Source organism: Bradyrhizobium barranii subsp. apii (assembly GCF_011516635.5).
GTDB lineage: Bacteria > Pseudomonadota > Alphaproteobacteria > Rhizobiales > Xanthobacteraceae > Bradyrhizobium > Bradyrhizobium barranii.
Genome location: NZ_CP096255.1, coordinates 461374 through 517911 on the forward strand (window position 1 = coordinate 461374; position 56538 = coordinate 517911).

The following is a 56538-nucleotide window of genomic DNA, read 5'->3' on the forward strand; positions in this document are numbered from 1 at the left end:
AGTTTCTGACGCTGGCGCGCCCGGTGCTGAACGCGCGCGCGGAGAAGTTTGCCGACGCGATCATGACGCTGGAGCGGTTCGACCGCGTGGCGAAGGCCACGGAATTGGGGCGGTAGGAGATTCCCTCCGCGCAGACGGTGCACCCTCGCCCCTTGTGGGAGAGGGTGGATGCGCGAAGCGCAGCCGGGTGAGGGGTTCTCTCCGCGCGCGACTCTCTAGCGGTCTAATTCGCGGATAGAGACCCCTCATCCGGCGCTTCGCGCCACCTTCTCCCACAAGGGGAGAAGGAAGAAAGGACCAGGCCGAAAGTGACAACCCATCCCAACGACCCCAGCCTCCGCTCCTTCATCGAGGTCGATCCCGCCTCTGACTTCCCGATCCAGAACCTGCCATATGGCGTGTTCTCGACCTCGGCCAATCCGACGCCGCGCGTCGGTGTCGCGATCGGCAACTACGTGTTCGATCTCTGGGCGCTCGAGCAGGATTGCCGGCTCGACGTCGGCCCGCTCGGGGTGTTCTCCGGCCCCTCGCTCAATCCGTTCATGGCGCTCGGACCAAAAGTCTGGACGAAGACACGCGCGCGGATCAGCGAGCTGCTGCGTCACGATCATTCGGAACTGCGCGACAATGAGGAGCTGCGCAAGCAGGCCCTGGTGCCGATGCGCGAAGCAAAACTGCATCTGCCGTTCGCAGTGTCCGGCTATACCGATTTCTATTCGTCGAAGGAGCACGCCACCAATGTCGGCGTGATGTTCCGCGGCAAGGACAATGCGCTGCAGCCGAACTGGCTGCACATGCCGATCGCCTATAACGGCCGCGCCTCGACCGTCGTGGTCTCGGGAACGAAGGTGAAGCGGCCGCGCGGGCAGTTGAAGCCGCCGAATGTCGAGGTGCCCAGCTTCGGACCGTGCAAGCGGCTCGATTTCGAGCTGGAGATGGGCGTCGTGGTCGGCCAGCCCTCAGCCATGGGTGGCATGCTGACCGAGCAACAGGCCGAGGAGATGATCTTCGGTTTCGTGCTGCTCAACGACTGGAGCGCGCGCGACATCCAGCAATGGGAATATGTGCCGCTCGGGCCGTTCCTGGCAAAAGCGTTCGCGACTTCGATCAGCCCGTGGGTGGTGACGCGCGAGGCGCTGGAGCCGTTCCGGCTGAAGGGACCGGAGCAGGAGCCGGTGCCGCTGGATTATCTCAAGCAGGCGAAGCCGCAGAACTATGATCTCGAGCTCGACGTCTCCTTGCGCGCGGCCGGCGCCAATGCGCCCGCCGGCATCAGCCGCACCAATTTCAAATACATGTACTGGTCCTCGGTGCAGCAGCTCATGCACCACGCCTCCAGCGGTTGCGCGATGAATGTTGCCGATCTCCTTGGGTCCGGCACGATCTCCGGCCCGGAGAAGAACCAGCGCGGCAGCCTGCTGGAGATCAGCTGGAACGGCACCGAGCCGGTGGAATTGCCCGGCGGCGCCAAGCGCTCGTTTTTGGAAGACGGCGACAGCCTCGTCATGCGCGGCTGGTGCCAGGGCAACGGCTACCGGGTCGGGTTCGGGGAGGTCGAGGGGACGATTTTGGCGGCGGAGTAGCCGCGCGTTCCGGTGTCGTAGGGTGGGCAAAGGCGCAACAGCGCCGTGCCCACCATTCTTCCGCAGTCGTGGTGGTCATGGTGGGCACGCTTCGCTTTGCCCACCCTACGGCCTCAACGGTGCGGATAGAGCCTACCGCCTCTCCGGCGCCACGTCCTTGATCCGCGCGCAATGCGCGGCGACATCCTCCGGGCTGTATTTCAAATGCACCCGCTTGTCGGACGGCACGTGTTTGGTGACGCACACGCCCGGCCGCCACTCCTGCGTCGGCCTGATCGGGCGCGGCGCAAAGCCGCCGCCGCAATTCGGGCAGACGTTGGAGAGTTTCGTCTCGACGCAATCCGCACAGAACGTGCATTCATAGGAGCAGATCCGCGCATCCGTCGCATCAGGCGGCAGGTCGCGGTCACAATATTCGCAGTTCGGTCGAAGCTGGAGGGCCATGGCTGAATCTCCGCAGATTGGCTTGATCATCGCAGACGGCGCGTGAAGCGCGAATGGCGTAGTTCCCTCGATTTCAGCCAGCCTTCGAATCCTTCAGCGGCAGCCGCGAGCTCTCCTTCAGCCTGTCGAGCACGATCGAGGAGCGCACATGCGCCACGCTCTGGTGCGGCATCAGCACGTCGTTGACGAGGTTGGAGAGGCCCTTGAGGTCGCGCAGCACGGCTTTGAGCACGTAATCGGCGTCGCCCGTCAGCGAATAGGCTTCCTGGATCTCGTCGATGCGGTTGACCAAGGCGCGGAAGCGTTTCGAATTGTCCGGCGAGTGGGTCGCGAGCCCCACCTGGATAAAGGCGATCACGCCGAAGCCCAGCGCCTCGCTGGAGAGATCGGCGTGATAGCCCGAGATCACCTTCTCCTCCTCCAGCCGCATCCGCCGCCGCGAGCATTGCGAGGCCGAGAGACCCGCGAGGTCGGCGAGCTCCTGGTTGGTGAGGCGGCCGTCGTCCTGGAGCGCGCCCAGGATCTTGAGGTCGAAGGCATCTACTGAGATCATGCGTCATTTATCCATGTCATGCACGGATCGTGCATATGATAGCCAAAATGCGTCCTGTTTGCACGCTCATTGCACGGCCGGTGAAGGATAGTTCATGGCAGCAGCAATTGGAGAGCACCATGGGTCCGTTTCCGCACGATGCACCGCCGGCCACCATTACCGCCGACAATCCGATGGGCACTGACGGGTTCGAGTTCGTCGAATATGCGCATCCCAATCCGGAAGAGCTGCACGCGCTGTTCAAGCTGATGGGCTATGCGCCCGTCGCCCGCCACAAGAGCAAGAAGATCACGGTCTATCGCCAGGGCGACATCAACTATCTCGTCAACGAGGAGCCCGGCACCCACGGCTTCGACTTCGTCGCCGCGCACGGCCCCTGCGCGCCGTCGATGGCGTTTCGCGTGGTCGATGCGAAGGCGGCCTATGACCGTGCGATCGCGCTCGGCGCCGAACCTGCCGATGTGTCGTCGGTGCAGAAGACGCTTGATGTACCCGCGATCAAGGGCATCGGCGGCAGCCTGCTCTATTTCGTCGATTGCTACGGCGCCAAGGGCTCGGCTTATGATGCCGAGTTCGAGTGGTTGGGGGCACGCGATCCCAAGCCGGTCGGCGCCGGCCTGTTCTATCTCGATCATCTCACCCACAACGTCCATCGCGGCCGCATGGATGTGTGGACGGGCTTCTACCAAAAGCTGTTCAACTTCCGCCAGATCCGCTTCTTCGACATCGAGGGCCGCGCCTCCGGCCTGTTCTCGCGCGCGCTGACGAGCCCGGACGGCAAGATCCGGATTCCGATCAACGAGGACGCCGGCGAGTCCGGCCAGATCGAGGAATATCTCAATATCTATCGCGGCGAGGGCATCCAGCACATCGCCTGCGGCTGCCGCGATATCCACGCCGCCATCGAAGGCCTGCGCGAAGCCGGCCTGCCCTTCATGCCGTCACCGCCGGAGACCTATTTCGAGCGGATCGATGCGCGCCTGCCGAAGCACGGCGAGGACGTCGCGCGGCTCCGGACCAACGGCATCCTGATCGATGGTGAGGGCGTGGTCGATGGCGGTCAGACCAAGGTGCTGCTGCAGATCTTCTCCGCCAACGCGATCGGCCCGATCTTCTTCGAGTTCATCCAGCGCAAGGGTGACGATGGTTTTGGCGAGGGCAACTTCAAGGCCCTGTTCGAATCGATCGAGGAGGATCAGATCCGGCGCGGCGTGTTGAAGGTGGATACGGCGGCGTAGGTCGCTGCGTTCGGGCACACTGCCGGAGGGTGGGCAAAGCGCAAGCGTGCCCACCACTTTTATCAGGATTGTGGAGAGATGGTGGGCACGGCGCTTCGCGCCTTTGCCCACCCTACGCGATCTTTGCCGAGGCTAGATCTACCTCTTCCACGCAGCCATCACCGCACCAATCTCCGCGCCCTCCGGCTCCCGCACCGCCGACGGCGTGCGTGAGAACCGCGGCGCGGGCGCGGGCTGCTTCACGCCGTGGCGTTCGAGGAAGACGTTGCGGGCGACCATGTGCGGATGCTCGGTCGCTTCCGACATGGTGAGCACCGGCGCGAAGCAGATGTCGGTGCCTTCCATGATCCTGCACCAGTCCTCGCGGGTCTTGCTCCTAAACACGGCCTGCAATTTCTGCTTCAGCGCGGGCCAGGCCTTGGGGTTCATCTGCGCGTCGAAGTCGGCATCGGTCAGGCCCGCGTGCTCGCGCAGCAGCGCGTAGAACTGCGGTTCGATCGAGCCGATCGAGACGAAGTGCCCGCAGGCACATTCATAGACGCCGTAGAAATGTGCGCCGCCGTCGAGGAAGTTCTGGTTGCGCCCCTCGCTCCAGCGGCCGATCGTCTTCATGTCGAAGAAGAACGACATCAGCGATGCCGCGCCGTCGCACATCGCGGCGTCCACGACCTGGCCCTTGCCGGACCTTTGCGCTTCGAGGAGGGCGGCGAGAACGCCGACGACGAGATAGAGCGCGCCACCGCCGAAATCGCCGACCAAATTGAGCGGCGGCACCGGGGCTTCCTTGGTGCCGATCGCGGCCAGCGCGCCGGTGATCGAGATGTAATTGATGTCGTGGCCGGCGGCGTTGGCGAGCGGGCCTTCCTGGCCCCAGCCGGTCATGCGGCCGTAGACGAGTTTGGGATTGCGCGCGAGCACGACGTCGGGCCCGAGTCCAAGCCGCTCCATCACGCCGGGACGAAAGCCCTCGACCAGCGCGTCGGCGCTGGCAAGCAGGTCGAGCACCTCTGCGATCGCCGCCTTGTCCTTGAGGTCGAGCTCGATCACCTTGCGGCCGCGGCCCGCGACCGACTTCATGCTCTTCTTCGCACCGACGCGATCGAGCGTGACGACATCGGCGCCCATGTCGGCGAGCATCATGCAGGCGAATGGGCCGGGTCCGATGCCGGCGAATTCGACGACACGGAAACCCGAGAGCGGGCCGGAGGTGCGGACGGAGGAGGTGGGCGCTGGTTTATCGAGCACGTTGTTGTTTCCTCGGGTCGCCGGCGAATTCCGGTGGTCGGGCAATCGCCTTTGACGTTCCTCTTTGGGGGCGAGTTAATTGGCTGATTAACTTTTCTCGCCTTCATGTCCGCGAGGCAAGCGGTTTTCATGCATGGGCGCATAATAAAAGCGGCGCGCATTGCTGCGCGCCGCGGAAGATTTGTGTTGAGGCGCTAAGGCGCGACGCGCTGTCGCGCTTTATCGACGCGATCAGCCCGCGGCGGCCACCGCGCGCTGCGCCATCACCTTGACGAGGTTGGCGCGGTATTCGGCCGTGCCGTGGATATCGGCCAGCAATCCGCTCGCCGGAATGCTGACATTGTCGAGCGCCGACGGCGACCAGTTCGCCTTCAGCGCGGCTTCGATCGCGGGGACCCGCATCACGCCGCTCTGCGAGGCGCCGGTGGCGGCAACACGGATCTCGCCCGACTTCGTCTGCGCGACGAACACGGCGGTCAGCGCGAAGCGTGAGGCCGGATGCCGCATCTTTTCGTAGCCCGCCTTCGCCGGCACCGGGAACGACACTGCGGTGATGATCTCGCCGTCTTCCAGCGCCGTCGTGAACAGGCCCTGGAAGAAGTCCTCGGCCGAGATCGACCGCTTGTTGGTCTTGACGGTGGCACCGAGCGCCAGCAGCGCGGCCGGATAATCCGCGGCGGGATCGTTGTTGGCAATCGAGCCGCCGATCGTGCCGCGATAACGCACGGCGGGATCGCCGAGCACCGAGGTGAGATAGGCGATCGCGGGGATCGCCTTCTTCACGTCGGCATTCTGCATGATGTCGAAATAGGTCGTGCCGGCCTTGATGGTCAGCACGTCGCCCGAGAGCTCGACGCCCTGCAGCTCCTTGATCTTGCCGAGATCGATCACGTCGGACGGGCTGGCGAGCCGCTGCTTCATGACCGGCAGCAAGGTCTGGCCGCCGGCGAGGAATTTCGCCTCACTGCTCTTGCCGAACAGGGCGACGGCCTCGTCGACCGAGGAGGGGCGATGATAAGTGGTCTGGTACATCTTGTTGCTCCTCTCAGGCCGCGTGGATCGTGCGCCACACCCGGTCCGGGGTTGCGGGCATTTCCAGGTTGTTCTTGCCGATCGCATCCGTGATCGCGTTGATCACGGCCGCAGAGGCGCCGATCGCGCCGGCCTCACCGCAACCCTTGATGCCCAGGGGATTGCCCGGGCACAGCGTCGTGGTGTGGGAGAGGTTGAACGAGGGCAGGTCGTCGGCGCGCGGCATGGAGTAGTCCATGAACGAGGCCGTGACCGGCTGGCCGTTGGCATCGTAGATGGCGTGCTCGAGCAGCGCCTGCCCGATGCCCTGGGCAAGGCCGCCATGGACCTGTCCCTCGACGATCATCGGGTTGATCAGCCGGCCGAAATCGTCGGCGGCGACGAAGTTGACGAAGGAGGTCTTGCCGGTGCCGGGATCGACCTCGAGTTCGCAGATGTAGGCGCCGGCCGGGAAGGTGAAGTTGGTCGGATCGTAGAAGGCGCTTTCCTTCAGGCCCGGCTCCATCCCGTCAGGCAGATTGTGCGCGGTGTAGGCCGCGAGCGCGACCATCGGGAAGGCGATCGCCTTGTCGGTACCGGCCACCTTGAACTCGCCGTTCTCGATGACGATGTCGCCCTCGGACGCTTCGAGCGCATGCGCTGCGATCTTCTTGGCCTTGGACTCCATCTTCTCCATGGCCTTCAGGATCGCGGTGAGACCGACGGCCGCGGAGCGCGAGCCGTAGGTGCCCATGCCGAACTGCACCTTGTCGGTGTCGCCATGGACGATCGAGACCTGGCTGATGGGAACGCCCAGGCGCTCCGCGACGAGCTGGCAGAACGTGGTCTCGTGACCCTGGCCGTGGCTGTGCGAGCCCGTCAGGATCTCGATGGTGCCGACCGGGTTGACCCGCACTTCGGCGGATTCCCATAAGCCGACGCCGGCGCCGAGGCTGCCGACCGCCTTCGAGGGCGCGATGCCGCAGGCCTCGATGTAGCAGGACACGCCGATGCCGCGCAGCTTGCCGTCCGCCTTCGCCTTGGCCTTGCGGGCTGCGAAGCCGGCATAGTCGATCGCCTTCATCGCGGCGTCGAGCGAGGCGTTAAAGTCGCCGGTGTCATAGGCCATGATCACGGGCGTCTGGTGCGGGAACTGGGTGATGAAGTTGCTCCGGCGCAGCTGGGCCGGATCGACCTTCAACTGCCGCGCGGCCGTCTCCATCAGCCGCTCGATCAGGTAGCTCGCCTCGGGGCGGCCCGCGCCGCGATAGGCGTCGACCGGCGTGGTGTTGGTGTAGACCCCGACCACCTCGGCATGGATCGCCGGGATGTTGTACTGGCCCGACAGCAGCGTCGCGTAGAGATAGGTCGGGACCGACGAGGAGAACAGCGACATGTAGGCGCCGAAATTGGCGTAGGTCTTCACCTTCAAGCCGGTGATCTTGTTGTTGGCGTCGAACGCCATTTCGGCATGGGTGACGTGGTCACGGCCATGCGCATCGGTGAGGAAGGCCTCGGTGCGGTCGCCGGTCCATTTTACGGGGCGGCCGACCTTCTTCGAGGCCCACAGCGCCACCATCTCCTCGGGATAGATGAAGATTTTTGAGCCGAAGCCGCCGCCGACGTCGGGGGCGATCACGCGCAGCTTGTGCTCGGGGGCGATGTTGTAGAACGCCGACAGCACAAGGCGGGCGACGTGCGGGTTCTGCGACGTGGTATAGAGCGTGAAGTGCTCTTCCGCCGCGTCATAGTCGGCGATCGCCGCGCGCGGCTCCATCGCGTTCGGGGCGAGGCGGTTGTTGGTGACGTCGAGCTTGACGACATTGGCCGCCTTGGCGAAGGCGGCATCTGTCGCGCCCTCGTCGCCGATCACCCAGTCATAGACCTGGTTGCCGGGTGCCTCAGGGTGAAGCTGCGGTGCGCCGGCCTTGATCGCGGCGTGGACGTCGGCGACTGCCGGCAGTTCCTCGTACTCCACGACCACGGCTTCGGCCGCGTCGCGCGCCAGGTTCTTGCTGTCGGCGATCACGACTGCGACGGCCTGGCCGACGAAGCGCACCGTCTCGGGCGCCATCGCGGGCCATGCGCCCATCTTCATCGGGCTGCCGTCCTTGGAGGTGATGGCCCAGCCGCAGATGAGATTGCCGACCTTGTCGTCGACGATCTCCTGTCCGGTGAGCACTGCGACCACGCCCGGCATCTTCAGCGCGGCGGAAGAATCGATCTTCTTCACCTTGGCGTGCGCATGCGGGCTTCTGATGAAATGGGCATGGGTCATGCCCTGTAATTTGATGTCGTCGACGTAACGGCCCTTGCCGGTAATGAAACGCTTGTCTTCCTTGCGCACGACGCGCGCGCCGATGCCTTCAACACCCATGTCTGGTCCTCCCGACCGGAATTGTCTTGACTGCGCTTTCCCTCGAAAGCAGCAGCGGTGGTTCTTTATTCGAGGCGCGCCGCTTTACTCGGCCGCCTGCGAGACCTTCATGCGCCCGGCTGCGTCCAGCACGGCTTTGACGATGTTGTGGTAGCCGGTGCAGCGGCAGATATTGCCTTCGAGCTCGTGGCGGACCGTGGGCTCGTCGAGTTGGCCGCCATGGCGGTGCACGATGTCGATCGCCGACATGATCATGCCCGGCGTGCAATAGCCGCATTGCAGGCCGTGATTGTCGCGGAAGGCGGCTTGCATCGGGTGCAGCTCGTCGCCTTTGGCGATGCCTTCGATGGTGGTGACGCTGGCGCCGTCGGCCTGGCCCGCCAGCATGGTGCAGGATTTCACCGCCTTGCCGTCCACGTGTACGACGCAGGCGCCGCACTGGCTGGTATCGCAGCCGACATGGGTCCCGGTGAGGTTGAGGTGATCCCGCAGGAGCTGGACCAGCAGCGTGCGGTCCTCGACGTCGACGGCAACGGCCTTGCCGTTCACCGTCAGTTTGACTGTAGACACGGAACATACCTCCCCGGATTGATTTTGATTGTTTCTAATTAGAGACCGCCGCCCCCGGACATTGCAACTAGGATTTTGGTCACGCCGGTCATGGAAAAGTCATCGATCCCGACGATCGGGCAATGACTTGGGCCGGCGAAGCGGGTCGACCGCCGCAAAATGGCTGGCCCATGTGGGATGCCAGCCGTCATCCCATCCGGTCGGCTTTTGGCCGACAAAGCCGGAAATTGCGCAGGTGCGGCGAATTTACCGCCCTTTATCCATTCTGCCCTAGTTTTGCGCATCCGGGTCCGGGGGCGGGGCGCCTCCGGATCACGGCTGAATAGAAAATGGGGGTTGGAATGTCCGGGCGTATCGCGTCGCCGTCGAAGCGTACAATATTTCCGACCCTCCGGTTCCGCGCCAAAATCATCCTCGGCTTCACCGCGGTGCTGGTGATCTCCGCCGGCAGCATGGCTTTCTCCTATTTCGGCTTCGAGCGGGTCTCGGCCGGGGTCGGGTCCTACCGCAGCAGCGTCACCGAGGCCGATCTCGCCCGCAACATCGACCGCGAGCTGCTCGCCTACCGCTCGGCAGTCCGTTATTTCGTTGTCACCGGCAAGGAGGACGATGCCAAGGCAGCGCTGGACGCCGAGACCGGCCTGAAGAGCGCCATCGATCAGGCGGTCAAGAGTGCCCAGAAGCCGGCGCGGCAGGAGGGCCTCAACAAGCTCGCCAAGGAATTCTCCAACTTCTCTGCGACCTTCGCAAAGGTCCTCCAGGCCAAGCGCGACAGTGCGCTGCTGGTGCAGAACCAGCTGACGCGCCAAGCCAATCTCCTGAAATACAAGCTTGACGATATCGGCAACAACGCCTCCGATTCCGAGGCGCAGTCGATCGAGTTCGGCACCAAGCAGGTCAACGCCCAGTTCCAGACCGCGAGCGCCGCAGCCACCAATTTCGTGCTGACCTCCGACCAGGCGATCGCGACCAGCGCGCTGGCGCGGCTGAAATTCGTCGAGAATTCGCTCGGCGCGGTCTATTCCATGGACGACAAGATCGTCGCCGGCCTGAAGGACGCCAAGACCATCCTCGTGGCTTATCGCGAAGCGCTGGAGAAGCTGATCGCGAATGCCAAGATGGTGGATGAGCTCGTCACCGAGATGAGCGGTTCGGCCGGCGCGATCCTGCAAGGCGCCACCGCGATGAAGGCGGACCTCGTCGCCGAACAGCAGCGGCTGGATTCGGAGTCGGAAGCGACCATCGGACGGACCGAGCAACTGGTGCTGATGCTGGCCGTCGGCGGCACGCTGCTCGGCGCGATCCTCGCCTTTCTGCTCGGCACCGGCATCTCGCGTCCGATGATCGCGATGTGCAAGGCGATGCGCGAGCTCGCGTCGGGCAATTTCGACGTCGTGCTGCCGGGCCTCGGCCGCAAGGACGAGATCGGCGAGATGGCCGGCGCGGTCGAGGAATTCAAGGTTCAGGCCGTGGCCAAGGCCGAGCGCGACGCCGCCGCCAGCGAAGCCCAGAACAAGGAACTGGCCACCGCACGCCGTTCCGAGCTGATTCGCTTCGCCGATGACTTTGAAAGCGCGGTCGGCGCCATCGTGTCGAACGTGTCGGCTTCCGCCGTGCAGCTCGAATCGGCGGCTTCCACGCTGACTCGAACCGCCGAAACCACGCAGACCCTGTCGAGCCAGGTTGCCGGCGTGTCCGAGCAGGCCTCGAGCAACATGCAGTCGGTCGCAACCGCGACCGAAGAGCTTTCGGCCTCCGTCGAGGAGATCGGCCGCCAGGTCCGCGATTCCAGCCGCATCGCCGAAGCTGCGGTGGTCCAGGCCAAGGAAACCGACGGCCGGATCGGCAAGCTGTCGCACGCCGCCCAGCAGATCGGCGAGGTGGTCAAACTGATCACCGCGATAGCCGAGCAGACCAACCTTCTTGCGCTCAACGCCACCATTGAGGCGGCGCGCGCGGGCGAGGCCGGCCGCGGCTTTGCCGTGGTCGCCAGCGAAGTGAAGTCGCTGGCCAGCCAGACCGCGAAGGCCACCGACGAGATTTCCTCGCACATCGCGGGCATGCAGGGCGCGACCGCCGAATCGGTCGCGGCGATCAAGGAGATCGGCGCCACCATCGGCAAGATTTCGTCGATCTCGACCTCGATCGCGAGCGCCGTGGAAGAGCAGGGCGCCGCGACGCAGGAGATTGCCCGCAGCGTCCAGACCGTCGCGCAGGGCACCCAGACCGCCGCCACCGACATCGGCCAGGTCAACCGCGGCGCCGCCGAAACCGGCTCGGCCTCGGAGGAGGTCCTGAATTCGGCCAAAACCCTATCCAGCGAAAGCACGCGCCTGCGCGCCGAGCTCGACCGGTTCATGGGGAATATCCGGGCGGCGTAGCTGCGCTACGCCTGAGGCCCTCGCGGTCGCGCCATCCTCCGCTGTCGTCCCGGCGAACCTCGCTACGCTTGTCCGGGATGACGAGCGGAGAGGACCTGGGCCCGCGTCACCGAACCGCAAGTTGCGGTCCCCCACATTTACCGCCGCTTATCCTTTGCACTCTACCGTGCTCACGAGTCAGGAAGCGGGCTGCTTCCGGGCTGCGCCTGGTTTTCCGCGAATGGAATGGGGTGGGGAATGCCCGTCAAGTCGACGCCGAACACATCGAAGCTCTTCACCCTGCGTTTTCGTGCAAAAATCATCCTCGGCTTCGTGGCGGTGCTGGCCATCCTCGCCGTCAGCATGGCTTTCGCCTATTTCGGCTTCGAGCGGATCCAGGCCGCCGTCGCCTCCTACCGGGCCAGCGTGTCGGAAGCGGACCTCGCGCGGACCGTGGACCGCGAGCTGATCGCCTATCAGGGACTGGCGCGGGCCTATACGCTAACGGGCGCGACCGATGACGAGACCGCGGCCAAGGCCGCCGAAGAGAATCTGAAGGGCGCGATCGCCAAGTCGGTGGCGGCCACGACCGGCGCGGCGCGCCGCGAGCAGGTCGGCAAGCTCGAGGCCGAATTCCAGCGCTTCACCAAGGTGTTCGGTGAGATCATCACGCTGACGCGCGAGAACAACAAGATCGCCGCCGACGAGCTCAACAGCGTCGGCAACAAGATTCGCTTCAAGTTCGACGATCTCGCCGATACGGCCGCGCTGGCAGGGCTGAACTCGGTTCAGACCACGGCCAAGGACGTCACCTCGCAATATCTCGCGGTCTCGACCTCGGTCAGCGCCTTCGTCGCCAAGCCGGAGCCGAAGACCGCCGACGGCGTGATCGCCCGCATCAAGTTTTTGGAGACCCTGCTGGTCTCGATCTATGCCAATGACCAGAAGATCACCGACCGCGTCACCGAGATCGGCAACCTGCTGAAGCAGTACCGCACCTCTTTCTCGAAGCTGACCGAGAACGTGAAGATCATCGTCAAGTTGAACGGCGAGATGACCAAGACGGCGGCGGGCATTCTCAAGCTCTCGGCCGAGTTGCGGTCCGATCTGACCTCGGATCAGCAGCGCATCGAAGCGAGCGCCAACTCCACCATCACCGAGACCGAACGGCTGATGCTGATGATGGCGCTCGGCGGCCTCGCCATTGGCGCCGTGCTGGCCCTGATGCTCGGCAACGGCATCTCGCGTCCGATGATCGCGATGTGCAAGGCGATGCGCGAGCTCGCGTCCGGCAATTTCGACGTCGTGTTGCCGGGCCTGGGCCGCAAGGACGAGATCGGCGAAATGGCCGGTGCAGTCGAGGAATTCAAGGTTCAGGCTGTCGCGAAAGCCGAGCGCGATGCCGCCGCCAGCGAAGCCCAGAACCGGGAGCAGGCCGCAAGCCGCCGCTCCGAGCTGATTCGCTTTGCCGACGATTTCGAGAGCGCCGTCGGCGCCATCGTCTCCAACGTCTCGGCCTCCGCCGTGCAGCTCGAGTCGGCGGCCTCCACGCTGACCCGCACCGCCGAGACCACGCAGAGCCTGTCGAGCCAGGTCGCCGGTGTCTCCGAGCAGGCCTCCAGCAACATGCAGTCGGTCGCAACCGCCACCGAAGAGCTCTCGGCCTCCGTCGAGGAGATCGGCCGTCAGGTGCGCGACTCCAGCCGCATCGCGGAAGCTGCCGTGGTGCAGGCGAAGGAAACCGACGGCCGCATCGGCAAGCTGTCGCACGCCGCCCAGCAGATCGGCGAAGTGGTCAAGCTGATCACGGCGATCGCCGAGCAGACCAATCTTCTTGCGCTCAACGCCACCATCGAGGCGGCGCGCGCGGGCGAGGCCGGCCGCGGCTTTGCCGTGGTCGCAAGCGAAGTGAAGTCGCTGGCTAGTCAGACCGCGAAGGCAACCGACGAAATCTCCTCCCACATTACGGGGATGCAGGGCGCGACGGCCGAGTCGGTCGCCGCGATCAAGGAGATCGGCGCGACCATCGGCCAGATCTCGTCGATCTCGACGTCGATTGCGAGCGCCGTCGAGCAGCAGGGCGCCGCGACGCAGGAAATCGCCCGCAGCGTCCAGACCGTTGCGCAGGGCACACAGACCGCAGCCACCGACATCGGTCAGGTCAATCGCGGCGCCGCCGAAACCGGTTCGGCCTCGGAAGAGGTGCTGAACTCGGCCAAGACGCTGTCATCCGAAAGCACGCGCCTGCGCGCCGAGCTCGATCGCTTTATGGGCAATATCAGGGCCGCGTAAGGCTCGCCGCGCGTCAGGCGCTTGGCGCTTGAAGACCTCGCTATCGCCTCATACTCCGCTGTCGTCCCGGACAAGCGCGCCCTTAGGCGCGCGCCGATCCGGGATCCATACTCCCAGCGGATAGTTGAGACGGACGGTGGTAACTCCAAGTCTTCGCCAAACCACTCCCTGTGGTTATGGTCCCGGATCTGCGCTTCGCTTGTCCGGGACGACGGGGGGTAAAGAGCGCGAGTCTCACTCCCTCCCGAACGTCCGCTTCAACTCCACCTTCGCGCGCTCCAGGTTTTGCGCGAATGTGTCGTCTTTCTGACGTGAGCCATGCGTCAACTCCCAGCGGCTCCATCGGAAACGGACGATCCCAAGCGCTGTTCCCGCGGGAACCCGCCTTTGCCGCAGGCGTTGTCGCAGGTGGCAGGCGGAATGCCGCACCTCCATGATCGGAACGCCCCCGTCCACACCATGTGAACCGGGGCCGCTTCCATTGGTTAGACCCAGCAACGCGATGGAATTGCAGCAAAGCCCAGCGCTGAATTATGGACCTGCAGTCTCTGCGGCGGTCGCGGCTGACCGCATCATCGAGACCAGCATTCCCGCGCGGCTCGATGCGCTGCCGTGGAGCGGCTTTCATACCCGCGTCGTGCTGGCGCTCGGGATCACCTGGATCCTCGACGGGCTCGAGGTGACGCTGGCGGGCGCGCTCTCCGGCGCGTTGAAGCAGAGTCCGTCGCTGCAATTCTCCAATCTCGATCTCGGTATCGCCAATTCCGCGTATCTTGCCGGTGCGGTGCTCGGCGCGCTCGGCTTCGGCTGGCTCACCGACCGCATCGGCCGCAAGAAGCTGTTCTTCATCACACTGGCGCTTTATCTCTCCGCGACCGCCGCGACCGCCTTGTCGTGGAATGTCGCGAGTTACGCGCTGTTTCGTTTTCTCACCGGCGCCGGCATCGGCGGCGAATACACTGCGATCAACTCGACGATCCAGGAACTGGTGCCGGCGCGCTATCGCGGCTGGACCGACCTCGTCATCAACGGCAGTTTCTGGATCGGCGCGGCGATGGGCGCGGTGGCGGCCATCGTGCTGCTCGATCCCGCATTGATCGGTCCCGATCTCGGCTGGCGCCTCGCCTATCTCATCGGCGCGACCCTTGGCCTCGTCGTGCTGTTGATGCGGATGTGGATTCCGGAGAGCCCGCGCTGGCTGATGATCCACGGCCGGCCCGACCAGGCCCACGCCATCGTGGACGAGATCGAGCGCTCTGTGATCGGGCATGACCGGCATGCGAGCGATGGCCGCTTCACCAAAATACGCCTGAAGATGCGCGACCACACTCCGATCAGGGAGGTCGTGCACACGCTGTTCTTCGTCTATCGTCAGCGCTCCCTGGTCGGCCTCGTGCTGATGAGCGCGCAGGCGTTCTTCTACAACGCGATCTTCTTCACCTTCGCGCTGGTGCTGACCGACTTCTACGGCATCAGCGCCGAGCATGTCGGCTGGTATCTCCTGCCGTTCGCCGCCGGCAACTTCCTCGGGCCGCTGCTGCTCGGGCGCCTGTTCGACACGCTCGGCCGCCGCGTCATGATTACGTTTACCTACGGCGTGTCGGGCGTGCTGCTGGCGCTCTCGGGCTATCTGTTCTCGATCGGCGCGCTGAGCGCGCAGGGGCAGACCATTGCCTGGATGGTGATCTTCTTCTTTGCCTCGCCCGCCGCGAGCGCGGCCTACCTGACCGTCAGCGAGACGTTCCCTCTGGAAGTGCGCGCGCTGGCGATTGCGGTGTTCTACGCAATCGGCACCGGCATCGGCGGCGTGATCGGGCCCGCGCTGTTCGGCGCGCTGATCGACACGGGATCACGCACCAGCGTGTTCGCGGGCTATTTGCTGGGGGCCTTCCTGATGATCGTGGCTGCGATCGTGGCGTGGCGCTACGCCGTCGCCGCGGAACGCAAATCGCTCGAACAAATCGCGCGGCCGCTTGCCTTTATGGAGTAGACTATGAAATCGGAGCTCGCGGAATTGGATCAGAAGCGCCCCATGGTTGACGAAGAAGCGCCCGACGCGGTGCCGGTGCCGCATGCGCTCGTGCCGCATCTCGGCGAGACCGCGATCCTGCTCGACATCGACGGCACGCTGCTCGACCTGATGCCGACGCCGCGCGAGGTGTGGGTGCCGCCGGGCCTGTCGGAAACGCTGAACCTGTTGACCGAGCGCACGTCCGGCGCGCTGGCGATGGTCAGCGGCCGTTCGCTCAACGACATCGACCTGATCTTCGCACCCGACGTGTTTCGCGCGGTCGCCGGTCACGGCGCGGAAATGCGCCTGTCGGTGGGCAATGAGGCCGACGACGTGCATGCGCCGCCGATGGACAAGGAGCTGAAGCGTCGCCTGGCTGCGATTGCAAAGCTCAGCCCCGGCATTCTACTCGAGGACAAGGGCTATTCGCTGGCGCTGCATTATCGTCTCGCGCCGCATGCGGAGAAGGCGATCTTCGAAGCCGTCTCGCTGATCCGTGCCGATCTGCCCAGCGCGCCGATCGAAATTTTACCCGGCAAGTTCGTTTGCGAGATCAAGCATTCCGGCTTCACCAAGGCCACCGGCGTACGCGAATTGATGAAGCATGAGCCCTTCAAAGGGCGCCGTCCGATTTTCATCGGCGACGACGTTACCGATGAGACCGTGTTCGCGATCATGCCCGACATGAACGGGCTGTCCTTCTCGGTCGGCCGCCGCGCCGTCGGCGTCAACGGCCATTTCGACGAGCCGAAGGATGTACGCGCGTTCCTCGCGCGTCTGCTCGACGATACAAGGTTGGAATAAGGCACCGACACCTCGGGGCCACATTGTCGCTCGCGTAGTTCCCTCGCGCGCGCAATTCATGCTGGGCAACACAGCGACGAAAATTGACTTTGTTGAGTGAAACCGCCGGGTTCCCTGGAGGAAAACTGGTTCCAACGCACGCGCCTGATTTTGGTTTCAATTCGTACAAATGATGATCAGGAACCATATTGATGAACGGCAGTTAAACGGGGTGGAATGAACAGGAGGGGACGGCCTGTGAACTTAGTCGTCGTTTCGAATCGAGTTGCGCGCGGCAAACCCAACGAACCCATGACGGGTGGCTTGGCTGCGGCGTTGCTTCCCGTCGTGGAACATTCGGGTGCTATCTGGGTGGGTTCGTCAGGCCGCGTGCGTGACGGCCATCAGAAGGAACCGTTTGCCGAGATCGAAGCGCTGGGCTCGGGCGCGATTGCGACGCTGGATCTGCCGGCGGCGCACTACGGCGGTTATTACGAAGGCTTTGCCAATTCGGCGCTGTGGCCGGCCCTGCATTCGCGCAGCGATCTGATCCGCGTCTCGCGAGACGACTATGTCAGCTATCGCGAGGTCAACGCCTTCATGGCGCGCGCCTTGATGCGCTTCCGGAAAGCGAAAACGGCGTTCTGGGTGCAGGATTATCATTTCCTCGCGCTCGGCGCGGAGCTGCGCGATCTCGGCGTCGACGATCCGATCGGCTTCTTCCTGCACACGCCGTGGCCGGTTACCGCGGTGATGCAGGGCGTGCCCAATCATCGCGAACTGATCACGGCGATGCTGGCCTACGATCTGCTCGGCTTCCAGACCAATGAAGATTGCCAGAATTTTCTCGGCTATGTCGCGGGCGAGCTCGGCCTCGCCGTCGAAGACGGCGTTGTGATCTCGCAGCATGGCCGTACGCGTTGCGAGGTCTTTCCGATCGGCATCGATGCGGAGAAGTTCGCGGCTTACGCCGCGAAGTCGGCTTCGCATCCCGACGTGTCGCGGCTGCGCCGCAGTCTCAACGGCGAGCGGCTCGCGATCGGCGTCGACCGGCTCGACTATTCCAAGGGTCTCGTCAATCGCATCAGCGCGTTCGACCGGCTCTGGACCGAGCATCCGCAGTTCGCGCGCAGCATCTCGCTGCTCCAGATCGCCAACCCCTCGCGCGGTGCGATCGAGGCCTATGGCAATCTCCAGAACGAGGTCGCGCGTCTCGTCACCGACGTCAACGGCCGCCACGGCGAGGTCGATTGGACGCCGATCCGCTACCTCAACAAGGGCTTCAGCCAGACCGTGCTCGCGGGTCTCTACCGCACCGCGCAGATCGGCGTGGTGACGCCGCTGCATGACGGCATGAACCTCGTCGCCAAGGAATATGTCGCCGCGCAGAACCCGGCCGATCCCGGCGTGCTGGTGCTGTCGAAGTTCGCCGGCGCCGCCAACGAGCTCGAAACGGCGCTGCTGGTCAATCCGCACGACATCGACGGCATGGCGCGCGCGATCGCGGTCGCGGCCGCGATGCCGCTCGCCGAGCGCAAGATGCGCTGGGACGCGATGATGAAGAAGCTGCGCGGCCACACCATCCAGCAATGGTCCGCCGACTTCGTCGCCGAGCTGGAGAAGTGCCGGACCGAGAAGGCCATCGTCACGCCGCTCGAGACCCAGCCGCCGCAGGCCCTGCGCTGGCTGAAGTCGGCGATATCAGGTGTGCGATTGATTTAAGCCCTCTTGCTCTCCCCGTTTTCGCGGGGAGAGGCGCTCAATAGCAATACGACACCCCGTCCAGAATCGCGCATTGCCGCTTGTTCGGCGCGTTGGGATCGTCCAGCGGCACCATGCCCTTGCCCTGGCCGACGAACACGCCGGGTCCGACATGCACAGAGCTCTTGTTGCCGATGATCACGCTCGGATGCGGCGAGGCGCTCGAGCGCGTCCCGTCCGGCCAGACGATGGCATCGCCCGAAAGCACGCCGCGCCGCCCGTCGTCGCAACTCACATCGGCGCCCTGCCGGGTGCAGACCTGCGCGGCGGCCGGCACGGCGAAGGCGGAGCCAAGGGCCGAAATCAGGCCCAGCGCGACGATGGTCTTTTGGATGGTCATGGCGTCCCCGGTCGTGTTTGGCGGTCTTGAGTGAATCGTCGCGCCAAACCCGCTTCCGGTTCAGCCTTTGAGCGGTTCCGAAGCGCCAGCTGGCGCCAGATATTGTCTTTCAAATACAATATCTTACGGAAAATTCACCCGATTTCCCGGCGATCTCTTGCAAAATCATCTGCTCCCCTTCAAGAGAGGGCGCTCCGGAGAGATGGCCGAGTGGCTTAAGGCGCACGCTTGGAAAGCGTGTGTGCGGGAAACCGTACCGTGGGTTCGAATCCCACTCTCTCCGCCAGACCCTGCCGAAAACCCCTATAATTCAAGTTCTATCGATAGAATAAGGCTTTGCGCAAACGCCAGGTGGTACACAGAGGTGGACACACATGGCGTTCAAGATGCAGGGACCTTGGAAAAACCCACGTAGCGAGAAGCTCTGGTTCAGGCGGCGCGTGCCGGCGAACCTGGTCGCCTACATGGGCAAACGCGAGATCAAGTTCTCGCTCGAAACCTCCGATCCAGAGCTCGCCGGGATCCGCTTCATGGAGGAGAACGCGAAGCTCGAGCGTCACTGGCACGAGTATCTTCACGGCAGGCAGTATGTGGAGGTCTCGCAGCGGCAGATTTCCGCGCTCGCCGGCGAGTTCTATCGGGAAATGGTGGCCAGCCACGGAGACAATCCCGGCCATCCCATGGTTTGGGAGCAACTAGTCAAACGCGACAAGGAGCTCATAGCCAAGCGTTTCCCCTATCAGTCCCGCAAATGGTTCATGCGTCAGACCTTCGCGCGAGAGGCGCGCGCATTCCTGGAAAAACGGGAAGTTCATCTTGCGGAGCGGTCGTTCGACCTCTTCCTCGAGGAGTTCGTGTACGCCAAGCATCTGGCCGCCGAGCAGCTCGTGCGCCAAGGCTCCCGCGACTGGAAGCCGGATCCGAAGGCGGAGAATTTCGCGAAGCCCGAGGTGCTGACGACGGACGGCAAGGTCGACGCCATCGAGATGTTCGAGCGTTATGCCGACGAGGCCGAGCTCGACGACAAAACCCGGCGGTCTTGGAGGACTAAGGTCAAGTCACTTTTGGCCTTCGTCGGCCATGACGACCTCGCTCGCCTCACGGCGACCAACATGATCGAATGGAAGGACCGTCTTCTCAAGACGAAGAAGCGCCAGTCGAAGAAGGATAGGCAGGCAAAGAAGCCCGAGGAGACCCTAGATCCTCGCACGATCAGGAATTCATATCTCGCCGCCGTCAAGGCTACGCTCAACTACGCAAAGCAGCAGAGAAAGCTGACCGAGAACGTCGCCACCGGCATTTCGGTGCGTGTGAAGAAGAAGAAAAAGCAGCGCGAGAAGGGCTTCACCGAAGAAGAGGCGATGGCAATCCTCAGGGGGACCTTTGCTCCCGCCCCGCGCGGATTGTCGAAAGAATACGCTTCCGCAAGGCGCTGGGTGCCCTGGATCTGCGCCTACACCGGCGCCAGGGTCAACGAGATCACGCAACTTCTTCCGTCGGACTTCAAGGTCAAAAAGGGCATCCATTACATCCGCATCGATGCGGACGCGGCGAAGACAGGAGATTATCGGGAGGTGCCGCTGCACGACCATCTGATCGCGGAAGGCCTGCTTGCCTTCGTCGAGTCCTGCAAAGGGCGCCCGCTCTTCTACAATCCGGATCGCTCACGCGGGGGGCGGGATGCCGGGCGGCACTTTAGGAAGACCGGCGAGCGCCTCGCCGAGTGGATCAGAAGCGAGGAGATCGGTGTTACCGACGAGCGGGTGGCGCCTAACCACGGATGGCGGCATCGCTTCTCCTCGCTCGCGCGCCACGTCGACATGCACGTCGACATTCAAAACATTATTCAGGGGCACGCTGGCGACAAAGTCGCCTCGGACTACGGTGACGCCTGGATCGAAGACGCCTATCGGGAGATCATGAAAATTCCCAAGTATGACATCGCCCCATCGACGGGATGACAAAGTGCCTCCTTCAATTTGGCAGCGGCGCGCTGCCAGATTGAGGAGCACAACCATGTCGCGGGCGTTCCCAAGCCCCGCCTCTAAATCTGAACCGCCGTCGGACTTTCGGGTCGGCATCTGTCAGGTGCCGGGAGAAGCTCCCGCCTGCAGTCGCTCGAATTCCTCTACGAATTCTCGGCGCTCCTTCTCTACAGAATGTTCGTCGACGAGCCTGTCCACCTGTTCCGCGGCGCCTGTGCAGAACGCTACGTCGCCGGCGGGGGATCTTCTTTCACGCCGCGGGCGACGATTCGCAGCGCTCCGTCGGGAAGCGGTCGCTGCAGCTTCAGAGCTTCGTCCGCAGACGCAGTCATCCAGGTCTCGACCTCTTCGAGCGTCGTTAGGATCACCGGCATGGCCTTCGGGTGAATGGTACCTATCTCGGCGTTGGGCTCAGTGGTCAGGAACGCGTAGAGGTCATTGGTTGTCTCGCCTTCCTTCACTTTCCGGACCGACGTCCAGTTGGTCCAGATGCCGGCGAAGCAGAGGAGCGGACGGCTTACGTTGAGCGCGAACCAGATGTCGCCACCCTCGGCCTTGTTGAACTCGCTGAACGAGTTGAACGGCACCACGCAGCGGTGCTCCGGACCGAGCCATCGCGTCCAGTGTTTGCTCTTTACGTTCCTAATATTGGTCGTGCCGGAGTCCGGCTCCATCCGGAGCAGTTGCTTGAAATCGACCCCCTTTCCCTTGGCCTGCAGTTTCTCGGCGCGCTTCTTCGTCGCGTCCATCAGCGCCTTCGACGACGAAGGCATACCCCAGCGCGCGGTCGCAAGCTCGCGGCCGTCAGGTCCAGTCCGAACAATCGGTGCAGCGTAATCCGGAAAGACGCCAGGCATGGGCGCGAGGTTGCCGACGTAGCGGTTGACCACGCGGAACAGCGCGCTGATGGCGGCCTGGTTGGTGGTGATGCTGTAGAGATTGCACATCGTCAGGTCTCCCGAGCGGCCTGGCGAGGGCGCTGCGCCAACTGTAGCAGCGTCGCTGACGGGCGGCGATTGGCCTTGGCGCACTTGCTGCAGCGGAGTCGGCTCGCGAGGTCATGGACGAAGGTGGTCGGCGGATGGCGCAGCGCGGCTAGGTCGACGTCCCGCTTGGTCTTGCATCGCGAGCACTCGATTTCGAGCCAGGCGTAACCACCGTTGATGGCCTGATCTACCGTGGGTGAAGGATCGATTGGGCCGCCGTCCGCCCAGAGGCGCTCGTTGAACGATTCACAGAGCAGCTTGTCGGCCTGGCGGATCAACGTCTCGCCTTTGGCCCGGGCTTCAGCGGCCTGGCCCGCGAGGATCGAAGTCATCGCGCGGGCGCGCCCGAGCTCCTTCTGCAGCGCCTTGCGGTCGCCTCCGGAGAGCGGGGTGGGATGGTGTTTCGGGGCCATCCGGATGCCGTCAGTCGAAGGACGGCCAGCAGCCGTCTTCCTCATGGCGGCCGGTTCGCTGGCTGCACGTGTTGTCCAGCAGCCGTTGCCCGACGTCCCGCCAAATCGCGTCCGAACCGTACAGGCGGGCCGCGTCGACCTTCTGGATTTCCACGGTCCGGCCACACCGGCGGCAAGCGACCCGCAGCAGATGTTCGGGAATCTGGCTCAGCCGCAGTAGACGTCCGGACGAGCCAAGGTCGGGTAGGCCGCGGTCGGCGCGGGGGTCCTCCAACAGCGCGCGCCAATATTCAGGCGGCAAGCCATCGTCAGGAGCCAATCCGGGCACGCCGGGCGCCTTCTTGCCGACGGCAGCGGCCAAGCGTTCCATCTGCTTTCTGGTCGGCATGCGCCAGCTGGCGGGGCGGTCGGTCATAATCGCAATAGAACATACCAAGAACATTTGTCGAGCCTTGGCGGTCGTGCCCCGGTCAGCCAAAAATGTTGACAAGACTGGGATTAAATAGGAGAAATTAGGACCTAGTTTGGAGAGCGCCCATGCCGTCGCACGCGCCCCTCTTCGAGACCAAAGCACTCCAGCCCGCGGCCAAGCTGGCCATGCGGGCCGAAGCTTGCCCGACATGTGACCAGCCGATTCCCCAGGATCGCTACGACGAGATCAAGGAGCGGATTCAGTCGCGCGAACGCAAGCGGACCGACGAAATCACCGCGCGGCTGCACGAGCAACACGCCCGCGACAAGGAGACGGCGCTCGAGGAGGCGCGCAAGCTCTCGGACGCGAAGATCGCCGAGGCGCGTGACGCCGCCCGTCGTGCCGCCGACGTCGAGAACGCCGAGCGCATCGCCGCTGTCCAACGCGAGAGCAGCGAGGCTCAGGCCGCCGTTCGCGCCGAACTTGCTGCCGCCCGCGAGGCCACCGCTGGTGCCACGGCGACCATCGAGCGGATGAAGGAGGATGCGGCGCTGCGTGAACAGACGATCCGGGCCGAGGCCGTGCAGGCCGCCGACGTGGCGGCGCAGGAGAAGATCGAGGCCGGCGAACGCCGCCTGAAGGATGTCGAGACCGCGTTGAACCAGCGCATCGAGAGCGCGGACGCGGCCAAGGTCAAGGCCGAGACCACCGCTGCTACGCTCGGAGCGGCGTTGGAGAAGCAACGCGACGACCACGCCGCCGTGTTGGCTGACATGAATTCAAAGGCTGTCGCGCGCGAGGCCGAGATCCGCAAGGAGCTCGAGGTCGCGGCCGCCGACGCCGTGCGCGAGCGGATCGAGACCTTGGAAGCGGCAAAGGCGACCGCCGAGGCCGGCGCGGCGTCCGCAGCGAGCCGCGTGGAGGCCTTGGAAACGGCGCATCAAGCCCAGCTCCAGGAGCAGCGTGAGGTGTGGCAGAAGCACGCCGACGACGCCGTCAATGCAGAGAAGGCCGCCTCATTCGAGGAGCGCCTCAAGATTCAGACCAAGTTCGAGGAATTGAAACGCGCCTACGATCAAAAGACCGCCGAAGAGCTGGGCGAGGGCGCCGAGATCGACCTCTACGAGTCCCTCAAGGCCGAGTTCGAGGGCGACAAGATCGAGCGCATCAACAAGGGCCAGCCCGGCGCCGACATCCTGCACACCGTCATGCACAACGGCAAGGAATGCGGCAAGATCATCTACGACTCCAAGAACCACAAGCAATGGCGCTCCGAGTTTGTGACCAAGCTGGCTTCGGATCAGATGGCCGCGAAGGCCGAGCACGCCGTTCTGTCGACCAGCAAATTCCCGAAGGGGGCGCGTCAACTCCATGTGCAGGATGGCGTCGTCATCGCGGGACCCGCGCGCGTCGTCGCGCTCGTGCAGGTGATCCGCCGACACCTGGTTCAGACCCACACCTTGCGCCTGAGCAACGACGAGCGCGCCAAGAAGACCGCGGCGCTCTATGACTTCATCACGTCGGAGCGCTGCGCGATGATCCTTGCCCGCATCGACACCCACACCGACGATCTCCTCGATCTACAGGTCAAGGAGAAGAAGGCCCATGACGCGACCTGGAAGAAGCAGGGCGAGTTGATCCGCTCGGTGCAGCGCGTCCGCGCCGAGTTGACCAACGAGATCGACGCCATCGTCGGCATGGCCGACTTCGGCGACTTGATCGATGACTTCGGCTCGGCGGACTTTGGCGAGGCGGACGATGAATAACGCCGCCGAGGACCGTGATCGGGTCGTCGTGAATCTGCAGGAGCGCAGACTCGATCGGACCGTGCTTCGGACCTATCGGACGAAGGCGAGCCTCGAGGAGATCGTTCCGAACGAGAAGCAGCCGCGCCTTGGGCCGAAGATCGACGAGGAACTTCAGCGCCAGATCGAAGCGAACGGAGGATTGTTCGAGCCGCTGCTCGTGGAGCCTCACCCACAGCTACCGGGCAAGTTCCGCATCATCGACGGCGACCGCAGGTGGTCGAACTCGAAGGTGCTGGTGGAGCAGGGAAAGGAAGAATACCGGCAGATCCCGGTCGAGGTGACCGACCGCACGCTGAGCGAGGAGGACCGGCTGCGGGTCTGGATCTACATCCACCGGCAGCGCAAGGAATGGGACGCCAAGGAGAAGGAGATGGTGGCGTATCGTCTCGTGGACCTCATGGGCCGGGCGAGCGCCGCCAACATCCTCGGCATCACCGTGCGCGAGCTCGACAAGCTCACCGATGTGTTCGAACTGTCGGAAAAGTTTACAGCTCTTCGGGACCCCGGCGCGGCGATCACCTGGGCGCGGGAGCTGATGGGCGTCAGCAAGAAGCTGCTGACGCCGAGCGTGGTCGAGGCGGTGGTCCGAAAGGTCAACCAGAAGCGGATCACCAACTCCAAGGACCTGCGCAAGCTCCGTGCGATCTTGCCGGATCCCATCGCCAAGGCGCACTTCTTGGCCGACGCGGGAGACCTCGAGTCGGCTGCGCTGCGGCTCGGCACTGTGAAAACGAAGTCCGACGACGGTCTCACCGGCGAGCTCGATGCGGTCGTCGAGGCGGTCAAGGCGGTGCCATGGACAACGTTGCAGGATCTGAAGGGCAACGCCGAACTGCTGAAGAAGATCGATGATGCGGAGGCGATGCTCCGCTCGCTGCGCAAGGCGCTTTCCTAGGCGCGCTGGGATGGTTCCAAGGTGGACGCCGCTGTCGTCGGCGCAACCGGGGCTTGGAGAGTGGCCTTCGACCCCAGGCCGGCAAGGCCATCAGCCTCGCCCTCGCACTGCTTTAGCGCTCGTTTTCTCCGACGAGATGCGATCCCGCGGCCGGCCGCGCACCGGGAAGTCAGGTGGAGCGGGCGCCTGTCATGAGGTGGCGCGCTAGGAATGGTGTCCGAAACGGAACTTGGCACAAGGCATTGAATCGACGGAGAAATAGAGCCGCGCGGTAGGCTGATGGAGACCTTGGAAGACCTCGGGGAATGCCTAGTTGTCATCCACTGCCCGCCGATTAATCAGCTGGATATACGAGTGGGATTCGGCCTTGTCGTCAGGACGAGGAGGGAGGTCTTGTGAAGTACGTCATAGCGTTATCCGGCCCTGTCGCTGTCGGTAAATCCGAGCTTGGGCGCGAGCTCGTTCGGCGGTTCGGCGCCTATAGGATTTCCACCCATACCCTCCTGGTCGAGTCCGGCGCCAAGGACGAGCGTGCCGCATTGATCGCGGCCGGCAAGAAGCTTGATGTCGACACCAACGGGGCATGGGTTCGCGACGGCGTCAGCAATCACCTCAAACTGTCCGGCGATAAGGAGATCGTGCTGGTCGACTCGGTGCGGACGGCAGAGCAGATCCAGTACTTGCGAGACGCGTATGGCGAGAAATTTCTCCACATTCATGTGACCGCGCCGTACGAGGTCGTCAAAAAGCGCTACGAGGAGCGCGGTTCGGTCGCCGACACCGGCATGCAGTACGACCAGGTGAGGGCGGACTCGACCGAGAGCGGCGTCTGGCTGCTCGATCGCGTCGCCGATCGGGTGGTGGAGAACTGGCGGTGCGAGCCGCCGTCGTTGTTGGCGAGCGCGGTTGCCGGATTGGGCTTGTTTCCGCTGACGGCAACGCCATTGGTGGACGTGATCGTGAGCGGCCAATACGGCAGCGAGGGCAAGGGCCATATCTGCGCCCATCTCGCCGCCGACTACGGCGTCCTCGTTCGCGTCGGCGGACCGAACGCCGGCCACAACGTCGCCTTTCCGAAATACAACTACCGGCAGCTGCCGTCAGGTACGCAGTCCAACTTGTCGGCGAAAATCCTGATCGCCGCGGGCTCGACGATCCTTCCCGAGCGCATCCTCAAGGAGATCGGCGACTGCAAGCTCGGCCCGGATCGTCTCGTCATCGACGAGCAGGCCATGGTGATCGAGGATTGGGACAGGTCGTTCGAAGGCCAGGACGGCGGCCTCGGATCGATCGGTTCGACCAAACAGGGCGCCGGCGCGGCGCTGGCCCGCAAGATCCTGAACAGGGGCAGCAAGCCCATGCTGGGTGTGCCGGTTCGGCTTGCGAAGGATCATCAGCTCACCGCTGCCGAGCGGCGCGATCTACTGGAAATCCTTGACGATCGCCATGGCCGCTCCTCCACCATCGTAACCAGCCAACTCCCTGTGGACACATGGCACGAAGTTATCGGAGATCCCACGCTAGGCGACGCGATTCTGGATCGCCTCGTCCACAACGCTCACCGCCTCCAGCTTGCTGGCGAAAGCATGCGAAAACGCAACGCCAAAACCATCACCCTTGACGAGCAGCCAGAACGCTGACCCTATCACCGCCTCGGCCGGAGCGAGGCTGCTCACGATCGTCTGAATTCGGCGCTCATGATCGCGCGAAATCGCTGCTCACGATCACTGAAATATGCACGCATGAACGATTAAACGACAGGAAACGCCAACGCATTCAACGTCAACGTGCCGGGCGCGCCCGGTACCATAAAGGCACATCGCGGCGACCGGCTTCGTAGTCATTCCGATAGAAAAATTGTGCCCAGCTGATTGGCGCAAATCTTCCTGCCTGATGCTCCGCAAAAGTAGACGTCACGACCAAAGCTCAAGCCGGGATAGAACCAAATCGTTACTCAATCTCCGTTACGTGACGGACTGCGCAGGCTTACAAGTAGACGAACGAGTTCACTTCTGCGATGCAGTTTGGTCTTTCTGAGAATTGTCCTCAGTTGCTTAGAGACGGTCTGCCGAGAGACCTTGGAGCGTATTGCAGCGTCACCAAGACCTTCTCCCATTGCCAGGGACTGGGCGAGCTGCACCTCCGAGGGGGTTAGGCCAAAAGCGCCTCTTAGTACCGCCTCATCCGGCCGCGATCTATCATCTGGATTCGTAATGAGCAGAATTGCAAAACTAGTCAGGGTCGACGCGGGTCGCTTGTGAACAATAAGCAATGTAACTAGTAGAGGGCGATGGTTCCGACGCGTCAAAATTACCGTGCGCATTTCCTTCAATGAAGAACTTGGCGCCGCGGCCATCGCCTTGCGAACCATGCGTTGCAGTCCTGCATTGCTCCTGGCGTCGGTGGCAAGCCTGCTCCGCTTTATCGCCGATGACGTGTGCCAGCGCAGTCTCGACAACCTCTCGCGGGAAGCTGGAAACGTTACCGGCCCAATCCCGGAAGCTGGAACGGAAACCGTGCACGGTCGCGTTCTCGACCTTCATGCGCCGCAACACCATTTCCATCGCCATGTTGGACAGCGGCTGGTTACGGGCCTGCCCGGCAAGAACAAATTCGCTGGTCTTGAGCTTTTCGAGTTGGCGCAGGATTGTGACGGCTCTCGCGGACAACGGCACCCGGTGCACACGACCGGCCTTCATTCGACCCGCCGGCACCGTCCAGATTTTCTTGTCGAAGTCGATTTCCGACCAATGCATTCCCAAGACCTCGCCCGAACGGGCGGCAGTGAGAATGCAAAGCTCCAGCGCCAGCGCCGCCGTTGCCTCCCGCTGCCGCAGATTGGCGATGAAAGTAGCGACCTCCTCATAGGGCATTGCCGGATGGTGTCCCCGCGACAGCTTGGAAGGCTTTGGCAACAGGTGGTCCAAGTGGCCGCGCCAGCGGGCGGGGTTCTCGCCGTCCCGGAAGCCCTTGGCCTTGGCGGCGTCCAGAACCTTTTCGATCCGTCCGCGCACCCGTGAGGCAGTTTCGGTCTTGGTGTTCCAGATCGGCTTAAGGGCCGCCAGCACGTCGTCTGTTGTGATGGTGTCCACCGGTTTGGCCCGCAGGGAAGCAGCGTAGGTCTCCAGCGTCGATTTCCATTGAGCCTTGTGCTTCTCGTTGCGGAAGCCGGCTGACAGGGATTCACGCACGCTCTCGGCCACCTCCCCGAATGTGGGAATGCCGTCCCCGCGTTTCTTCTCGTCGATCGGGTTCAATCCCTTGGCGATCAGCTTGCGTGCATGAGCGGCCCTCTCACGGGCATCGGCAAGCGGGACGTTAGAGGCGCTGCCAAGTCCCATCTCCTTCGCCCGGCCGCGCCAGGTGAAGCGCAGAACCCATTTGCGAGACCCTGCAGGCGCAACGATTAAGTAGAGGTTTCCGCCATCGCTGTACTTGCCCGGCTTCGCCGTCTCGACTTTACGCGCGGTCAGATTGCCAGCCATCGCCGCCCCTTGGTCCCCAAATCGGTCCCCAAATTTAGCACGGATTGGGGCGGACAGGAACGATCAACGGCGCGCAGTGATGAAAGAGAGACCTTTCAATCAAGCAATGCTTAGAAGCTAATGGCGGTCAGAGGCGAACGTGTCCGGTCGCTAGTTCGGGGGACACTCTCTCCGCCAGCTCCTATCGAATGTTAGGTAGATCTCTGTTTTCGACGGTCGACCCCCGGATTGCTTCTGGGCGCGGCAGGGGTTGGAAAGCGAGATCCTTTCTGAATTCGGTCGAGAGCCGAGCTTAACTGCGCTTGCCTCTGTTTCTGCAGCCTTCACACCCGTGCGCTGTCGTTACCGGTGGCGCCTGCTCCGACGGCGCCCGGCGCGGTGCCGAAACGCCGGCGGAAGCCGCGCGCAAAATGCGTGTAGTCGCGAAAGCCGCAGGCGTAGGCAATATCGCTGAGAGGCTGACCTGTCTTCATCAACGCGCGGCGTTCGATCAGACGCGCCGCATGATCCAGACGGGCCGAACATATGTGGTGACCGCATGTCGACCCACGGACCGTGAACAGCTTCTGCAAATAGCGCAGTGAAATTCCCGCCTCGGCAGCCACCTCCCGCGGAGAGATGTCCGGATCGGCAAAGCGGTCCTTTATGATGCCGCAGACGCGCATGAACAGCTTGTCGTTGTGACGCGAGCCAAGCGGGGCGGGAGGTGCAAACAGTGCGCCGAGGAGATCGTAGACCACCAGATGCATAAATTGGTAAGTCGACGCGAACGCCGGCTCTGCATCGCTGATCGGGTCAAGAGCGAGTTGACAGAGCAGACGTGACGCTTGCGCCTGCCGAGGGCCGCACACGCCACCTTGCGGTTCGAAGCCGAGATGCGACGCCAGCTTCTGGCGCGGCACTTGCACACCAAGCCATTGCGCGCTGTCTTGGGCCCGCGAGATGAATGTCACGGGTTTTGTGGAATCGAGCAGGATGACATCGCCAGCAGTGATATTTACGACTCGGTCGTTGTGAATGATGATCGATTCGCCGGTATCCTGAACTGTGACGAAATAGTACTCCATGTTATCACGGCGAATGTCCTGTTCCGTCCGCTCAAGGCGGGTAGCGCTGCAGGTGAGATCCACTGCAGCGAATCCGAAGACGCGCCGCGTGCGCACCTTGCTGGCGAAGAAGTTGGTTTCGCGAGCAGGAGTAAACCATCCCCAATCCTCGCGCATTGCAGCTCGGAAACCGTCATAGTCCAATTCTGGAGCGCTGAGAAAATCGTCGCTCGGGTGCATCATCGCCTCCGCGGGTCTTGGTAAGCCTAATCGCACGGTTTGTAACGGCCTGCGCCGAAAACACGGGCAGACGTCGATCAAGCTAGCGTGGCCCGAGACAGGTCCCGCTCAACTCTGCGTCACGCCAAATCACGCCGCCGAGATCGTGTCAGCATCGCCGCGAGGCGCGCCAGGCGGTGCGCGTTAGTACGGACGATTGGGCGCGATCGCCTCACGACACCTGAGGTCCAGCCGCCTAGATTCCGATCCTGGTAGTCACGCTTTGACGAGAATCGGAGACAACAATGATTACAGAAGTTGAGAATAGAATGACGCCAACGGGAAACCGGGCTCTTTTGACCGAGCAGGCAACGCAAAACGAGTCCGATCCCGCCTTGGGAGTTGGGCGGCCTGGAATTCCGGTTCCGCTTCATTGTTTGCCAGTGACGGATGCCACAGTTCTTGAGTTGTACGAATATGTTTTCGCGCCTTGGGTGAAAATGCTCGGCCTTCGCGAGTTCAAGGTCTGCCCGGGCATCGTGTCCGCGATGCTTCCACAAAATGATGCGCTCAAATTGTCAAGCTGCGCGGTATGTGGCCAGGCAATTATGGCGGCCATTGACTCGGTTGCATCACTGTCCGTGGGCACGACGGGGCTCATCACTAAAGGCACCGTGTATCAGCACACTCACTTCCTGCGTCCAGCCGTCAACGATGACTATCACGTAAGAGCAGAAGTATTGCGCTTTGGCAAAGCGTCGGCCTTCACGGAAACCCGCGTTTCGTTTGCGTCTACGGGAAAGTTGGTTGCACACGCCAGCCTGGAATTCGCCTTCTGACTCGCATCCAAGGCTTCATCACCCCAACCCGCCGCTCCCGACGTCTGTTCAAGCTCGTTCTCGGACATTCCGGTCGCGGTACGCCGCCAGTTCCTGACCAGCCATACCGGCTGATCATCTCGCATTGACCCGCAACCCTCATCACCGGAGTCAAACTATGACCAGGACCATTCTCATTACCGGCACATCGAGCGGCTTCGGCCGCGAAACCGCGGAAAAGCTGGCGCGCGACGGCTATCGCGTGTTTGCCGCGATGCGCGACATCGCCAGCCGCAATCCCAGCCACGCCGACGCGCTGCGAAGCCAGAAAATAGGCGTCGTGGAACTCGACGTTACCGATGACGGCTCGGTCGATCGCGCCGTTGCTTCTATCCTCGCCGAGGCCGGCAGGATCAACGTGCTGGTCAACAACGCCGGCATTGCGTCGGTCGGCGTAACCGAAGCCTTCACGGCGGATCAGGCGAAGGCGATCTTCGACACCAACGTCATCGGGTTCCTCCGCGTTTCGCGGGCAGTGCTGCCTTCGATGCGTCGGGAGTCCGGGAGACGATCTCGACATCGGGAAAGGAGCGCCCCGCGTGCATGAGAATGGACGACAGGAGCAACGGAGTTTGCATCATTAAGCCAAGCATGGCGAATGTTCCCTCGGTTTCAACGCTTTCACTTCAGCCGCAAGCGACTGTTCGTGCGGGCAGGAGATGGTCCGCACGGGTATCCATTTGGCGAGAGGTCTTCATCAGCCAGGACGACTCGCCCGCCCTCTCGCCCTTGGGTGCCCGGTCCCCGAACACGCGCCTTCGCGCGAGACCTGAGAAGGATGGCGAGCTTGAAGTGAACGACTAGCAGCCTGATCGCAAAGGACGTGACGAGCCATATGACTGACAGGGGCATTTGTCTTCCAAACACGATTTAGATTCGATGCTGTGAATGAAGCTAAGACTCTGGAAGCTGGATGTCGTGAGCCGCCGGCGCCCTTTCACCGGTACTGGCACGCACCGCTCGCTGCCACGTCGCGCCGCGAAGCGGTCAGGCCGACGCGGAGACGGATAACGGCGGCGCAGATAGGGCTGGAAGCAACGCCAACGTCGTGAGCAGGGTGCGACGGTCGATGCCGGAGCGCAGAATGGCTTCCTTCATGTTCGGCTACTCCTAATTCAAATAGATCGGATGAAGCAGGTTCGGCGAAAATGCGATGGACCGCTCTGCCGCTGATCACGCTCATCGCCCTTCCCGTTCGCTGGGAAGGCGCCATTGGGCCGGAAATTAGTTCGAGACCGATTTCACCTTGCGGACGAGCACGCTGTCGCCGTTCCGGCTGATTTCGAGCGCATTTACCTGGTGCGGTGTTGAGAACGCCACGCTCTGACCCGGTGCAAGAACACACACAACACGGATCGGCGTTCCCGTCATGCCCTGTGCAAGGGTCGTTACGACATGGAATCCGTCGCGCTCTACGGTGTAGTAGGCGACACCGGACAGTTCGCCAACGTCGACGCTCATGGCATCAATCGGACGCAGGCCATCGGCGTGGGCGGGCTGCAGAGAGGCGAACGCTGCGGCAACAAGCAGGCTACGGATCGACATAGCGATCTCCTTTGGGTTGCGACATAAAACCCTGTAAAGCGTCGAGGCTGCAGAACACTGCGACGAGCCGGCCGGGCGGTATTACGTCCGCCCGGCGCCTTTCGGCATTTTGGCGTTCGCGCCGCCGAAGTTTGGCGGATTGATACCCATCGCCGCGATCAGCTCGCTGAAGGCTGCGCCCACACTCAGGTATATGCTGACGGGCGGTTCTCTTTGACCCAGTGCTTTTCAGCCTCAGAATCGGGGTCAGGCGGCTTCATTCCTTGGATGGTCCAGAAATCGATTGGCGTTTCGTCAATGTGGACCTCCCAGCGATAACCCCGCTCGCGTGTGAAGGGATTGAGCATAGTGTTGACGCGCTCCAGCCACCACGCTCGCCGCTCGGGAGCAGTTGCGCGAGCAATCTGATCAATCCAAATCCTGACAAAATCGTTCGCTGGCTTTCCGCCGATAAAAAACGAGTTCTTCGGCAATTCGTGAAAGACAGCGCTTGCATAGAACCGGGGCAAGCCGACACCCGCGTAGAGGTCCGTGATACGCGTCGCAAGCGCGCACTTGTCCTCGGCTGAGTACGCATTCTCCGGACAGTAAATATGCCACAGAGGCATTTGAGTTCTCCTTGTTAAGCTTTGGCGATATTCGTCCTGGCCTCTTCGTTCTTTCGAGGGCCTATTCCTGGCAGGGCGCGCCCGCCAGCGTGCTGCCGCGTGAGGACGGGTCGACTGCAGGCGCCGGCCCGGAACGCTCTATCACACGAGTTTTTCGAGATGCCCGAGGCCCAGACCGTCGACGACGGCCTTCTGGACGGGCGCGATGTCGGCATTGATCTTGTCAGCACCGAACGACGTGCCCACCACCGTCCGAGCGGCGCGACTGCCCTTCGCCTGGCCGATGAGCTTGGCGACGGCCTCGGCAATGTCGTGAGGCTTCGGAGCGTCCTTTCCCTGCAACATTGACGTGAAGGTCTTGTAAATGGCGTCGGGAATCTGGCCGACCTCGCCGTAGGACTTCGTGATGTCGCCGTCGGCAGGCCTCTGGATGCTCGAGTACAGGCTTGTCGGGTAAGCGCCAGGCTGAACTTCCACCACGTCTACGCCGAGTTGGGAGACCTCCAGCCGAATGCTGTCGGTCAAAGCTTCGATCGCCATCTTGCTCGCGCCGTAGATGCCGACGAAGGGGAACGTCACTCGGCCGAGGACCGAGCCCATGTTGATAATGAGGCCTTCGCGCTCCCGACAAGCCCGATCACATCACGAGCTACAGCGGCCTTCTCGAGCGCAGTTCTCGGCTCGCAAATGCATTGGACTCGATCGGCATTAAGCCAGGCGATCGCGTGGCGACCTTAGCCTGGAATAGCTATCGGCATCTGGAGCTATACTTCGGCATTTCCGGAATGGGAGCCGTTTGCCACACGATCAATCCAAGGCTGTTCGTGGACCAGATCATATACATCATCAACTACGCCGAAGATGCGATTGTATTCTTCGATCTGGCTTTTATCGATCTCGTACACTCTTTAATGCCGCAATGTCCGACTGTTGAAGCGTGGATATATCTGGGCGAGGCTGGCGACGCAAAGATCGTGGGAGCCAAAGGCTTCCCATCCTATGAAGGATTTCTCTCCGGGTGCTCGGAAGCTTATGCATGGCCCGAGTTCGACGAGAACACGGCATGCGGACTGTGCTATACGTCGGGAACGACAGGAAACCCAAAGGGTGTGCTGTATAGCCATCGCAGCGCCGTGCTGCATTCCTGCGCCGCAGCGCTCCCAGACGCTTGTCGTATTTCTCTGGATGACACGGTCGCGCTTGTCTCGCCGATGTTCCACGCAATGTCTTGGGGAATGCCGTATTGTGCAACGGCGACGGGTTCGAAGCTGGTGATGGCCGGCCAAAACGTCGACGGTGAGAGCCTGCACAGGTTGTTCGAGGACCACGGGGTGACTTTCGCCGGCGGCGTGCCGACGGTCTGGCTGGGCTATGTTCGATACCTGCAAAGCGCCGGCGTGAAGCCGACGACGCTCAATCGCGCGCTGATCGGTGGCACGGCATGTCCGGCCTCCCTGATGGAAACGCTGCAGGACGAATACGGAGTAGACGTTCTGCATGGCTGGGGCATGACGGAAACCAGCCCGCTCGCGACGATCTCGAAGCCACTGCGCAAGCACATGACCTCGTCGAGAGCTGAACGGCGGTCTCGCCAGGTCAAACAAGGACGTGCGCTTTTCGGGGTCGAAATCGGGATTCGCGATGGCAACAACAGAAAACTCCCCCACGATGGCAAGGCAGTTGGCGACCTCGTGGTTCGGGGGCCCTGGATTGCCCGCGCGTATTACAAAATGCCGGAAAGCGAGCGTGCCGATGGCTGGTTTTTCACGGGTGATGTCGTCACGATCGACAGCGACGGTTATATGCAGGTTACGGATCGCTCGAAGGACGTCATCAAGTCCGGAGGCGAATGGATATCGTCTATCGAACTCGAAAACCTGGCGATGGCCCACCCCGAAATCGTCGAAGCGGCGGTGATTGGTATTGCGCATCCAAAATGGGACGAACGCCCGCTCGTGCTTGCGGTCCGGCGCCAGGGATCGAGGCTCGAGGCGCAAGATCTCCTGACCTTTTACGAGGGCAAGATCGCGAAGTGGTGGATGCCGGACGATGTTCTGTTCGTCGACGAGCTTCCGCACGGGGCGACCGGAAAAGTCCTGAAGACCAAATTGCGCGAGCTTTACGGAAACCGCGATTCCGCCGCAATCAGCCAGACGCGCAACCCGCCCGCCGCCGAAGCCAACGGAGGTTCCTATGTCAGTCCGCAGCTCGCTTCTCGCAGCCGCCGTCACCTTCGCCTTACTCGGGGCCGCACACGCTAACGGCCTGCGGCCGATCGAGGGCCTGAGCATCAATCTCGGCGATGTATCCGGCGTCGCCTACTACACGGTCGAGCCCGATGGATTCCGCGTCGTCACGACTCTTGCACAGGGTGAAGCGGGAACGCCGATCCGCTTTGTGACAGTACTGGCGCCCGGTCAGCGCGTCGTTGTCTCAACGCCATACCAGGCCCCCGCGCTCGAAGTCAGCCGAAAGGGCGATGAACTGCTCGTCCGCAGGGCGAGCACGTTCTCCAATTGACTGTCAATTGGCACGCAAGCGCCGACGTGAAGAAGCCAAAGATGTCCACGATTCATCTCCGCCAGCTATTTGGACGGCGCAGGCAGGATCGGCTTTCAGGTCGGGATCAAGCCTGATCCGCGAAAGCTTTCGATCAGCGCATCGAACAATTTCAGGTCGGCGCGGCTCCGCGCCATCAGTTGCGCGCCGGCAACGGCCGCGTAGATCGCGCGCGCCCTTGCTTCCCGCTTGCTGGCGGGAACTGAAGCCGCAGCGAGCATCCTGGTCAGCCAGGCCACGTTGACATCGGCGAACGCCTGCACCTCGGTTTTCACGGCGTCCGGCAGATCATCATATTCGGCTGCCATGAAGCTACAGAGGCACATGCGATTGTCCTGCTCGAGCGATCGACGAAAAAGTCCTGGGTAGGCCCGGAGCGCCTTCCTCGGATCGCTGTTCGCCGTTGAAAGAGCTTCGAGATTCGCCACCGTGTCCTCCCAATAGCGTCTCGCCACCGCTGCTCCCAGCTCCGCCTTACCTGGGAAGTGGTGATAGATGCTCGCAGCCTTGATGCCGACTTCAGCGCCGATGTCGCGGAAGTTCAGCCCGCCATACCCGTGGGCCTGAGCCGTCCTGCGCGCTGCAGCCAGGATCGCTTCCCTCGCATTTTCGTTCATCGTGATCACCTCAACGTGTCCCTACCAAATGACAGGTAGGGATTGAAGTCCATAAATGCGAGGGACATGTCCAGCCTACCAAATGGCAGGTAGGACAGATATGATGGATAACATCGTTAGAATGGACGCCACCCGCATCGCCCAGCTGATCGCTCAACGGGAGCTTTCGCCCGTCGAGGTCATGCGGGCGCATCTCGACCGCATCGCGGCGGTCAATCCCAAGCTGAACGCGATCGTGACGCTGGCGGACGGCGCGATCGAAGGCGCCAGGACGGCCGAAGCGGCGGTGATGTCGGGCGCCCAGCTCGGCCCTCTCCATGGCGTTCCGTTCACGGTCAAGGATGGGATCGACACGGCGGGTGTGCTGACACAGCGCGGCTCGTCGATTTTCAGGGGGCGCGTGCCTGACACTGATGCTACCGTCGTGGCCAGGCTGAAGGCCGCCGGCGCCATCCTCATCGCAAAAACGAACCCGCCGGAATTTTCCTATTCGATCGAAACCGACAATCTCCTGACGGGCCAAACCAACAACCCCTGGAACCTCGATTACACGCCGGGCGGATCGAGCGGCGGTGAATCCGCTGCCATCGCAGCGGGCATGTCGCCACTCGGTGTGGGCAGCGATCTCTCGATCTCGTTGCGCGGCCCGGCAGCACATACCGGTGTCGTCGGATTTAAAGCGACTCACGGTCGAATGCCGATGACGGGCCACTGGCCTCGGGTACCGCGCCGTTTCTGGCACATCGGTCCGATGGCGCGTTCCGTTCGCGATGTGGCGCTCGCTTATTCCTTGATGGCAGGACCTGACGGTGCCGACGGCTTCTCGGTCAGCTCGCCCAACCTCGATACAGGGGTAGGTACGAAATCGACCCGTGAGCTTCGCGTAGGCTGGATGGCCTCTCCGGGCTTCTTCGGACCCATCGATCCGGAAGTGGTCGCGACCGTGAAGGCAGCGGCACATGCGCTGAGCAATGCCGGCTACCACGTCGAACAGGTCCGGTTGCCGGTCGTGGAGCAGACCGATGCCAACAGCGTCCTCTGGCAGCTCCAACAGATGGAAACCCGGCGCGAGTTCGAGAAGGTCACTGCCGGCCACGAGGCCCAGATCTTCAGGCACGCCAAATTGGTCCTCGATACACCTGACACGCCGATAGCCGACTTCGTCGCCGCCGAGCAGGCCATAGAGCGCCTTCGCGACAGCTTCGCCGAATACTTCCAGCGCTACGATGCGCTGCTATGCCCGGTGACCCCGTTCCCGGCGACCAAGCATGGTCTCAACGCCCTCGTGGTCGATGGTGTGACGGTTTCACCCTTTCACGTCATGAGCGCCACATCACCGTTCAGCTTGACGGGAATGCCCGCTCTATCAATGCGGTTTGGAACGAGCCATGACGGTCTTCCGATCGGCGTGCAAATCGTCTCCTCCTGGTTGGCGGAATCGACGACGCTCAAGGTCGCCTCGCTCCTCGAGGAGGTGAGCCCGGTTCGCGACCGTCATCCGACTATCTGACGATGAAAGGGCGGGATTCAACCCGCCCTCTCCCCTGAGAGCATCCACCATGAACGATGAGCTGACGATATCGCGGCTTGCTCAATCAACCGACGGTCACGTTCAATTGCGTCGCAAATCCTGGTGCGCTCCGGTCATTGTCGCCGTCCATAGGTTCGCTATCGGTTGCCGCTCCCTTCCCTCATGAAGTTCCCGCGCGCGCCGGAACATCACCGGAAACAGGACGTCATGAAGGCACACAGCAGCGCTCTCGAAGAGGCCGAGAAGGATGATCAGAATGAACATTCAAGTCTCGCTCACCGCGCAGCCGATCGACCTGAATTCCCTGCAGACATTCGTCGCTGTCGTGCGCGCCGGCGGATTTGCGGCGGCAGCCCGCGAAACCAACACGCCGAGGTCGTCCGTCAGCTTGCGCATCCGCAGCCTGGAGGCGGCGCTCGGCGCGCGGCTCTTCAAGAGGTCCACGCGCGCTTTTGCCCTCACGGCCGCAGGACGAGAACTCTACCAGCGTTCGGCTGGCGCGCTTGCCCTGCTGGTCAACGCGCTCCGGGGGGTAAGCGGTGCTGACGACCCATATGCCGGCGAAATCCGCATCACGCTGCCGGCCGACTTTCCGGTCAGGATCGTGGCAGCCGCGATCGGGGATTTCAGAAACGATCACCCCAATGTGCGCTTTGAGGTGTCGCTCACTAACGACGTGCTCGATCTCATCTCCCAGGATATTGATATTGCGCTCCGCATCGGAGCGGCCAATCCTCAGGAAGCCCTGATCAAGGGCGCAATCGACATGAAGTTTGGTCTTTATGCGAGCGCAGACTATGTGAGCGGTCACGGGATCCCCGTCGATATTCGCGACGCGTCGACCTTGATCGGGCCATCGAGGCCGGAATTGCTGCGCCTTCTATCCCGCTCCTTGCCGGGCGGGGCGACGTGGCCCGCCTTTCATGTCGCGGTCGACTCCTTCGCTCTTGCTCGTGAGCTTGTGCTGAATCACCAGGGGATTGGTCTGCTTCCGGAAGCCCTCTGCAGAGTGGAATACGCATCGGGGTTCGTCGTGCCGGTTTTGCCAGAGCAGTTCTCCGGGACGATCCGCCTGCATCTCACATATCCGTCGCGGGCCGATCTAAGCGCCAAGGTCGCGGATTTTACCCGTGTGTTCGAGCGACACCTTGCAGCTGCGGGGCGGTGATTTCCGTTGTTGTCGTTGTTCATGCCGACAGTTTGAGGCGGACCGTTCGGGCAGCAGAACTGGTCTTCGGGAAACTCCGATGCCAATTGGCCAGAACTACAGCCGCTGTGGCTTGCGGAAGGGGACTAATCCGCAGTCCTCCCGCATGCAATCTATCGAGCTCCGAAGTCAATGGAGCCTTGGCCAATGCAGAGCGTCATCACGACGAAGTTCGAAACGACCGAATTTGCCGGTCTCACGACGAAAATTATCAATCCGCAGGAAAGCCCGTTCACGGTGCTGGACATGACCATCAAGCCGGGCTTCGGCGGCACCCGCCCACATCTCCGAGGAGGAGGACAAGCTGTTTGTCCTCCTGGAGGGCCAGGTGAAATACCTCGTGGGAGACCAAACCGGGGTCGCTGGACCCGGTTCGCGGATTCTCGTGCCGAGAGGAGTTGTTCACGGCTTCACCAATGAGGGGCCGGCCGACGCGAGACACATCCTCGTCTCCACGCCGCGTCGTCACGAGGAATTCTTCCGCGATCTGCACAGGATCCCCGAGCCGCGCGAGCAGCACATGGACATGCTGCCGACGATCGCAGCGCGCAACGGCCAACGGATAGTTGGTCCGCTCCCATGACACGATGGGCAGCACCGAACGCGCGTATCGCCGCGATTTCGACGTCCCTAGGCCACCCTCCATTTCCCATCCCCCGCGCGCTTCAGCGCGGGGTCGTTCACCCGCACATGCTCGGCGAGGAAATCGATGAACGCGCGCACGCGCGCGGGCAGGGGCGCGGTGTGGCCGACATAGACGGCGTGGATGTCTTCGCGGTCGCCGGGATTGTAGCTCTGCAAGACCGGGACGAGGCGGCCCGATTCGATGTCGGGGCCGATGTGGAAGAGGGCGAGGCGGGCGAGGCCGACGCCGCCGAGAGCGAGGCGGCGAGCGATTTCGCCGTCGCTGGCGCGCGCGGCCGGTGGCGGCATGGCTTCCTCGGTGCGGTCGCCGCGCCGGAAAGGCCAACCGCCGCGGATGCGCGGAAAGGTCCAGCCGATGCCGCGATGCTCGGTGAGATCCGCCGGCGTCTTCGGCGTGCCGAAGCGCGCCAGATAGTTTGGGGTGCCGACGACGACCATGCGGCTGGTGCCGAGCTTTCGCGCGACCAGACGTGAAGCTTTCAGCGGCCCGACGCGGATGGCAATATCGGCCCGTTCCTGCATCAGGTCGATCAGCGTGTCGGTCAGCACGAGGTCGAGTGTGACCTCGGGATGGCGTTCGAGGAAGCGGGGAATCAGCGGTAGGACGTGCAGCATGCCGAAGGGAATGTTGCAGTTGACCGTGAGGCGGCCGCGCGGCGCAGCACCTGAAGCCGCCTCGCGCTCGGCCTCTTCCATCTCTCCGAGAATGCGCACGGCGCGCTGGTAGAAGGCCTGGCCCTCCTCCGTCAGCGTCAGCTTGCGCGTGGTGCGGTTGATCAGCCGCGAGCCGAGGCGCGTCTCCAGCCGCGAGATCAGCTTGCTGACGCCCGACGGGGTCAGGCGCAGTTTTCGCGCGGCCTGGGTGAATCCGCCGAGATCGACGACGCGGACGAAAACCTCCATCTCGGCGGAGCGGTTGGTATCGAAACGGGCCATGTTGAATTCATGTCACAAATGATTGGATTGCGGACATCCTAATGGTTTTGCTGCGCTGCGGCTATCTGCGTGGCTCGTCCCTCGCATTGGAGCCACGCATGCCTCCCGCCGTCCTCGCCCTCACCGCCGGTGCCTTCGGCATCGGCACCACCGAGTTCATCATCATGGGCCTGCTGCTCCAGGTCGCCGCCGACATGCACGTCTCCGTGCCGGTCGCGGGGCTGCTGATCTCCGGCTATGCGCTCGGCGTCTTCGTCGGCGCGCCTGTGCTGACGCTGGCGACGCGGCGGATGCCGCGGAAAACCGTCCTTCTCGCCCTGATGGCGATCTTCACGCTCGGCAATGCCGCTTGCGCGCTGGCGCCGAACTACGAATGGCTGATGGCGGCGCGGGTGCTGACTTCGCTCGCCCACGGCACCTTCTTCGGCGTCGGCTCGGTGGTCGCCACCAGCTTCGTCGCCGAGGACAAGCGCGCGTCGGCGATTGCGACCATGTTAATCGGCCTGACGGTCGCGACGCTCCTGGGCGTGCCCTTCGGCGCCTGGTTCGGCCTGATGCTCGGCTGGCGCGCGGCGTTCTGGGCGGTGACGGTGATCGGCGTGATCGCCTTCGCAGTGGTGGCCACATTCGTGCCCGGCCATGTCGGCAATGGCGACAAGCGGATCTCGCTCTCCGAGGAGGTCGCGGTGCTCGGCCGTCCGCAGGTGCTGCTCGGCCTCGCCATGACCGTGTTCGGCTTTGCCGGCCTGTTCGTCGTCTTCACCTATATCCAGCCGATCCTGACGCGCTTCACCGGTTTCCCGGAATCCGCGGTGTCGCCGATCCTGCTGGTGTTCGGTGCAGGTCTCGCGATCGGCAACGTCGCCGGCGGCAAGCTCGCCGATCGCGGCCTCGCGCGTGCCCTGATCGGCACGCTCGCGGCGCTCGCCATCGTGCTGCTTGGCCTTGCCGCCGTGCTGTCGGTCAAGATCGCAGCCATTGCGCTGATCCTGCTGCTCGGCATTGCGGCCTTTGCGACCGTCGCGCCTCTCCAGCTTCGCGTGCTGGAGGCGGCGGGGCCAAGCGGCCGCACGCTCGCCTCCAGCCTCAACATCGCCGCCTTCAATCTCGGCAACGCGCTCGGCGCCTGGGCGGGCGGCGTCACCATCGACCGCGGGCTCGGTCTCTCCGCGCTGCCGCTGGTCGCAGCCGGCATCACGGCTGTCGGTCTCGTGCTCGCGCTATGGAGCCTTCAGCTCGATCGAATGCAGTCCGCAGTCGCAGCGTGCCCGGCGGAATAGGAGAATGATCATGGAATATCGTAACCTCGGCGCTTCCGGCCTCAGGGTACCCGTCCTCAGCTTCGGCACCGGCACGTTTGGCGGCCAAGGCCCGCTGTTCTCGGCCTGGGGCCGCAGCGGCGCCGACGAAGCGCGCAGGCTGGTCGATATCTGCCTCGATGCCGGCGTCAATCTGTTCGACAGCGCCGATGTCTATTCGAAAGGCGCGTCCGAGGAAATCCTCGGCGCCGCGATCAAGGGACGCCGCGACAAGGTGCTGATCTCCACCAAGATGAGCTTGCCGATGGGCGACGGTCCGCTCGATGCCGGCTCGTCGCGGTATCGTCTGGTCGCCTCGGTCGAAGCTGCGCTGCGGCGGCTCGGCAGCGATTACCTCGATCTGCTCCAGCTCCATGCCTTCGATGCGTTCACGCCGATCGAGGAGGTGCTGTCCACCCTCGATACGCTCGTACGCGCCGGCAAGCTGCGCTATGTCGGTGTCTCCAATTTCGCCGGCTGGCAGCTGATGAAGTCGCTCTCAATTGCCGAACGGCACGGCTGGCCGCGCCATGTCGCGCATCAGGTTTATTACTCGCTGCTCGGCCGCGACTATGAATGGGAGCTGATGCCGCTCGCACGCGACCAGGGCGTTGGCGCGTTGGTCTGGAGCCCGCTCGGCTGGGGCCGGCTCACCGGCAAGATCCGGCGTGGAAGGCCGCTCCCTGCGAGCAGCCGTCTGCACGCCACTGCGCAGTTCGGCCCGCCCGTGGACGACGAGCGGCTCTATGCCATCGTCGACGTGCTTGATACGATCGCCGCGGAGACCGGCCGCACCGTGCCGCAAATCGCGATTGCCTGGCTGCTGGCGCGTCCGACCGTATCCTCGGTGATCATCGGCGCCCGCGACGAAGCGCAGTTGCGCGACAATCTCGGCGCGGTTGGCTGGTCGCTGAGCGCTGCGCAGATCACGCGTCTCGACGAGGTCAGCGCCGTGATGCCGCCTTATCCCTACTACCCCTATCGCATCCAGGAAGGCTTTACGCGCCTCAATCCGCCGCTGGTGTGACGAGCGGCTAGTAAAAAGCCGCGATCGCCGTCGCGATTCCCGCTGGAAGATTCGGCTCGTTCTTCAGCGTGTCCAGAAACGCGGGATCGCCTGATACCGTGAGGCCATCCAGCTTGATCGGGTGCAGCGGCTCGGCCGCTGCCGCCACCGCCGCCAAATCCGGACCGGTCCTGACACCGTTGAATTCGAGCCGCGGGCGCAGTTGGACATTGTTGCCGAACTGCTCGTCGAGCGCGAGGCGCCATCCAGTGCGTGACACCGCTCCGCGGGCGATCGCATCGCTCATGGCGAGGCTGTGCGGCTGCAAGGTGCCGAGATTGCCGAGCGCGGCACGGAGGCGGCTCGTCGCCTCCGCCAGCGTGATCCTCTCGATCCCGGGATCCTGGTCGGGCGAGGTGAAGTCGATCACCCGCGCGCTACTGCCGATCTTGAGCGCCTCGCCGATTCCGCCTGCCTTTTGCATGACCGTCTTCGTCCCATAACGGGCTCGTCCGCCGATGGTGACCAGGACGATGTCCTGCTCGCGCGATTTGATCAGATGAGCGTAGGGATCGCCGGTGACTCCCTTCACGACCAGAAGGTCGGCGAACTTGCCCTTGGCGATCGTTCCCAGCTTCGCATCCCACTTGAGAATGGCGGCCGGATTGCGCGTCGCCATCGAGACGATGTCGTAGTCGCTGAAGCCGAGATTGAAATGCGCGGACACGACCTTGGCCGCCTTCAGCTCGCCGAGCAGGTTCTTGCTGCCGGACGGCGACCAGTCCGAACCGAGCGCAATCGTGAGGCCGGCCGTGCGCGCGGCAACGACATTGGTCGTCTTTCCGTAGAGCAGCAGATTGCTCAGGGGCGACCAGACGACCTTGGCATGGTTTTCGGCCATCGTTCCGAAGTCGGTCGCATCGAGTGCCGTGCAATGAATGCCGGCCAGCGACGGCTCGATCGCCCAATCTCCCTCGGAATTGCGCAAGGCGAGGAAGTGGCTATGGGCCTTGGTGTCGATGCCTTCGCTGAGATGCAGCAGGAAGCACGATGACGATTTCAGCTCGTTGTCGAACTTCGCCCAATCCTCGGCATCTATGTCGGGAATCTTCGAGTGCGCCTTCGGCAGATCGGGAGGGCTGCCGATCTCGGCGGCGCGCAACGCGCCCTTGTAATATTTGTGGATCGTGCCGCTCCAGTTCGACAGCGTGATCCCCTGGCTCGTCGTGGTGCCCGCGACCATGCACTTGGCTTCGACATAGCGGACCAGGGCGGGCAGCAGCGAGCCGTCGTCGGCCAGCGCGATCGCGCTCATCGGGCCGGTCACCGACGTCTTGTACGATTTGGCATTCTGCCATTGGTCGCGATTGCCGTAGGGTTGCGGCACGCGCCAGAGCGGCAGGATGTTGTAGCTCAGGTGATTATGCAGCTCGATCAGGCCTGGATAGATGGTGCCGCCGGTCGCCACTGCAACGACGGCCTCGAAGCCTGCCGGGGCCGGCTGTCCCTTGGGTACGATCGCCGCGATGCGATTGTCCTCGATGAAGATCGTCCCGCTCTTGATGACGTCGCTCTCAGTCGTCATCGTCACGATCCGCCCGCTCAGGGCCCATCGCTTCGGGTTGGCAGCCGGGCTCATGGGATCACTCCGTCGGGGATGGTGATCGTGATCGTGCGCCGCTTGGTGGCCGCGTCGGCGCCCTGGCGCACGGCCCACGGCGTGTCTCCACGCATCCACGCCGGTAGTCCGGCGGGGAGATCCTTTGCGATGATGTCGAAGAACTCGGTCGGCTTGAAGGCGTCGCCATATGGCACGAGCGTCGTCGGCACGTCGGGATGCTGGACTGCAGGTGCGAGAGCCGCGAGCGCGGCATTCCACTTGGTCAGCATGATCTTGGTGTTCGCGGCCCGCGTCGCGTTATCGTGGGCCGAGCTTTCCGGCCAGGTCGGGTGCGTTATATGCTGATAGGCGAGGGTCTTGTAGGCCTCGCCGTCGGACGTCTTGAGCCAGGCCTTCCACGCCTCGTCGGCGAGGCCGCCGAGTGAGACGACGGCTTCGATATTGCCCGGCGCGAGTACGGCCTTGAACCATTTGTTGCGATACTCGACGATCCCCGGCTCGTTCTTGTGCTTGTTGCCGCCGCTCTGCCCGTAGACGCTGTACAGGAAGGTGTTCACCATCACGTAGCTCCGCGTGATGCCGAGCTTCGCCAGGAAACCTTGCGTCCGGCGGCCCGCAGTGCCGACCAGAATTCTGCGCACGATCGTCTCGTGCTGGGCGGGATCCTGACCGACGACGAGCACACGCGCCGATCCGTCGAGCCGGCCGCGGTGAAAGATCGGCCCCCATTCAATCCGGAAATCGTCGGGATCGTAGGTTTCAGCGGCCGGATAGTCGGCGCACAGATCGCGGAAGGGTTGCTGGTCGTATCCGCTGTCGAATTCCACGAGCATGGCAAATGCTCCGATGTGTCGCTGTCAGATTAGCTGCGTCAAAAATCTAATCGCCATGGCACAATCTTGATGGCACAATCTTGGCGGTGGTTTGTTCCACCATTCAACCAGTATATGGGTCAGGAGAGCGGGGCCAAAGGTTCACGCGCGTCTCTCGCGCCGGCCCGTGGCAGAGCGTCGCGGCGACGCGCCATGCAGAAACGCGCCTGTACACGCTCGCGTGATCTCCTTAACCTCCGCCGCGCAATTTTTTGGAGATGCGGCGTGGCGAAGAAGACGGCGACCAAGAAGAAAAGTGTTGCAAGGAAAGTAACGAAGACCTCGGTCAAGACGAGCACCGCCCGCAAGATGGCCGTTGCGAAGGCGGTCAAGAAGACGGTCAAGAAGGCGCCACCGCGCAAGTCGGCGACGGCGCGCCGTCCGAAAGGTCCGGTCTGGCAATGGTCCGCGGTCGACACCGCAGCCGCGATCCGCAACGGCGCGATCTCCGCGGTCGAGACCGTCGAAGCGCATCTGGACCGGATGCGCGCCGTCAATCCGCGGCTGAACGCGGTTGTTGTCGATCTCAGCGAGGAAGCGCTGAAGGCAGCGCATACGGCCGACAAGCAGCGCGCCAAGGGCGGCGCGCTCGGCCTGCTGCACGGCGTGCCCATCACGATCAAGGAGAATGTCGATTACGAAGGCCGGCCGAATTTCAACGGCGTGCCCGCCAACAAGGATTTTGTCGCGCCGTCGGACTCGCCCGTGGTGCGCAATCTCAAGAAAGCCGGCGCGATCGTCATCGGCCTCACCAACACGCCGGAATTCTCCTTCCGCGGCTTCACCGACAATCCGCTGCACGGGCTGACGCTGAACCCCTGGGATCCGAACATCACCTGCGGCGGCTCTTCGGGGGGCGCCGGCTCGGCGGTTGCGGCCGGCATCGGCACCATCGCCCATGGCAACGACATCGGCGGCTCGCTGCGCTGGCCGGCGCATTGCAACGGCGTTGCCACCATCAAGCCGACGCAGGGCCGTATCCCCGCCTTCAACGGAAGCGCCACGGCCGAGCGGCCGATGCTGGCGCATCTGATGTCGGCGCAGGGGCCGCTCGCCCGTCACGTCGGCGACGTCCGCCTCGCGCTCGATGTGATGAGCCAGCGCGATCCGCGCGATCCCTGGTGGGTGCCGGCGCCGCTGGCCGGGCCGAAGCCGAAGGGACCGATCAAGGTCGCACTGGCCAGGATCCCGGAGGATATGGACGTCGATCCGTCCGTCCGCGCGGCGCTGCGTCAGGCCGCCGATCACCTGGAGCGTTCCGGCTATCGCGTGACCGAGGTCGATGTCCCCGACATCGACGGCGTCTGGCAGACCTGGTGCGACATCATCACCAACGAGACCGTGGTGATGCAGGAGGCCGGCATGCTGAAGGTGACGTCCGAGGACTTCCACAAGGCCTGGGGCGGCATGAAGACCAAGGCCAACGTGCTCGATCTCAAGGCCTGGATGCAGGCGACGGCCGCACGCAACGGCCATATCCGCGCCTGGCAATTGTTCTTCGAGGAGTATCCGGTCGTGCTGGCGCCGACCACGGTGAAGCCGACGCCGGGTCCGCGCGACGACACCGTCAGCGCCGATCGCGTGAAGGAAATTTTCTGGGGCGAGATCCGCTTCATCTCCGCCATCAACGTGCTGGGCCTGCCCGGCGCGGTGGTGCCGGTGGCCCTGCATGACGGCAAGCCGATCGGCGTGCAGCTCATTGCGGGACGCTATCGCGAGGACCTCGCGCTCGATGCGGCGGCCGCGATCGAGAAGCGTGCCGGTGTGCTCGCTCACCGGCTCTGGGAGACGATGGAGTAGGGTGAATATCCCACCCTCTCCCACGACGAGGGGAGAGGGTGGCATAGGCGGCCTTCGGCCGCCGTCCTTGGAACGCCGATGCTTTGCATCGGCTATGGCGCAGCGGCGAGGCTGAGGCGTACGAATTCATTAATCCAATTCGATTCAAATTTTAGCCAATTCACCAACAATCGTTAGGGTTACTTCCTCGATCTCTAGGCGAATTATTGTCCGCTTTACCACCCGCCTCTAACAGAGGAACGGCGGAGAACGCACATGCCTCATACAGGCCAATAAGTGCGGCCCGCTCCACGCGGAGGTGGCACGATGCGCAACGAGACGATCGCTATTCACGCCGGCTACGAGCCCGAAGCCACCACGCACGCGGTTGCGGTGCCGATCTACCAGACCGCGGCCTATGCCTTCGACAGCGCCGATCACGGCGCCGCGCTCTTCAATCTCGAGGCCGAAGGTTTTCGCTACAGCCGCATCGCCAATCCGACCAGCGCGGTGCTGGAGAAGCGTATCGCGCAGCTCGAAGGCGGCGTCGGCGCGCTCGCGGTCGCGACCGGCCAGGCTGCGCTGCATTTCGCCTTCGTCAACGTCGCCGATCACGGCGGCAACATCGTTTCCATGCCGCAGCTCTACGGCACCACGCACACGCTGCTCTCGCACATCCTGCCGCGGCAGGGCATCACCGGCCGTTTCGCCGAGAGCGACAAGCCGGATGCGATCGAAAAACTGATCGACGAGAACACGCGCGCCGTGTTCGCCGAGACCATCGGCAATCCCGCCGGCAATGTCTGCGACATCGAGGCTCTCGCCAAGATCGCGCATGCGCATGGCGTGCCGCTGATCGTGGACAACACCGTCGCGACCCCGATCCTGCTCAAGCCGTTCGATTACGGCGCCGACATCGCCGTGCATTCGCTGACCAAGTTTCTGGGCGGTCACGGCACCACGCTGGGTGGTGCGATCGTCGATTCCGGAAACTTCCCCTGGGCGAAGCACGCCGACCGCTTTCCGGCCTACAACAAGCCGGACGCCTCCTATCACGGCCTCGTCTATGCCGAGCGCTTCGGCAAGACCGCCTATATCGAGCGCGCGCGGAGTATCTATCAGCGCACCATGGGTTCGGTGCTGTCGCCGTTCAACGCCTTCCTGCTGCTCCAGGGCATCGAGACCGTCGCGCTGCGCATGGAGCGCCACGTCGAGAACGCCCGCAAGGTCGCCGAATTCCTGCGCAAGGATTCGCGCGTTGCCTGGGTCAACTACACCGGTTTTCCGGACAGCCCGTACTATCCGCTGGTGCAGAAATATCTGGACGGTAACGCCTCCTCGCTATTCACCTTCGGCATCAAGGGCGGCATGGAAGCCGGCAAGACCTTCTACGATGCGCTGAAGCTGATCACGCGTCTGGTCAATATCGGCGATGCCAAGTCGCTGGCATGCCATCCGGCCTCGACCACGCACCGGCAGATGTCGGCGGAGCAGCAGCGCGTCGCCGGCGTGCTGCCGGAGACGATCCGCCTCTCGATCGGCATCGAGCATTCCGCAGATATCATCGAGGACATCGACCAGGCGCTAGAGAAGGCCTGCCCGTCGGCACGCCTCCAGGCCGCGGAGTAGGCGACGGCGCCGATGACGATCTTGATCGACAGGGATCAAGGTATATCGAGCCCGGCGCTGGTGCCGGCCGAGGGCGATTTCGCGCGCGACCACGGTTTCGCCGATCTCACGATCGGCCTGATCAACAACATGCCGGATCCGGCGCTGAAGGCGACCGAGCGGCAGTTCATGCGGCTGCTCCAGGCGGCTGCAGGTCCGCGCCGCATCCGTTTCCATTGTTTCTCGCTGCCCTCGGTGAAGCGGTCGCCCGAGGCGAAGTGGCATGTCGAAAGCGAATATTCGGAGCTCAGCGAGCTCAGGCACCACAAGTTCGACGGGCTGATCGTGACCGGCGCCGAGCCGGTCGCGCCCGAGCTCGACCAGGAGCCGTATTGGCGCGACCTCACCGACCTGATCGACTGGGCCAAGGTCAACACGCGCTCGACGATCTGGTCGTGCCTCGCCGCGCATGCGGCGGTGCTGCATCTCGACAGCATCGCGCGGCGGCGGCTCCCGGCCAAATGTCACGGCATTTTCGACTGCGAAGCTGCGATGAACGATGCGCTGACGCGCGCTGCGCCTGCGCCCCTCAAGGTCTCGCATTCCCGCCTGAACGAGATCGCCGAGAGCGACCTCACGCAGGCCGGCTATCAGGTGCTGACGCGTTCGGCAAAGGCCGGCGTCGATATCTTCGTCAGGCAATATGCCAGCCGCTTCGTGTTCTTCCAGGGCCACCCGGAATACGATGCGCTGTCGCTCCAGCGCGAATATCTGCGCGATATCGGCCGCTATCTCGCGCGCGAGCGCGAGGCTTATCCGCACCTGCCCGTGAGTTATTTTGACGCAGCGACCGAAGAGAAGCTCGCCCGCTTCGAGAAGAAGACGACCCAACAGCGCCACCCCGCGCTCACCAACGAACTGCCTGCGCTGAATCTGCGCGCCGATATCGCCGCCGGCAGCGCCGCGGCGGCGCTTTTCCGCAACTGGCTGCAATATCTCGGTGCGGAAGCCGATATTTCGGTCCTGGCACGCTAGACGAAGGGCGTTGGTTCCGCGTTAGGATTACCCGGGCGTTAGGCTTGCCTCTACCAGCGCACGAATGTTTCAGTAGAGAAATAGGGAATCGCAGGAAACGCAGTCGGTGTGGTCGGCACTCCAGGGACGCGTGAGCAATCGGCTGGCCCGGCATTTCCGTGCCGCGCCGCACCGGCTGCCTGCGCATGCGCCGATGGTGAGCTTCACGTTCGACGACGCGCCCGATAGCGCCGCAGGCGAGGGCGCCGCGCTTCTGGAGACGCATGGCGGCCGCGGCACCTATTACCTCGCCGGCAGCCTGATCAATCGTCCGTCGGATCACTGGCACGGCCTGTCGAATGCCGCGATCGTGCGGCTTCACCGGGCCGGTCACGAGATTGCCTGCCATACCTTTTCGCACCAGAGCTCGGCCAATCTCGACGAGGCCGCCATGGCAAGCGAGATCGAGCGTAACCGCAGCCATTTCCACGCTATCGATTCCTCGATCGTGCTGGAGAACTTCGCCTACCCCTATGGAATCGCCTCGGTCTGGCGCAAGCCGCAACTCGCAAAGGCCTTTCGCTCGGCGCGCGGCATCCTTCCCGGTGTCAATCGCGACGTCATCGACCTCCAGTTCCTGCGCGCCTCGCCTCTGGTCGATCGCGAGATCGATATTGCTGGCGTCGATCGCTATTTCGACGAGGCGGTCGCGAGCGGCGGAGGCTGATCTTCTACGGCCACGACGTCGCCGACGCGCCAAGCCCCTACGGCTGCACGCCGCACCTGATGCGCCATGCGCTGGAGGCGGCCGGGAAGCGCGACATGCCGATCGTGACGGTCGCGGAAGCGCTGCGACGAATCGGGGCGTAGCTTCTTCTTTCTTCTCCCCTTGCGGGAGAAGGTGGCATAGGCGGCCTTCGGCCGCCGTTCCTAGGAACGCCGAAGCAAAGCTTCGGCTATGGCGCCGGATGAGGGGTATGTCTCCACAGAGCAAGCTTTACCGAATCCGTGGATAGATACCCCTCACCCGTCTCGCCGCTACGCGGCGATCCACCCTCTCCCGCAAGGGGAGAGGGGAAGAGTCCTGCCTGCCATCCAAACAGTCTTGCCATGCCCGCGCGGTCATGCGACTGGCCTTGTGACGAATCCTACGGCCTTGCACCGACGCACCCATGTCCGCACCTTCCACCGCCCCGCTGCCTGCGCCGGCCAACGGCCGCGACGCGCTGTCGGTGCTGCATTCGGTGTTCGGCCTGCCGGGGTTCCGCGGTGCACAGGGCGAGATCATCCGGCACGTCACGGATGGCGGCAATTGCCTGGTCTTGATGCCGACCGGCGGCGGCAAGTCGCTGTGCTATCAATTGCCGTCACTGCTGCGCGAAGGCTGCGGTATCGTGGTGTCGCCGCTGATCGCGCTGATGCGCGACCAGGTCGCCGGCCTGCTCGAGGCCGGGGTCAACGCCGCCGCGCTGAACTCGTCGCTGACGCTGCAGGAAGCTTCCGACATCGAGCGCCGCCTGATCGCGGGCGATCTCGACCTGCTCTATGTCGCGCCGGAACGCCTGGTGACGCCGCGCTGCCTGTCGCTGCTGGCGCAGGCGAAGGTCGCGCTGTTCGCGATCGACGAGGCGCATTGCGTCTCGCAATGGGGTCATGACTTCCGCCCCGAATATGTCGGCCTCTCCATCATCGCGGAACGTTTTCCGAACGTTCCACGCATCGCGCTGACCGCGACCGCCGACGAGCTGACCCGCAAGGAGATCGTCGAGCGCCTCCGGCTCGCCGACAGCCCGCAATTCGTCTCCAGCTTCGACCGCCCGAATATCCGCTACGAGATCGTCGACAAGCGCAACGCAGTGTCGCAGCTGAAAGAATTCATCCGGGAGCGGCATGCCGGCGACGCCGGCGTGGTCTATTGCCTGTCGCGCAATCGCGTCGAGGAGGTTGCCGCCGCGCTCGACGACGCCGGCATTGCGGCGCTGCCTTATCACGCCGGGCTCGACAGCAGCATACGCTCGCGCAACCAGGACCGGTTCCTCAACGAGGACGGCATCGTCATCGTCGCGACCATCGCCTTCGGCATGGGCATCGACAAGCCCGATGTCCGCTTCGTCGCCCATCTCGATCTGCCCAAAAGCATCGAGGCCTATTATCAGGAGACGGGGCGCGCGGGGCGCGACGGCAAACCGTCGGCGGCCTGGATGGCCTATGGTCTTTCCGACATCGTGCAGCAGCGCCGCATGATCGACGAGTCCAGCGGTTCTGACGATTTCAAGCGGGTGTCGATCGGCAAGCTCGACGCACTGGTCGGCCTCGCCGAGACCGCGCAGTGCCGGCGCAAGCGGCTGCTCGCCTATTTCGGCGAGGCGGAGACTGCGAACAATTGCGGCAATTGCGACAACTGCCTGACGCCGCCGAAGATGCGCGACGGCAAGGTGCTGGCGCAGAAGCTGCTGTCCTGCGCCTACCGCACCGGGCAGCGTTTCGGTGCGATGCAGCTGATCGACGTGCTGATTGGCCGCCTCACCGAAAAGGTGACGCAGTTCGGCCACGACAAATTGTCCGTGTTCGGCATCGGGCGCGAGCTGAACGAGAAGCAGTGGCGCACGGTGCTGCGGCAGCTGGTGGCGATGGGGCATTTGTACAGCGACAGCGAGGCGTTCGGCGCGCTGAAACTGACGGAGAGCGCACGCGGCGTGCTACGCGGCGAGACCGAGGTCTGGCTGCGCGAGGAAGCGCCGGGCACGCGCGTTCGCGCGAGCCGGACAAAATCCCGCCGTGGCGACCTCGCGCCTGCGGCCAACGCGCCGCAGGGCGATGTCGATCCCGAATTGCGGGCGCGGCTGAGGTCCTGGCGCTCGGACATCGCGCGCGAACGCGGCATGCCGGCCTATGTCGTGCTGCACGATGCCACCATCGACGGCATCGTCCGGGCCTGGCCGACGACGCTCGACGAGCTCCGCAACGTGCCCGGCATCGGCGACAAGAAGCTCGAGCATTACGGCGAGGAACTGCTCCAGATCGTCAAGACGCGGTAGGGCTTCTCGTCATCCCGGACAAGCGCAGCGAAGCGGAGCGCAGATCCGGGATCCATACCGCGTGATTTATCTTGGGGCACGTGGGGAGACGTTCTTCGCCAAACATCTCCCTGGGGTTATGGGTCCCGGGTCTGCGCTTACGCTTGCCCGGGACGACAGCGAGTGGAGGCGCGAGGCACGGCGCTGCCTCAGCCGTTCCGGAATGCGTAACCGTAGCCGTTGAGCGCCGGCGCGCCGCCGAGATGGGCGTAGAGAATCTTTGCGCCCTTCTCGAAATGGCCCTTTTGGGTCAGGTCGATCAGGCCTTGCATCGATTTGCCCTCATAGACGGGGTCGGTGATCATCGCCTCTAAACGTGCGGTGAGGCGGATCGCTTCCTTGGTCTCTTCCGACGGCACGCCATAGGCGGGATAGGCGTAGTCCTCGATCAGCACGACGTCGTCTTCGACGATGTCCTTGCCGAGCTCGACGAGCTTGGCGGTGTTCTGCGCGATCGAGAGCACCTGCGCTTTCGTTTGCGCCGGCGTGAACGAGGCGTCGATGCCGATCACCTTTCGCGCGCGGCCGTCGGCGGCGAAGCCGACCAGCATGCCGGCATGGGTGGAGCCGGTGACGGTGCAGACCACGATGTAGTCGAACTTGAAGCCGAGCTCGGCTTCCGCTTGCGCACTTCCTCGGCGAAGCCGACATAGCCGAGGCCGCCGAATTTGTGCACGGAGGCACCGGCGGGAATCGCATAAGGCTTGCCGCCCGCCGCCTTCACCTCCTCGATCGCCTGCTCCCAGCTCTTGCGGATGCCGATGTCGAAGCCGTCGTCCACCAGGCGCACGTCGGCGCCCATGATGCGCGACAGCATGATGTTGCCGACGCGGTCATAGACGGCGTCCTCGTGCGGGACCCAGGCTTCCTGCACCAGGCAGCACTTCATGCCGATCTTGGCGGCGACGGCGGCGATCATGCGGGTGTGGTTGGACTGCACGCCACCGATCGAGACCAGCGTGTCCGCGTTCGAGGCGATCGCGTCCGGGATGATGTATTCGAGCTTGCGCAGCTTGTTGCCGCCATAGGCGAGGCCGGAATTGCAGTCCTCGCGCTTGGCATAGATCTCGACCTTGCCGCCGAGATGCTTCGACAGCCGTTCCAGCTTCTCGATGGGCGTCGGGCCGAAGGTCAGCGGATAGCGCGCGAATTTGTCCAGCATCATTGGGTCATCCCGATTGGCGTTGAATTGGCTCAAGCGCCTAGCACTGCCGTGGGCAAATGTGCTTTCAAATATTGCGCAGCAACTGTCGCAAAGCTTGCAGTATAGCGTCCACGAAATCTAGGTTCTTCCGAATCAAAGCCAAATACCGAAAGCTTCTTCCATGGCTGCCCGACTCGATCGCACTGACCTTAAAATGTTGAGATTGCTGCAAAATAACGGCCGGCTGAGTAACGCTGAGCTGGCCGAAACCGTCGCCATCAGCCCCGCCACCTGCCATCGCCGCACCCAGCGCCTGTTCGAGGATGGCTTCATCGCCGCGGTTCGCGCCATGGTCGCGCCGAAGAAGGTGGCGAAGGGCACACTGGTGATGGTCGGCGTCGTGCTCGACCGCTCGACCCCGGAGAGTTTTGCCACCTTCGAGCAGGCGATCACCAGGCTGAAATGCGTGCTCGACTGCCACCTCGTCGCCGGCGACTTCGACTATTTCCTCAAGATCCGCGTCGGCGACATGGAGGATTTCAACCGCATCCACGGCGAACAGCTGATCGCGCTGCCCGGCGTGCGCCAGACCCGCACCTTCTTCGTGATGAAGGAGGTCGTCGACAACGCGCCGCTGGAGTTTTGAGCAGCTGCTATTGATGCGCGATCCGCATCATGGGAGATTCGTTCGATGCAGACATTCCCCTTCCGCCACCTCAATCCGGCCGGGCCGGCCTATCGGCGCGGTTGGGTGGACGAGGCCGTCGCCGCGATCGAGGCCGACCAGTGCCGCACGGCCGACACGCATCTGATACGGCTGATCGTGCCGGCGCTATCAGGCATCGACATCTATCTGAAGGATGAGTCCACGCATCCGACCGGCAGCCTGAAGCACCGCCTTGCGCGCTCGCTGTTCCTCTACGCGCTCTGCAACGGCCACATCCGCGAAGGCACGCCTGTGGTCGAGGCCTCGTCGGGATCGACGGCGGTGTCGGAAGCCTATTTCGCGCAGATGATCGGCGTGCCCTTCTACGCCGTGATGCCGCGCACGACCTCGGCGGAGAAGATCGCCGCGATCGAGCATTATGGCGGCAATTGCCATCTGATCGACGACGGCCGCGCGCTCTACGCGGAGGCCGCCGCGCTCGCCGCCCGGCTGAACGGCCATTACATGGACCAGTTCACCTTTGCCGAGCGCGCCACCGACTGGCGCGGCAACAACAACATCGCCGAATCGATCTTCACGCAATTGCAGGGTGAGCCGCGTCCGATTCCCGACTGGATCGTGATGGGCGCGGGCACCGGCGGCACCTCGGCCACCATCGGACGGTACTTGCGCTATCGCCAGTATCCGACACGGCTGTGCGTCGCCGACGTCGAGCATTCCGCCTTCTTCGACTGCTTCCGCACGCAGGACCGCTCCCACGTTTGCGAACGCCCATCGCTGATCGAGGGCGTCGGCCGGCCACGCTGCGAACCCTCCTTCGTCCCCGGCGTGGTCGACCGCATGATGAAGATCCCGGATGCGGCAACGATCGCGGCGATGAACGTGCTGTCGCGCCGGCTGCGCCGCGCGGTCGGAGGCTCCACCGGCACCAACTTCCTGGCACTGTGCCGCCTCGCCTCGGAGATGCGACAGGCGAACTTGACGGGATCGCTGGTGACGCTGATCTGCGATTCCGGCGAGCGCTACCGGCAGACCTATTACGAGCCCGAATGGCTGAAGGGGCGCGGCCTCGATCCTGCGCCGTTCGAGGCGGCCCTGTCGTCGTTCCTCACGACGGGCGAGCCGCTGACGCTCGACGTCGACGACGTCGCAAATCCACAGATCGTACCAAGCCCCGAGGCATCATAGCCGACGTCTCCCTGCCACTTCCAAAATGGCACGATCGTCACGGCAACTTCACTTGCGATGCGCGCGCATGCGGGCGACCGTCTCCGCTTCTCAACGAGGAGATCCCGCCGTGCGCCTTCCCATTCTCGATCCGAAAGACCTGAGCGCCGAACAGAAGCCGCTCTATGACGACATGCGAGCCGGCATCAAGGACCACTTCAAGGGGTTCGTGAACATGCGCGATGACGGCGCGCTGCTGGGGCCGTGGAATCCCTGGATCCGCGAGCCGCGTTTCGGCAAGCCGGTGTGGGAGCTGGTCAAGGCAATCGCATCGAACCCGCTGCTGCCGGCCCCGGTGCGCGAGGTCGCGATCCTCGTCACCGGTTCGCATTTCCGCTCCGGTTACGAGCTCTATGCTCATGTGCTTGTTGCCGAGCAGCGCGGCCTCTCCGACGAGAAGCTCGCGACCATCGTCGCGGGCCAGCGGCCGGTGGATCTCACCAAGCAGGAGGCCGTCGCCTACGACGTGGCGTCCGCATTGGTCAGCGGCGGCGTGCTGCCGGAATTGACCTGGCGCGCCGCGGTGAAGGAGTTCGGCGAGCACGGCGCGGCCGAGCTGTCCTATCTCGTCGGCGTCTATTGCATGGTCTCGGTCACGCTCAACACGTTCGACGTGCCGGTGCCGGAGTAGACGCCGCATCCTTCGATCACTCCGCCGCCTTGCTTGCAGGCGGCGGGGGCGCCCAGGCGATGCAGCAATTGCGGCCTTCGGCCTTGGCCTGGTAGAGCGCATGATCGGCCGCGCCCATCAGCGCGTCGATGCGGGACATGCTGACGGTGGCTTCCGCCATGCCGATGCTCACGGTGAGGCCGAACTGAACCTTGTCGGCAAAGACCTGCGCGCTCATCACGCGCTTGCGGATGCCGCCGGCAAGCCGCTCG

The 56538-nt window shown here is 63.5% G+C and carries 49 protein-coding genes, 1 tRNA gene and 4 pseudogenes (2 of these 54 cut by a window edge); 31 read left to right on the top strand and 23 right to left on the bottom strand.

Going from position 1 to position 56538, the window contains the following annotated elements; genetic code table 11:
- Together HAP41_RS02150 and fahA are read left to right on the top strand one after the other, a co-directional pair.
- On the top strand, positions 1-116 hold the end of the coding sequence (locus HAP41_RS02150) for an MmgE/PrpD family protein (RefSeq protein WP_248577170.1). It extends 1255 nt beyond the left edge of the window; 116 of the gene's 1371 nt are visible here — the last part of the coding sequence; the start codon falls outside the window, past its left edge; the stop codon is at positions 114-116.
- Between the two features lie 192 nt (positions 117-308).
- Positions 309-1583, top strand: a complete 1275-nt coding sequence (gene fahA / locus HAP41_RS02155) for a fumarylacetoacetase (protein WP_166061591.1) — start codon at positions 309-311, stop codon at positions 1581-1583.
- A gap of 132 nt (positions 1584-1715) precedes the next feature.
- Here the strand turns inward: fahA and HAP41_RS02160 are convergent, their stop codons facing one another.
- A complete protein-coding gene (locus HAP41_RS02160) occupies positions 1716-2027 on the bottom strand; it encodes a DUF1272 domain-containing protein (protein ID WP_028149287.1) in 312 nt (103 codons plus the stop codon).
- 73 nt (positions 2028-2100) lie between these two features.
- Entirely contained in the window at positions 2101-2580 is a 480-nt protein-coding gene (locus tag HAP41_RS02165) for an Lrp/AsnC family transcriptional regulator (RefSeq protein WP_166061590.1), read from the bottom strand.
- Positions 2581-2699: 119 nt separating this feature from the next.
- Between HAP41_RS02165 and hppD the strand changes: the two genes are divergently transcribed.
- Entirely contained in the window at positions 2700-3818 is a 1119-nt protein-coding gene (hppD, locus tag HAP41_RS02170) for a 4-hydroxyphenylpyruvate dioxygenase (protein ID WP_166061589.1), read from the top strand.
- 138 nt (positions 3819-3956) lie between these two features.
- On the opposite strand, the gene HAP41_RS02175 is transcribed toward hppD, so the two are convergent.
- The 4 genes from HAP41_RS02175 to HAP41_RS02190 all read right to left on the bottom strand — a co-directional run bounded on the left by HAP41_RS02175 (position 3957) and on the right by HAP41_RS02190 (position 9021).
- Positions 3957-5063, bottom strand: coding sequence for a CaiB/BaiF CoA transferase family protein (locus HAP41_RS02175; RefSeq protein WP_071916985.1), 1107 nt, complete (start codon positions 5061-5063; stop codon positions 3957-3959).
- A gap of 231 nt (positions 5064-5294) precedes the next feature.
- Positions 5295-6095 (bottom strand): FAD binding domain-containing protein, encoded by an 801-nt coding sequence (locus tag HAP41_RS02180; protein ID WP_028149283.1) that lies wholly within the window; start codon positions 6093-6095, stop codon positions 5295-5297.
- 13 nt (positions 6096-6108) lie between these two features.
- Positions 6109-8451, bottom strand: coding sequence for a xanthine dehydrogenase family protein molybdopterin-binding subunit (locus HAP41_RS02185; RefSeq protein WP_166061588.1), 2343 nt, complete (start codon positions 8449-8451; stop codon positions 6109-6111).
- An 84-nt stretch (positions 8452-8535) separates the two neighbouring features.
- Positions 8536-9021, bottom strand: coding sequence for a (2Fe-2S)-binding protein (locus HAP41_RS02190; protein WP_166061587.1), 486 nt, complete (start codon positions 9019-9021; stop codon positions 8536-8538).
- A 341-nt stretch (positions 9022-9362) separates the two neighbouring features.
- Here HAP41_RS02190 and HAP41_RS02195 point away from each other — a divergent pair, with 341 nt between their 5' ends.
- The 5 genes from HAP41_RS02195 (at position 9363) to HAP41_RS02215 (ending at position 18189) form a co-directional block, all read left to right on the top strand.
- On the top strand, positions 9363-11402 hold the full coding sequence (locus HAP41_RS02195; protein ID WP_166061586.1) for a methyl-accepting chemotaxis protein: 2040 nt from the start codon (positions 9363-9365) through the stop codon (positions 11400-11402).
- Between the two features lie 237 nt (positions 11403-11639).
- Positions 11640-13673, top strand: coding sequence for a methyl-accepting chemotaxis protein (locus tag HAP41_RS02200; protein ID WP_063980506.1), 2034 nt, complete (start codon positions 11640-11642; stop codon positions 13671-13673).
- Between the two features lie 502 nt (positions 13674-14175).
- Positions 14176-15663, top strand: a complete 1488-nt coding sequence (locus HAP41_RS02205) for an MFS transporter (protein ID WP_166105291.1) — start codon at positions 14176-14178, stop codon at positions 15661-15663.
- A 3-nt stretch (positions 15664-15666) separates the two neighbouring features.
- Positions 15667-16488 (top strand): trehalose-phosphatase, encoded by an 822-nt coding sequence (gene otsB, locus HAP41_RS02210; RefSeq protein WP_166061585.1) that lies wholly within the window; start codon positions 15667-15669, stop codon positions 16486-16488.
- A gap of 237 nt (positions 16489-16725) precedes the next feature.
- The gene (locus HAP41_RS02215; protein WP_166061584.1) at positions 16726-18189 is read left to right on the top strand and encodes a trehalose-6-phosphate synthase; all 1464 of its coding nucleotides are present in this window, start codon (positions 16726-16728) and stop codon (positions 18187-18189) included.
- Positions 18190-18226: 37 nt separating this feature from the next.
- On the opposite strand, the gene HAP41_RS02220 is transcribed toward HAP41_RS02215, so the two are convergent.
- The gene (locus HAP41_RS02220) at positions 18227-18568 is read right to left on the bottom strand and encodes a hypothetical protein (RefSeq protein WP_166061583.1); all 342 of its coding nucleotides are present in this window, start codon (positions 18566-18568) and stop codon (positions 18227-18229) included.
- A 196-nt stretch (positions 18569-18764) separates the two neighbouring features.
- Here HAP41_RS02220 and HAP41_RS02225 point away from each other — a divergent pair.
- Together HAP41_RS02225 and HAP41_RS02230 are read left to right on the top strand one after the other, a co-directional pair.
- Positions 18765-18854: transfer RNA gene (locus HAP41_RS02225), tRNA-Ser, on the top strand.
- Between the two features lie 88 nt (positions 18855-18942).
- Positions 18943-20529, top strand: a complete 1587-nt coding sequence (locus tag HAP41_RS02230; RefSeq protein ID WP_166061582.1) for a DUF6538 domain-containing protein — start codon at positions 18943-18945, stop codon at positions 20527-20529.
- A gap of 248 nt (positions 20530-20777) precedes the next feature.
- Here the strand turns inward: HAP41_RS02230 and HAP41_RS02235 are convergent, their stop codons facing one another.
- The 3 genes from HAP41_RS02235 to HAP41_RS02245 are packed head-to-tail and all read right to left on the bottom strand — an operon-like array spanning position 20778 to position 22340.
- Positions 20778-21500, bottom strand: coding sequence for an SOS response-associated peptidase (locus tag HAP41_RS02235; protein WP_166061581.1), 723 nt, complete (start codon positions 21498-21500; stop codon positions 20778-20780).
- A gap of 2 nt (positions 21501-21502) precedes the next feature.
- A complete protein-coding gene (locus tag HAP41_RS02240) occupies positions 21503-21952 on the bottom strand; it encodes a hypothetical protein (protein ID WP_166061580.1) in 450 nt (149 codons plus the stop codon).
- A 10-nt stretch (positions 21953-21962) separates the two neighbouring features.
- Positions 21963-22340 (bottom strand): hypothetical protein, encoded by a 378-nt coding sequence (locus HAP41_RS02245; RefSeq protein ID WP_414643360.1) that lies wholly within the window; start codon positions 22338-22340, stop codon positions 21963-21965.
- 149 nt (positions 22341-22489) lie between these two features.
- Here HAP41_RS02245 and HAP41_RS02250 point away from each other — a divergent pair, with 149 nt between their 5' ends.
- From HAP41_RS02250 to HAP41_RS02265, 4 genes and pseudogenes are all read left to right on the top strand, one after another.
- On the top strand, positions 22490-24130 hold the full coding sequence (locus HAP41_RS02250; protein WP_166061568.1) for a DUF2130 domain-containing protein: 1641 nt from the start codon (positions 22490-22492) through the stop codon (positions 24128-24130).
- On the top strand, positions 24123-25067 hold the full coding sequence (locus HAP41_RS02255; RefSeq protein WP_166061558.1) for a ParB/RepB/Spo0J family partition protein: 945 nt from the start codon (positions 24123-24125) through the stop codon (positions 25065-25067). The genes HAP41_RS02250 and HAP41_RS02255 overlap by 8 nt, the downstream gene beginning before the upstream one ends.
- A gap of 395 nt (positions 25068-25462) precedes the next feature.
- A pseudogene (locus HAP41_RS02260) lies at positions 25463-26362 on the top strand (adenylosuccinate synthetase); the annotation flags it as partial.
- A 105-nt stretch (positions 26363-26467) separates the two neighbouring features.
- Positions 26468-26707, top strand: a pseudogene (locus HAP41_RS02265) (ATP-binding protein); the annotation flags it as partial.
- A 591-nt stretch (positions 26708-27298) separates the two neighbouring features.
- Here the strand turns inward: HAP41_RS02265 and HAP41_RS02270 are convergent.
- Both HAP41_RS02270 and HAP41_RS02275 read right to left on the bottom strand, forming a co-directional pair.
- On the bottom strand, positions 27299-28552 hold the full coding sequence (locus HAP41_RS02270) for a tyrosine-type recombinase/integrase (RefSeq protein WP_166061500.1): 1254 nt from the start codon (positions 28550-28552) through the stop codon (positions 27299-27301).
- 323 nt (positions 28553-28875) lie between these two features.
- Positions 28876-29838, bottom strand: coding sequence for a helix-turn-helix domain-containing protein (locus tag HAP41_RS02275; RefSeq protein WP_166061475.1), 963 nt, complete (start codon positions 29836-29838; stop codon positions 28876-28878).
- Positions 29839-30122: 284 nt separating this feature from the next.
- Between HAP41_RS02275 and HAP41_RS02280 the strand changes: the two genes are divergently transcribed.
- On the top strand, positions 30123-30656 hold the full coding sequence (locus tag HAP41_RS02280; RefSeq protein WP_166061461.1) for a PaaI family thioesterase: 534 nt from the start codon (positions 30123-30125) through the stop codon (positions 30654-30656).
- Between the two features lie 157 nt (positions 30657-30813).
- Complete coding sequence (locus tag HAP41_RS02285) at positions 30814-31242, top strand: SDR family NAD(P)-dependent oxidoreductase (RefSeq protein ID WP_166061413.1); 429 nt, start codon at positions 30814-30816, stop codon at positions 31240-31242.
- 677 nt (positions 31243-31919) lie between these two features.
- Here the strand turns inward: HAP41_RS02285 and HAP41_RS02290 are convergent.
- The 3 genes from HAP41_RS02290 to HAP41_RS02300 all read right to left on the bottom strand — a co-directional run bounded on the left by HAP41_RS02290 (position 31920) and on the right by HAP41_RS02300 (position 33448).
- Complete coding sequence (locus HAP41_RS02290; RefSeq protein WP_085403633.1) at positions 31920-32240, bottom strand: hypothetical protein; 321 nt, start codon at positions 32238-32240, stop codon at positions 31920-31922.
- 185 nt (positions 32241-32425) lie between these two features.
- Positions 32426-32848, bottom strand: coding sequence for a tautomerase family protein (locus HAP41_RS02295; protein ID WP_166061359.1), 423 nt, complete (start codon positions 32846-32848; stop codon positions 32426-32428).
- A 141-nt stretch (positions 32849-32989) separates the two neighbouring features.
- Complete coding sequence (locus HAP41_RS02300) at positions 32990-33448, bottom strand: SDR family NAD(P)-dependent oxidoreductase (protein ID WP_166061330.1); 459 nt, start codon at positions 33446-33448, stop codon at positions 32990-32992.
- Positions 33449-33540: 92 nt separating this feature from the next.
- Here HAP41_RS02300 and HAP41_RS02305 point away from each other — a divergent pair, with 92 nt between their 5' ends.
- Positions 33541-35109, top strand: a complete 1569-nt coding sequence (locus tag HAP41_RS02305) for a long-chain-fatty-acid--CoA ligase (RefSeq protein ID WP_248577171.1) — start codon at positions 33541-33543, stop codon at positions 35107-35109.
- Complete coding sequence (locus tag HAP41_RS02310; protein WP_166061320.1) at positions 35042-35368, top strand: hypothetical protein; 327 nt, start codon at positions 35042-35044, stop codon at positions 35366-35368. The genes HAP41_RS02305 and HAP41_RS02310 overlap by 68 nt, the downstream gene beginning before the upstream one ends.
- Positions 35369-35463: 95 nt before the next feature.
- Here HAP41_RS02310 and HAP41_RS02315 read toward each other — a convergent pair whose 3' ends face one another.
- Positions 35464-36024, bottom strand: coding sequence for a TetR/AcrR family transcriptional regulator (locus tag HAP41_RS02315; protein ID WP_166061311.1), 561 nt, complete (start codon positions 36022-36024; stop codon positions 35464-35466).
- Between the two features lie 100 nt (positions 36025-36124).
- On the opposite strand from HAP41_RS02315, the gene HAP41_RS02320 reads away from it, so the two are divergent.
- Positions 36125-37534 (top strand): amidase, encoded by a 1410-nt coding sequence (locus tag HAP41_RS02320; RefSeq protein ID WP_166061280.1) that lies wholly within the window; start codon positions 36125-36127, stop codon positions 37532-37534.
- Between the two features lie 102 nt (positions 37535-37636).
- On the opposite strand, the gene HAP41_RS02325 is transcribed toward HAP41_RS02320, so the two are convergent.
- The gene (locus HAP41_RS02325; RefSeq protein WP_166061247.1) at positions 37637-37819 is read right to left on the bottom strand and encodes a hypothetical protein; all 183 of its coding nucleotides are present in this window, start codon (positions 37817-37819) and stop codon (positions 37637-37639) included.
- Between HAP41_RS02325 and HAP41_RS02330 the strand changes: the two genes are divergently transcribed.
- Positions 37812-38723, top strand: a complete 912-nt coding sequence (locus tag HAP41_RS02330; RefSeq protein ID WP_166061215.1) for a LysR family transcriptional regulator — start codon at positions 37812-37814, stop codon at positions 38721-38723. The two genes, HAP41_RS02325 and HAP41_RS02330, sit on opposite strands and share 8 nt — an antisense overlap.
- Positions 38724-39090: 367 nt before the next feature.
- Positions 39091-39345, top strand: coding sequence for a cupin domain-containing protein (locus tag HAP41_RS02335; RefSeq protein WP_224580535.1), 255 nt, complete (start codon positions 39091-39093; stop codon positions 39343-39345).
- Between the two features lie 47 nt (positions 39346-39392).
- Here the strand turns inward: HAP41_RS02335 and HAP41_RS02340 are convergent, their stop codons facing one another.
- Positions 39393-40343, bottom strand: coding sequence for a LysR family transcriptional regulator (locus tag HAP41_RS02340; protein ID WP_166061203.1), 951 nt, complete (start codon positions 40341-40343; stop codon positions 39393-39395).
- Positions 40344-40441: 98 nt separating this feature from the next.
- Between HAP41_RS02340 and HAP41_RS02345 the strand changes: the two genes are divergently transcribed.
- Together HAP41_RS02345 and HAP41_RS02350 are read left to right on the top strand one after the other, a co-directional pair.
- Entirely contained in the window at positions 40442-41623 is a 1182-nt protein-coding gene (locus HAP41_RS02345) for an MFS transporter (protein ID WP_166061184.1), read from the top strand.
- 10 nt (positions 41624-41633) lie between these two features.
- Positions 41634-42668, top strand: coding sequence for an aldo/keto reductase (locus HAP41_RS02350; RefSeq protein WP_166061130.1), 1035 nt, complete (start codon positions 41634-41636; stop codon positions 42666-42668).
- 7 nt (positions 42669-42675) lie between these two features.
- Here the strand turns inward: HAP41_RS02350 and HAP41_RS02355 are convergent, their stop codons facing one another.
- Positions 42676-44286 (bottom strand): amidohydrolase family protein, encoded by a 1611-nt coding sequence (locus HAP41_RS02355; RefSeq protein ID WP_166061092.1) that lies wholly within the window; start codon positions 44284-44286, stop codon positions 42676-42678.
- On the bottom strand, positions 44283-45101 hold the full coding sequence (locus HAP41_RS02360) for a uracil-DNA glycosylase family protein (RefSeq protein ID WP_166061003.1): 819 nt from the start codon (positions 45099-45101) through the stop codon (positions 44283-44285). Before HAP41_RS02360 ends, HAP41_RS02355 begins: the two co-directional genes overlap by 4 nt.
- Before the next feature lie 264 nt (positions 45102-45365).
- Between HAP41_RS02360 and HAP41_RS02365 the strand changes: the two genes are divergently transcribed.
- The 5 genes and pseudogenes from HAP41_RS02365 to recQ all read left to right on the top strand — a co-directional run bounded on the left by HAP41_RS02365 (position 45366) and on the right by recQ (position 52579).
- Positions 45366-46940 carry an amidase family protein gene (locus tag HAP41_RS02365; RefSeq protein WP_166060983.1) on the top strand — a complete coding sequence of 525 codons (1575 nt, stop codon included), beginning with the start codon at positions 45366-45368 and terminating at the stop codon, positions 46938-46940.
- A 306-nt stretch (positions 46941-47246) separates the two neighbouring features.
- Positions 47247-48548 carry an O-acetylhomoserine aminocarboxypropyltransferase/cysteine synthase family protein gene (locus tag HAP41_RS02370; protein WP_166060957.1) on the top strand — a complete coding sequence of 434 codons (1302 nt, stop codon included), beginning with the start codon at positions 47247-47249 and terminating at the stop codon, positions 48546-48548.
- A 12-nt stretch (positions 48549-48560) separates the two neighbouring features.
- The gene (metA, locus tag HAP41_RS02375; protein ID WP_166060939.1) at positions 48561-49562 is read left to right on the top strand and encodes a homoserine O-succinyltransferase MetA; all 1002 of its coding nucleotides are present in this window, start codon (positions 48561-48563) and stop codon (positions 49560-49562) included.
- Between the two features lie 106 nt (positions 49563-49668).
- Positions 49669-50411, top strand: a pseudogene (locus HAP41_RS02380) (polysaccharide deacetylase family protein).
- Between the two features lie 302 nt (positions 50412-50713).
- Positions 50714-52579 (top strand): DNA helicase RecQ, encoded by a 1866-nt coding sequence (recQ, locus tag HAP41_RS02385; protein ID WP_166060904.1) that lies wholly within the window; start codon positions 50714-50716, stop codon positions 52577-52579.
- Between the two features lie 188 nt (positions 52580-52767).
- Here recQ and HAP41_RS02390 read toward each other — a convergent pair.
- Positions 52768-53780, bottom strand: a pseudogene (locus tag HAP41_RS02390) (1-aminocyclopropane-1-carboxylate deaminase).
- 163 nt (positions 53781-53943) lie between these two features.
- Between HAP41_RS02390 and HAP41_RS02395 the strand changes: the two are divergent.
- The 3 genes from HAP41_RS02395 to HAP41_RS02405 all read left to right on the top strand — a co-directional run bounded on the left by HAP41_RS02395 (position 53944) and on the right by HAP41_RS02405 (position 56287).
- Positions 53944-54408: an Lrp/AsnC family transcriptional regulator gene (locus HAP41_RS02395; RefSeq protein WP_038943290.1), complete on the top strand. Its 465-nt coding sequence runs from the start codon at positions 53944-53946 to the stop codon at positions 54406-54408.
- Between the two features lie 45 nt (positions 54409-54453).
- Positions 54454-55617 carry a PLP-dependent cysteine synthase family protein gene (locus tag HAP41_RS02400; protein ID WP_166060884.1) on the top strand — a complete coding sequence of 388 codons (1164 nt, stop codon included), beginning with the start codon at positions 54454-54456 and terminating at the stop codon, positions 55615-55617.
- Positions 55618-55726: 109 nt separating this feature from the next.
- Entirely contained in the window at positions 55727-56287 is a 561-nt protein-coding gene (locus HAP41_RS02405) for a carboxymuconolactone decarboxylase family protein (protein WP_166060847.1), read from the top strand.
- A 16-nt stretch (positions 56288-56303) separates the two neighbouring features.
- On the opposite strand, the gene HAP41_RS02410 is transcribed toward HAP41_RS02405, so the two are convergent.
- Together HAP41_RS02410 and HAP41_RS02415 are read right to left on the bottom strand one after the other, a co-directional pair.
- Positions 56304-56504, bottom strand: a complete 201-nt coding sequence (locus HAP41_RS02410) for a diguanylate cyclase domain-containing protein (protein WP_248577173.1) — start codon at positions 56502-56504, stop codon at positions 56304-56306.
- Positions 56504-56538 carry the final stretch of a hypothetical protein gene (locus HAP41_RS02415; protein WP_224580534.1) on the bottom strand. The gene runs 262 nt beyond the window's last position, so 35 of the gene's 297 nt are visible here — the last part of the coding sequence; its start codon lies beyond the right edge, outside the window; the stop codon is at positions 56504-56506. The genes HAP41_RS02410 and HAP41_RS02415 overlap by 1 nt, the downstream gene beginning before the upstream one ends.

Bases quoted from the DNA above. Each gene is read 5' to 3' on its own strand.
- HAP41_RS02160 (WP_028149287.1), bottom strand. From the start codon at position 2,027: ATGGCCCTCCAGCTTCGACCGAACTGCGAATATTGTGACCGCGACCTG.
- HAP41_RS02165 (WP_166061590.1), bottom strand. From the start codon at position 2,580: ATGATCTCAGTAGATGCCTTCGACCTCAAGATCCTGGGCGCGCTCCAG.
- hppD (WP_166061589.1), top strand. From the start codon at position 2,700: ATGGGTCCGTTTCCGCACGATGCACCGCCGGCCACCATTACCGCCGAC.
- HAP41_RS02180 (WP_028149283.1), bottom strand. From the start codon at position 6,095: ATGTACCAGACCACTTATCATCGCCCCTCCTCGGTCGACGAGGCCGTC.
- HAP41_RS02185 (WP_166061588.1), bottom strand. From the start codon at position 8,451: ATGGGTGTTGAAGGCATCGGCGCGCGCGTCGTGCGCAAGGAAGACAAG.
- HAP41_RS02195 (WP_166061586.1), top strand. From the start codon at position 9,363: ATGTCCGGGCGTATCGCGTCGCCGTCGAAGCGTACAATATTTCCGACC.
- HAP41_RS02200 (WP_063980506.1), top strand. From the start codon at position 11,640: ATGCCCGTCAAGTCGACGCCGAACACATCGAAGCTCTTCACCCTGCGT.
- HAP41_RS02205 (WP_166105291.1), top strand. From the start codon at position 14,176: ATGGAATTGCAGCAAAGCCCAGCGCTGAATTATGGACCTGCAGTCTCT.
- otsB (WP_166061585.1), top strand. From the start codon at position 15,667: ATGAAATCGGAGCTCGCGGAATTGGATCAGAAGCGCCCCATGGTTGAC.
- HAP41_RS02220 (WP_166061583.1), bottom strand. From the start codon at position 18,568: ATGACCATCCAAAAGACCATCGTCGCGCTGGGCCTGATTTCGGCCCTT.
- HAP41_RS02230 (WP_166061582.1), top strand. From the start codon at position 18,943: ATGGCGTTCAAGATGCAGGGACCTTGGAAAAACCCACGTAGCGAGAAG.
- HAP41_RS02235 (WP_166061581.1), bottom strand. From the start codon at position 21,500: ATGTGCAATCTCTACAGCATCACCACCAACCAGGCCGCCATCAGCGCG.
- HAP41_RS02240 (WP_166061580.1), bottom strand. From the start codon at position 21,952: ATGGCCCCGAAACACCATCCCACCCCGCTCTCCGGAGGCGACCGCAAG.
- HAP41_RS02245 (WP_414643360.1), bottom strand. From the start codon at position 22,340: ATGCCGACCAGAAAGCAGATGGAACGCTTGGCCGCTGCCGTCGGCAAG.
- HAP41_RS02250 (WP_166061568.1), top strand. From the start codon at position 22,490: ATGCCGTCGCACGCGCCCCTCTTCGAGACCAAAGCACTCCAGCCCGCG.
- HAP41_RS02255 (WP_166061558.1), top strand. From the start codon at position 24,123: ATGAATAACGCCGCCGAGGACCGTGATCGGGTCGTCGTGAATCTGCAG.
- HAP41_RS02270 (WP_166061500.1), bottom strand. From the start codon at position 28,552: ATGGCTGGCAATCTGACCGCGCGTAAAGTCGAGACGGCGAAGCCGGGC.
- HAP41_RS02275 (WP_166061475.1), bottom strand. From the start codon at position 29,838: ATGCACCCGAGCGACGATTTTCTCAGCGCTCCAGAATTGGACTATGAC.
- HAP41_RS02280 (WP_166061461.1), top strand. From the start codon at position 30,123: ATGATTACAGAAGTTGAGAATAGAATGACGCCAACGGGAAACCGGGCT.
- HAP41_RS02285 (WP_166061413.1), top strand. From the start codon at position 30,814: ATGACCAGGACCATTCTCATTACCGGCACATCGAGCGGCTTCGGCCGC.
- HAP41_RS02290 (WP_085403633.1), bottom strand. From the start codon at position 32,240: ATGTCGATCCGTAGCCTGCTTGTTGCCGCAGCGTTCGCCTCTCTGCAG.
- HAP41_RS02295 (WP_166061359.1), bottom strand. From the start codon at position 32,848: ATGCCTCTGTGGCATATTTACTGTCCGGAGAATGCGTACTCAGCCGAG.
- HAP41_RS02300 (WP_166061330.1), bottom strand. From the start codon at position 33,448: ATGGGCTCGGTCCTCGGCCGAGTGACGTTCCCCTTCGTCGGCATCTAC.
- HAP41_RS02310 (WP_166061320.1), top strand. From the start codon at position 35,042: ATGTCAGTCCGCAGCTCGCTTCTCGCAGCCGCCGTCACCTTCGCCTTA.
- HAP41_RS02315 (WP_166061311.1), bottom strand. From the start codon at position 36,024: ATGAACGAAAATGCGAGGGAAGCGATCCTGGCTGCAGCGCGCAGGACG.
- HAP41_RS02320 (WP_166061280.1), top strand. From the start codon at position 36,125: ATGATGGATAACATCGTTAGAATGGACGCCACCCGCATCGCCCAGCTG.
- HAP41_RS02330 (WP_166061215.1), top strand. From the start codon at position 37,812: ATGAACATTCAAGTCTCGCTCACCGCGCAGCCGATCGACCTGAATTCC.
- HAP41_RS02325 (WP_166061247.1), bottom strand. From the start codon at position 37,819: ATGTTCATTCTGATCATCCTTCTCGGCCTCTTCGAGAGCGCTGCTGTG.
- HAP41_RS02340 (WP_166061203.1), bottom strand. From the start codon at position 40,343: ATGGCCCGTTTCGATACCAACCGCTCCGCCGAGATGGAGGTTTTCGTC.
- HAP41_RS02345 (WP_166061184.1), top strand. From the start codon at position 40,442: ATGCCTCCCGCCGTCCTCGCCCTCACCGCCGGTGCCTTCGGCATCGGC.
- HAP41_RS02350 (WP_166061130.1), top strand. From the start codon at position 41,634: ATGGAATATCGTAACCTCGGCGCTTCCGGCCTCAGGGTACCCGTCCTC.
- HAP41_RS02355 (WP_166061092.1), bottom strand. From the start codon at position 44,286: ATGAGCCCGGCTGCCAACCCGAAGCGATGGGCCCTGAGCGGGCGGATC.
- HAP41_RS02360 (WP_166061003.1), bottom strand. From the start codon at position 45,101: ATGCTCGTGGAATTCGACAGCGGATACGACCAGCAACCCTTCCGCGAT.
- HAP41_RS02370 (WP_166060957.1), top strand. From the start codon at position 47,247: ATGCGCAACGAGACGATCGCTATTCACGCCGGCTACGAGCCCGAAGCC.
- metA (WP_166060939.1), top strand. From the start codon at position 48,561: ATGACGATCTTGATCGACAGGGATCAAGGTATATCGAGCCCGGCGCTG.
- recQ (WP_166060904.1), top strand. From the start codon at position 50,714: ATGTCCGCACCTTCCACCGCCCCGCTGCCTGCGCCGGCCAACGGCCGC.
- HAP41_RS02395 (WP_038943290.1), top strand. From the start codon at position 53,944: ATGGCTGCCCGACTCGATCGCACTGACCTTAAAATGTTGAGATTGCTG.
- HAP41_RS02400 (WP_166060884.1), top strand. From the start codon at position 54,454: ATGCAGACATTCCCCTTCCGCCACCTCAATCCGGCCGGGCCGGCCTAT.
- HAP41_RS02410 (WP_248577173.1), bottom strand. From the start codon at position 56,504: ATGAGCGCGCAGGTCTTTGCCGACAAGGTTCAGTTCGGCCTCACCGTG.